The organism is Bulleidia extructa W1219 (assembly GCF_000177375.1).
GTDB classification, from domain to species: Bacteria; Bacillota_I; Bacilli_A; order Erysipelotrichales; family Erysipelotrichaceae; genus Bulleidia; species Bulleidia extructa.
On the sequence record NZ_ADFR01000002.1, the window covers coordinates 344,637 to 388,572 of the forward strand.

Sequence of the window (43,936 nt, forward strand, 5' to 3'; positions counted from 1 at the left end):
TCTTCCATGAATAATGGTTATAACCTAATGAAAACGGATGTTCGTGAAAAAAATGGTCTATACTTATTGGATATGGAAATTCCGGGTGTAAAAAAGGAAGATATTAAGATTAGTTTATTCAATGGGAATTTAACGGTTGAAGCAAGTCGTTCTTCTCATAATGAAGAAACGGATGAAGCAGGAAAGGTTATTCGTCAAGAACGCTTTTCCGGAACGACAAGTCGTACTTTCTACGTCGGAACAGCGATTGAACAATCGGATGTTAAGGTAAGTTATGATGGTGGTGTTCTTCATATTGAATTGCCAACAGAGAAACAAAAAGAAGCTGATACAAAGAAATTCATCGAGATTCTTTAAAACAAAAAGGAGCTTAAACTCCTTTTTGTTTGACATAAGAAGGGCTAAATGGTTTAATTTAAGTGGCTGTATAAAGAATAGTAAGTAGAAATTCTTGTTTAGAAAGTTGCCGGTTGATGAAAGGTAACCTAGAATTCTGTTGAATCCACTTTAAAGAAAATCAGCTCAGTCTACACCGTTATTGTAAAGAAGAGATAAATTGTTTCACGTGAAACAATTTAATTAGGGTGGCACCGCGAGAAATCGTCCCTATAAAGAGGTTGCCTTTTTTTATGGAGGATAAATATGATTGATATTGAGTTGATTCGTAACCATCAAGAAGTAGTGAAAGAAAATATCAAAAAGAAATTTCAGGATCAGAAATTGCCATTAGTTGATGAAGTGTATGAATTAGATAAAAAATTCAGAGCTGCTAAAACAGAAGGGGATCAATTACGTGGTGATCGAAATCGTATTTCCAAAGAAATCGGCGTTTTTATGCGTCAAAAAGAATTTGATAAAGCGGAAGCTGCGAAACAGTCAGTAAAAGATATTGACCAAAGAATTACAGATTTAGAAGCGGAAGAAAAAGAAATGGAAGTGGAAATTCGCAAGCGGATGATGGTGATTCCAAACATCATTGATCCGACGGTTCCAATTGGAAAAGATGATTCTGAGAATGTAGAAATAGAAAAATATGGTGAACCGCTGATTCCGGATTATGAAATTCCGTATCATGCAGATATTTTTCAAAGTTTTGATGGATTTGATTCAGAAAGTGCAGGTCGCACATCAGGTAATGGTTTTTACTATTTGCAAGGAGATGTGGCTCGTCTTCATTCTTCTATTATTTCATACGCTCGAGATTTTATGATTGATCATGGCTTCACTTATGTGATACCTCCATTCATGATTCATTCCAACGTCGTGACGGGTGTGATGAGCTTTGATGAAATGGAAAATATGATGTATAAAATCGACGGAGAAGATTTATATCTAATTGGCACTTCGGAGCATTCGATGATTGGTAAGTTTATGGGGCAAATGGTAAAAGAAGAAGATTTGCCAAGAGCTTTAACTTCATATAGTCCATGTTTTAGAAAAGAAGTGGGAGCTCACGGTATTGAGGAACGTGGGGTTTATCGTGTGCATCAGTTTGAAAAACAAGAAATGGTGGTTGTTTGTCATCCGAAAGATAGTGCTTACTGGTATGATCAACTTTGGAAAAATTCAGTTGATTTCTTTCGCAGTCTGGAAATTCCGGTTCGTACTTTAGAATGTTGTTCAGGTGATTTAGCTGATTTAAAAGTAAAATCCTGTGATGTAGAAGCTTGGTCACCTAGGCAGAAAAAATATTTTGAAGTTGGCAGTTGTTCAAATCTAGGAGAGGCACAGGCTAGAAGATTAAGTATTCGTATTAAAGGTAAAAATGGTAATTATTTGGCCCATACTTTGAATAATACCGTTGTGGCTTCACCTCGTGCTTTGATTGCTTTCTTTGAAAATCATTATCAAAAAAATGGAGATATTACTATTCCAAAAGCTTTACAACCTTATATGGGCGGGCAAGAAGTGATTCATCCGAAGAAGTAATTGTTTCACGTGAAACAATTACTTGAAATTGTTTGTCAGAAATAGTACACTACTAGTGGTACAGCAGTTAGCACATGAACTTGGTCAGGGTTGGAAGACAGCAGCCATAAGTGATTCTAATTGCGTGTACCGCTTTTTAATTATGAAAAATAGAGAAGAATATTACATGAGCTTAGCCATTGAAGAAGCTAAAAAAGCGGAATTATCAGATGAAGTTCCCATTGGATGTGTGATTGTTTGTGACGATATGGTGATTGCACGAAATCATAATCATAAAGAGAGTAAAAACAATGCGATTTATCACGCAGAGGTGGAAGCTATTTTAGAAGCTTCAAAAGTGAAAAATAACTGGAATTTAAATGATTGTGATCTCTATGTGACTTTAGAACCATGTATGATGTGTACAGGTGCAATTTTGAATTCCAGATTGAGAACAATTTATTATGGGGCAGATAGTTTTAAAGCGGGTTTTTTGAAAACTAAAATTAATCTTGAAGCAATCAGAGGGCTTAATCATTATCCTGTGATAAAAAAAGGCGTTTTAGAAAGAGAATGTGCTCAATTATTAAGTCGTTATTTTCAAAAAAAGAGATCTGACCAGACTGAATAAATCTGGTTTTTTTGTTATAATTTCACTGGAGAATTTTATGGAAAAACAAGCACTATATCAAAAATATCGATCTAAAAAATTTACAGAAGTCATTGGACAAGACTATATTGTTCAAGCCATTCAAAATACAGTGAACCAAAATAAAGTAGGGCATGCCTATTTATTTTGCGGACCAAGAGGCACGGGAAAGACGACAATGGCACGCTTGCTGGCAAAAGCTATTAATTGTGAAGATTCGAAGGAAAAACCTTGCAATCATTGTGTAAGCTGTGAATTAGCGAATAAAGGCATTCATCCGGATATTATCGAAATCAATGCAGCAAATGAAACGAGTGTAGATCATATCCGTGATTTGATTGATAAGGCCTATTTAGCTCCTATGCAGGGAATATACAAGGTATATATCATGGATGAGGTTCATCAATTATCTTCAGCAGCTTCTAGTGCCTTATTGAAAATTTTAGAGGAACCACCGGAAAATGTGATTTTTATTTTGGCTACCACCGATCCACAGAAAATGCTGCCGACCATTATTAGCCGTTGTCAACGATTTGATTTCCATCGGGTTCCATCAAAACAGATCCAAGACCATTTATTACATGTTTCTAATCTGGAAGGCATCCAATTGGAAGAAGAAGCGGCTAAAAATTTGGCTCGTTTAGCTGATGGCGGTATGCGAGATGCGTTATCGTTGTTGGATCAATGTTCAGCATATACATCCGGCGACATTAAGGAAAGTGACATTCGCCGAATCTATGGATTAACTTCTGTAGAAGAAAAGATGACTTTATTAAATCTGATTCAAACAAAGAATTATTTTTCCATCATAAATCACAGTAAACAATATCAAGAACAAGGAATCAATTTAGAAAAATTTTTAGAAGAATGGATTGAAGTAGTGAAAGAGATTGTCCTTTATGTCAATACGAAGAGTCGAGAAATTTTAGAAATTTTGACCGATGAAGAAGCTTCTCAAATCAGTTTGCTATTTTCAAAACAAAATTGGATGAAAATATTAGACTTGTTGATTGAGTTTAGAGAAAAGTTCAAACAGAATAAGAATCAAACCGCTTATTTTGAGGTTTTGTGCATTCAATTAAGCCAAATTTCTCCTGCAAAAGAGGAAGAAAAAACGGAATTGGTTGAAAGTCAGGAACCGGATCCGGTTTTATTGGTAGAAGAAAAAGATCAACCGGTTTTAACTGCAACGACAAAAGAAATACGATTAACTACAGAAGAAGTGGTTGGTTTATTGATTCAATGTAATAAACAAGATAAAGCTAAAGATAGTGAAACACTAAAGACGGCTAAAATCAGGGGAACCGTAGAAGATGATCGAATTACATCAGCTTTAGAACAAGTTCAAGTGATGGCTGTTGGTGAAGATTGTGTCCTTTTAGTTAGTGAAGGAGAACAGCTTCGTACAAGGATGATGGAAAGTGATTTTCATAAATCGATCTATCAATTTATGAAATCGAAATTATTGTTGGATAAGATGCCTTATATTTTCACAAAACAAGAGTTTAATGAAGCCATTGAATTATTTAAAAAATTAAGAAAAAACAATCAATTACCAAAACCGTTTGAAGTATGCCGTTACCAAGAAAATAATAATGATAAAAATCAGATTGAGGATCGATTGAATCAACTGTTTGGTAAAGAAAATGTCACAATTATATAAAAGAGGAGTTCATGATGAAGTATCCAGATAGTTTGAATCATTTGATTGAAATGATTCGTCAGTTACCAGGTGTGGGAGAAAAAACGGCGGAGAGATATGCCTTTGCTTTATATGAAATGGAAAAAGAAGAAGCAATAGAATTTGCCCATGCTATTGTGAATATGAAAAATAAAGTTAAAAACTGCTTAATTTGTGGCAATATGTCGGAAGAAGAACAGTGTGCTATTTGTTCTTCTTCCAAAAGAGATCATACTAAAATTTTGGTGGTTCAATCCCCGAAAGATATTATTGCTATTGAAAATATGGGAGAATACGACGGAGTTTACCATGTGTTAAATGGATTAATTTCTGCAACAAAGGGAATTTTACCAGAAAATTTAAAAATCAAAGAACTCATTCAACGAGCAAAGGAAGCAAGAGAGGTTATTTTAGCAACCAGTGCCACTTTAGATGGAGAAACAACTTCTCTTTATTTAACCAAAGTATTGGACCAAGAATATCCAAATTTATTAGTCACTAGAATAGCTCATGGATTGCCATCTGGAGCTATGTTGGATTATGCGGATGAAATGACATTGAGTCATGCTCTGTCAGAGCGAAGAAAGGTGAAAGAATGAAAACGGACTTAGAAATTGCACAAGAAACCAAAGCCTTAAACATTCAAACAATCGCTGAAAAACTTCATATTCCGGAAAAAGAATTGTATTTATATGGAAAAGATAAAGCTAAAGTGAACTTAAATTATTTAAGTGGTTTATCAGAAAAGAGAAGTCATTTGATTTTGGTGACAGGAATTAGTCCAACGAAAGCCGGAGAAGGAAAGTCAACGGTTACGATTGGTTTGGCGGATGGATTAAATGCTCAAGGAAAGAAGGCAATGGCTTGTTTGAGAGAGCCTTCTATGGGACCTGTTTTTGGATTGAAGGGAGGCGCGACGGGAGGCGGCTATTCTCAAGTCATTCCTATGGAATCTATTAATTTGCATTTTACAGGGGATATGCACGCTATCACGGCGGCGAATAATTTAATAGCGGCCATGTTGGATAATTCTATTTATCAAGGAAACCCGCTCAATATTGATCCCGAAAAAGTGGTTTGGAAACGATGCTTGGATATGAATGATCGTACATTAAGAGAGATAACGATTGCTCAAAATAAGAAAGTTAATGGAGTGGAAAGAACGGATCACTTTGTGATTACAGTCGCCAGTGAAATCATGGCTATCTTATGTTTGGCTACATCGCTATCTGATCTACAAGATAGAATTGGACGTTGTGTTTTAGCTTATACGATGGATGGTCAACCGATAACGGTTAAACAAATTCAAGCGGATGGAGCAGCTACTTTACTGTTGAAAGAAGCTTTAATGCCAAATCTTGTACAAACTTTAGAAGGAACGCCGGTTTTTGTTCATGGAGGGCCATTTGCGAACATTGCTCATGGTTGTAATTCTATTGTCGCAACAAAAGCGGCCTTGAAACTAAGTGATTATGTCATTACGGAAGCTGGGTTTGGGGCAGATTTAGGAGCGGAAAAATTCTTAGATATTAAGTGTCGTATGGGAAATTTAAAACCGTCTGCAACGGTCATTGTTGCCACGATTCGAGCTTTAAAGTTTCATGGTGGCGCCAAGGTTGATCAATTAGAAAAAGAGGACTTAGAAGCTTTGAAAAAAGGAGTCGCCAACCTGGAAAGACATGTGAAAAATTTAAAAAACTTTGGATTACCGGTAGTCATTGCAAATAATCGCTTTGCATCGGATACAGAAGCAGAATTGGAATTTCTTAAAATTTGGACAAAGGAAAAAAATTATCCGTTCGCTTTATCGGAAGGATGGGCCAAGGGTTCGAAGGGGATGCAAGCTCTTGTAGAGCAGGTCTTATTGGCTTTGAAACAAGAAAACCGCTTTAAACCAATTTATGAAGTGAGCCAAAGCATTGAAGAAAAGATAGAAACGATTGCCAAAAAAATCTATCAAGCAAAATCAGTCATTTATTCAAAACAAGCACAAGCTGCCATACAGAAAATGAAAGAAAATGGATGGGATCAATTAGCTATTTGCATGGCTAAGACACCCCTGTCCTTTAGTGATGATGCTTCGTTAATAGGAGCTCCAACCGGGTTTGATTTGCACGTTCAAGACATCTTGGTTTCTTCGGGGGCTGGCTTCTTAGTCGTTTTGACAGGTTCCGTTATGACTATGCCCGGATTACCAAAAGAACCGGCTGCCAATCGTATGGGCGTTGATGAAAGTGGAAAGAGTTTTGGAATATTTTAGGAGGTGACGTATGAGTTCAATTGCGTATGTTTGTGATGAAGCCATGGTTGAATATCATCGGTTAAGTCAACATAAAGAAATCTTATTTTGGCGAATCGCAACCAAAAGAAAATTTAGCGATTTTCATGTAGGAGATCTCTTGTTTTTCTACGCAAGGACACGCTACTCCAACGAAAAGAAATTCGTAGGCTATGGTCATTTCACAGAGATAAAGCGCTTATCTTTGCGTCAAATGTGGAAAGAATATGAAGAAAAAACAGGATATGATTCATTCAGAGCTTTAGAACAGGCTATTCAAAAAGCAGCACGCCATAAAATACCGGCGAAGATGAACTGTTTGGTGTTAAAAAATGTGGTCTTTTTTGCCAGGCCAATTCATTCGGAAGAAGTGGGTTTAAATTTGTCTAAGTCTTTAGAAAGTTTTTCATACATGGATCATCATCAACCATCAGCCACTTCGGATATTTTAAAGATTGCTGAAAAAGAAGGTATCAATATCTGGAGTAATGCGGCGGATAAACAAACAGAGGAAGTTTTTGCGATGGACGCCATCGAACAGCGTTTTTTATCCTTGAGTTATTTTTATCCAAATGAATTCTCAGATCGTTTACAACATGAACAGAAAATACTTTTGGAAAAGAAAGAAAATTGGAAAGTTCGAAAAGATTTTCGGTATAGAATTGAAAATAACCAAAAAATGAAAATTGAAATACCGATTCCAAAATTTGGTCAGTTACGGCAACGAAATATTCAGCTTTTCATCGGAAGATGGACTTGTATTTTGGCAGAATTACGTAAAGAGTATCCCAAAATGGAGATTCAGTTGAACACATTTGGTCAGGATGAGGAAATTAAAGAAATAGTAAAGAAGGTTTATTGAATGGTCGATTATGACATTATTGTGATTGGAGCAGGTCATGCCGGAATTGAAGCCGGCTTGGCTGCCGCTCGCTTGGGAAAAAAGACAGCGCTGATTACGATTAATCAGGAAACAATTGGGAAAATGCCTTGCAATCCTTCTGTGGGTGGTCCGGCAAAGGGAATCGTAACCAGGGAGATTGATGCACTAGGTGGTCAAATGGGATATGTGGCTGACAAAACAGCCTTACAATTTAAAATGTTAAATTCCGCAAAAGGGCCAGGAGTAAGAGCTTTACGGGTTCAATCGGATAAGTTGGCGTATTCTTCTATGATGAAAGAAATTTGCTTAAAACAAGAAAATCTAACGGTGATTGAAAGTCTTGTTGAACGTTTAATTGTAGAAAAACAAGAAGCAAGAGGAGTGGAATTACAAGATGGATCCGTTTTGTTGAGTCGGGCAGTGATTATGACGACCGGTACCTATATGTCGGGTAAAAATATGATTTCTGATGACGTTAAAATAGGAGGGCCGGATTTGGAACCAACGACCAACCAACTGTCTGAATCGTTGCGACAAGTAGGTGTTCGTACATTCCGTTTAAAGACAGGAACTCCGCCAAGAATACGAACCAGCACGATTGATTTTTCCAAAACAAAGTTAGAACCAGGAACACCGGGGTTTTATCATTTTTCTTCCTTGACTAAGCCAGATGATGTCCTTCCTTTTGAAAAACAAGTATCGTGTTATATGACTCATACCGTACCGGAAACACATGAAATTATTTTAAATAATTTGACTAAATCGAGTATGTATTCAGGGGTGGTCGAAGGAGTGGGTCCGCGATATTGTCCATCTATTGAAGATAAGTTGGTTCGCTTTAAAGATAAAGAAAGGCATTTGTTGTTTTTAGAACCAGAATCTCTTTCTTTACCAACGACATATATTCAAGGGTTTTCCAGTTCTTTACCAAAGGAAGTCCAATTTCAGATGGTGCATACTTTACCGGGATTGGAAAATTGTGAAATTATGAAATATGCCTATGCCATTGAATACGATGCTTTAGACCCTGTTCAGATGAAGTCTTCTTTTGAATCAAAAGTCATCAAAAATTTATTCACAGCTGGACAAATTAATGGAACCAGCGGTTATGAAGAGGCGGCTGGTCAAGGCTTATTGGCAGGAATTAATGCAGTTCGCAAATTAGACGAAAAAGAACCAATTATTTTTAGTCGAGATCAGGCTTATATTGGTGTTTTAGTAGATGATTTGACCACTAAGGGAACGAAAGAACCGTATCGTTTGTTAACCTCAAGAGCGGAATATCGTCTTTTACTAAGACATGATAATGCTGAAGAAAGACTAACAGGAATCGGACATCAGATTGGTCTTATTTCTGATGAACGGTATGAGGCTTTTTTGAGAAATCAATCCTTATTAGCTTTAAAAAAGGAAGAATTACAGACAAGTTTATTCTCTATGAATGATGATCGAGTAAAGCAATATTTATTGAATCACGGTTATGATGATTTAAGTTTTTCTATGAATGGAGAAGATTTGGTGAAAAGGCCACGACTTCAAGCTAGAGATCTTTTTAAACTTCAAGGGAAGGAAATTGATGATAATATAGCAGAAAAAATAGATATTGATATTAAATATGAAGGCTATATTGCGAAGGCAAAAAGGGAAGCGGAAAGGCTAAAAACGATGGATCATCGGATGTTATCAGAAACGTTGGACTATGATGAAATACCAAATCTTTCGATAGAAGGTCGCCAAAAATTAAAAGAGTTTAAACCGGAGACGTTAGGAAAGGCTTCGCGTATTTCAGGGGTAAATCCGGCTGATATTGCGGTATTATCAATGTATTTAAAAAATATGAGAAGGAGAAAATAATGGAAATTCAGGATGTAATCAATCGGGTAGAAATATATGGCTTTGAAAGTGCTGTTCGTGGTTCTAAATACCCAATGGCTGTTAATCTGTCACAAGTGACAGAAGAAGTGGTACCACGTACTTTTACGTTAGCGAAAGCTGTAGCCGGATCGGGTCACGATAATTTCTTAAATGGAATTATTGTTCAATTTGACTTAACATTCAGCAATAAAGCTTGGGTAGAAGCAGAACGGTATCATTTCTTAGATTTCATCAGTTCACAATCGACGATGCATCGCATTACGAAATTTGATTTAGAAAAAAGTTATATTGAATATGTGGATCCTCGTATGATTGAAATCATGAAGGAAAAAGTAAAAGAATATAACAAATTACAAGAATGGCAAAAAAATAAAGTAGACTGTAGTGAAGAAGAAAAAAATAGTTTGAAACAAAAATATTTAGAAATTTTATATTCCAATCCTTGCGGATTTCGTTTGACTGCTCGCATGACCACCAACTATCGTCAGCTGAAAACAATCTATAAACAAAGAAAAACACATCGTTTACCAGAATGGAGAGTTTTCTGTAAATGGGTAGAAACCTTACCCTATGCAGAATTTATTACCGGGGAAAAATAATTAAATTGTGGAAAAATGAGTTATCCACAATTTTCGTTAACGCATTACTTTCAATGAGTGTTAAAATGGAGTGGAAATGAACTATCAAGAACTAAGTCAACATTGTCAAAAGATGGGGTTGTATTGCCCAATCGAATCATTTCAAAGATACGCTTCTTTATTACAAGAATGGAATGAGCGGATGAATTTAACGGCAATCACAGAAGAAAAGGAAATCATAGAAAAACATTTTTTAGACTGTATTCTTCCTTTACATCATTCTGTGATTCAAGGGCACTGGGCGGATGTTGGCTCGGGGGCGGGATTTCCGGGGTTGGTTTGGAAAATCATGAAACCGGAATTAGAAATGACATTGATTGAACCGACGGGAAAAAGATGCCAGTTTTTGCGGCATGTGATCAATGAATTGCAATTGGAAAAAATCAAAGTAGTGAACGAACGAGCCGAAGATTATGCCAAACTGCATCGGGAAGAATTTGATGGGGTGACCGCAAGAGCAGTATCGAATTTACCTTTGTTGTCGGAATTGTGTATTCCCTTGATCAAGGTCAACGGATATTTTTTCCCTTTGAAAGGTAAACAAGGGCATCAAGAACTAGAAAGCGCAAAAAATGCGTTGCAAAGATTACATGTGCGACTGATTGAGGAACAGGAAGAGACGATTGGCCAAGATGAGAGAAGGGTTAATCTATTGTTTCAAAAAATAAAGCCAACGGATCAAAAGTATCCAAGGAATTATAGCCAAATGAAGAAGAAACCATTATAGGAGGAAGTATGGCAACTATTTTTGACTTATTTGAAAAGAAAGATGAATCACGAATTATCCAACTTCCAGTGGATAAGGTGGTTCCTTCCCGATATCAACCACGCCTTCATTTTGATCAAGAAGCCTTAGAAGAATTAGCTCAATCTATTAAAGAAACCGGACTGATTCAACCAATTACAGTTCGTTATACAGGTAATCATTATGAAATTATAGCGGGAGAAAGGCGGTTTCGGGCTTGCGAAAAATTGGGCTATCGAACTATTCCGGGTTTTGTGATGACACCAACTGAAGAGCAGGCGGCTCAAATGGCATTGGTTGAAAATGTGCAACGAGAAAATCTGAGTGCAGTGGAAGAGGCTAAGAGTTATGTGGAATTGATGCGTCAATCTTCTTTGACCCAGGAACAAGTGGCTCATAAAATCGGGAAAAGCCAGTCGTCTGTAGCAAATAAGATTCGTTTATTGAACTTACCGGAAGAAATCCAGCAGGGTGTGATTGATAATAAAATTACAGAACGTCATGCTCGGGCTTTATTGACAATTCCCCAGGAACAACAAAAAGAAGCCTATCACTATATTGTAGAAAATGGCTTGAATGTTCGACAAAGTGAAATCTATTTATCCGATATTAGTAAAACAAAGAAAATAAAAAAGATTCATTTTAAACGAGGCTATGCGAAAAATATCAAATTAGCTATTAATACCATCAATTACCAAGTAGAACAGTTGAAAAATATGGGTTTGGATTTAACGTCTAGTGTGATTGAAGAGGGAGAAGATGTGAAAATCATCATCTCTATGAAGAAATAGTGGAAAGGATTTTATGGGAAAGATTATTGCAATAACCAATCAAAAAGGGGGGGTGGGGAAGACCACGACAGCTATGAGTTTGGCTGCCGGGTTGGCCTATGCTAAGAAAAAAGTCTTATTAGTGGACTTTGATCCCCAAGGAAATGCGACCCATGGAATTGGTGCTAGTAAAACCGGTTTTCAAAAAACAGTTTATGATGTCTTGATGCGAGAAGACAGTGTAGACGAGGTTAAAATTACGTTGGATATGCCGCCAATGGATGTTTTACCGTCAACTGTAGATTTAAGTGGAGCAGATATTGATATGGCTAATTACGATGTTGGTCGTGAACAGCTTCTTAAAAACAAATTGGAGGTGGTTAGAAATCAATATGATTACGTGATTATTGACTGTCCACCAGCGTTAGGGTTGTTGAATACGAATGCTTTAACGGCAGCGGATTCGGTAATCATTCCGGTACAATGTGAATATTTTGCGCTAGAAGGATTGACACAGTTATTAGCCACGATTCGTTTGGTTCAGCGACTTTGGAATTCGAAGTTGACCATTGATGGTATTTTACTAACGATGTATGATGCCACAACCAAGCTTTCGGTTGAAGTGCAACAAGAAGTTCGGAAGTGTTTTAAAGAAAAGGTTTATCAAAGCTATATTCCTAGAAATGTCCGTTTGGCTGAAGCTCCAGCTCGAGGGCAAGATATTTTTAGTTATAGTTTCAGTTGTGCAGGAGCTAAGGCTTATTTGTCTTTAGCACAAGAAGTCGTTGCTCAAAATGAAAGGGGACGAAAAAATGCCAGATAAAAAAAGAAATGGGTTAGGACGTGGCTTGGATTCTTTATTCGGAACAGATGTTTCAGAATTGATGAACCAAATTGAAAATGGATCACAAAATTTTGTTTCTACCAGACAGGATGAAATTCCGGTGGATAAAATTCAACCGAATCCGTATCAACCAAGAAAAGAGTTTGATCCAAAAGCCTTAGAAGATTTAGCTCAATCCATTCAAGAACACGGTATTTTTACTCCTTTATTGGTGATCAAACGAAGAACAGATTATCAATTGGTAGCTGGAGAGAGGCGATTAAGAGCGGCTAAGATGGCTCATTTGGAAAAAGTCCCAGTCATTATTGTGGACTTTAGCGATGAACAAATGATGGAAATTTCTTTGTTGGAAAACATTCAAAGAGAGGATCTAAGTCCTTTGGAAGAAGCTCTTGGCTTTCAAACTTTAATGAATCAATTGCACTATACTCAAGAAAAATTAGCTGAGCGAGTGGGAAAATCAAGAGCCTATTGTGCTAACTTGCTTCGTTTATTAAAGTTGCCGGCAGAAGTACAATCTTTATTAAAAAATCAATCGTTAACCGTGGGACATGTACGTCCGTTATTAGCCCTTCAAGATGAAAATGAAATGATCCAATTGGCTCATGCCATGGTCAGGGAAGGGTTATCGGTTCGTGAAGCAGAAAAACGATGTACCAAAAGAGAGAAAGATAAGAAACCTATTCATGTGAAAGTGAAGAAAGATCCACAGCTTATGGATATTCAAAACCAAATGAGTCGTAAGTTGGGAACTAAAGTTGAATTAAGTCCTAAAAAAATCAGTATTTCATACGAAGATAATGAAGATTTGAATCGAATTTTATCTTTATTACACTGTTTGGATCAAGAGTAGTGAATATAAGGAAAGAAGACAGGGACTAAAGATAATCATCTTTCCTTTTTTTTAATGAAGAAAAGTGTAAAATGGTAACTATGGAAATTGAAAAAAGATGGATGTGGCTTAGTCTATTAGGTTGTTTAAGTATCTTTTTAGGAACAAAGTATGGACTGGGTTGGGTTCTTGGTTGTTTGGTTTCTCGAATTTGTTTGGAAACGACCAAACGTTTTGCTAAGAGAAGTTTAGAAAATCAAACATCAAGTGGCACAAATGCGCATTTTGGAGTAAATTATCTATTGATGGCAACTGCTATGATTTTTTCGGCTGTTTTCCCTGAGATAAGTAATATTTTCACTTGTTTTTTCGGCTTATTGAGTGTGAAGATTAGTATTTATCTGGTGGAATTGATTTAGAAAGGAGGGGGTATGCAGATACAAACAACGGTTTTTCATATCGCTATTGTGACGGCTGTGGTTGGCTTTTTGATTGTCTTTGCTTCTAAAAAGATTGATCAAGCTGATCCGATGCAAAAGCCATCTATTTTTGTGACAATAGTGATTAGTTTTGTGACAATGGTGTTAAATACTGTCAAAAATTCTTTGGGTGAGAAAAAAGCGAAGATACTGACTCCATATATATTGGTACTTTGGATGTATATTTTCTTGAGTAATATTTCCGGCTTGTTTGGTATTGAAAGCCCGACGTCCAATTTTTCAGTAACAGTTTTATTGTCATTTATTACTTGGGTATTGATTCAAATAACCATCTTTAAATATAGTGGTGTTAAAGCTTATTTTAAGAGTTTTTTTGAACCGATTCCGGTGATGTTACCGATGAATATTATCGGTAAGTTCTCAACGATGTTATCCATGGCTTTGCGTGTGTTTGGTAATATTACATGCGGTTCGATCATGATGCAATTGGTGTATATGGGTACTCAGGGTCTTTCAAAAGCGATCGCGGGTTTATTTGGAGCGAATACCGGTTTTAACTTTATGGCTCCAATGATTGCACCATTCTTACATCTATATTTTGATTTATTTGCTGGGTTTATCCAGACGCTTGTGTTTGTTACACTGACTATCGTATTGATTGGTAATGAAATTCCAGATACAGAAAAAAATTAAGGAGGATATTATGGAAAAAGGTTTAATCGCTATTGGGGCAGGAATTGCTGTATTCACAGGATTTATGACAGGTTTAGGGGAAGCTACGGTTGCAGCTCACGCTTGTGATGCGATTGGTAAAAATCCGGAAGCTGAATCAAAGATTCGTTCAACGATGATTTTGGGTATTGCTTTATCAGAAACATGTGCTATTTATGGACTACTAGTGGCTGTTTTGTTGATTTTGGTTTACTAAGGGGAAATTTGAATGTCGGTAGATATTGTTGGTCAATTATTTCCCAATGGATTGACAATGATCGCACAATTACTGAGTACCTTCGTTTTATTTTTGTTGATGCGTAAATTTCTTTGGAAATCTATCCAAACTTATTTGCAAAAGCGTTCTGATAAATTGCAGTCCGACTTATTGGCGGGTGAATCTGCAAAAGCAGAAGCAGAAACTGACCGTGCATTAGCGAAGAAACAACTAGAACAGGCTTCTTTGAAATCGAAAGAACTGGTGGAAAAAGCCACGGTTCAAGCTAAACAAGAAAGACAACTGATTTTAGATCAGGCAGAACAAGAAGCAAAGATTCGGGAAGCAAGAGCAAGTGAACAAATCGCGAAAGAACGTCGGGATTTGGAAAACTCGATCAAAGCAGAAATTGTGAATGTGGCTTTGAGTGCAACAGCGAAAGTGGTTGGTGAAAAACACGCAAAGGATATAGACGAAGAAGCTATTGCTCGATTTGTGGAAGGAAATAACCATGAATCATGAGCTGGCAATGCGCTATGGGCAAAGTTTATTTGACATAGCGAAAGAAAAGAATTGTGTTGATATTTTTTTGAAAGAAGTGCAAGAACTTAAGTCTGTGATTGAAAAAGAAGCGGGATTTGTCAAAGTGCTGATGGCGGTTCGTATCAACAGGCAGGAAAAGCATGATTTTTTAAATCGCCTTTTTAAGGATAAGATTCAAAAAGAACTGTTAAATTTTGTTCATTTGATTGTGGATCGTAAGCGAGTACCGTATTTGATAGATAGTTTAGAGGCGTATGAAGAATTGGCTTATGAGGCGTTAAAAATCAAATTGGCAGTGGTATACTCTGCTCGTTTGTTGACAGATGATCAAATCGCAAAAGTGAAAGGAAAACTTGAACAAAATTCAGGATTCCAAGTATTACTTCGTAATGAAGTGGATGAAAGCTTAATTGCCGGGATTAAAGTGAAAATGGGTAATCAAGTGATCGATATATCCACACAATACGAGATTGAACAATTAAAACAAAGATTATTGAAAGGAGTACGAGGATGAGTAATATCCGACCAGAAGAAATCAGTTCACTCATTAAACAAGAGATTGAACAATATGGCAATAAAGTAGAGTCCAATGATGTCGGCTATGTCATCAGCGTTGGAGATGGAATTGCTATGGTTCAAGGTATGAGCCAAGCAATGTCTTCGGAATTATTGGATTTCGGTCATGGAGTCATGGGGATGGTTCAAAACTTGGAAGAAGACCATGTAGGGGCTGTTTTATTAGGTAATGATCGAGCCATTAAAGAAGGTGATGAAGTTCGCCGGACAGGGAAAATTGTAGAAGTACCGGTCGGTGATGTTTTGTTAGGACGTGTTGTGAATGCTTTAGGGCAAGCTATTGATGGTGGTGATCCGATCAAAGTGGAAAAAACAAGACCGGTGGAACGTGTGGCACCTGGGGTAATGACCCGTAAGTCTGTCTCTCAACCTTTAATGACAGGATTAAAAGTCATTGACTCCATGATCCCGATTGGAAAAGGGCAACGTGAGTTGATTATTGGGGATCGTGAAACCGGTAAGACGGCGATTGCTTTGGATACGATTTTGAACCAAAAAGGAAAAAATGTGTATTGTATCTATGTCGCTATTGGACAAAAAGAAAGTACGGTAGCTCGATTGGTTCAAAAACTTCGTGAAAATGATGCTTTAAAGTATACAACAGTGGTCAATGAGGGAGCTAGCGCTTCTGCACCATTGCAATACTTAGCTCCTTATGCCGGTTGTGCGATGGGTGAGGAATGGATGGAACAAGGCAAAGACGTCTTGATCATTTATGATGATTTGTCCAAACATGCGGTTGCTTATCGTACAATGTCCTTATTGTTACGTCGTCCTCCTGGACGTGAAGCGTATCCGGGAGATGTCTTCTATTTACATTCCCGTCTTCTAGAAAGAGCAGCGAAGTTATCAGACGAATTGGGAGGTGGTTCATTGACCGCTTTGCCAATCATTGAAACACAAGCGGGAGATATTTCCGCCTACATTCCAACTAATGTCATCTCAATTACGGATGGTCAGATTTTCTTACAAGCGGATTTATTTGCAGCAGGCGTTCGTCCGGCTGTGGATTCAGGTTTATCGGTTTCTCGTGTTGGATCAGCCGCTCAAACTAAGGCTATGAAGATGGTTTCTTCTTCTCTAAAATTAGAATTAGCACAATATAATGAAATGTTGTCTTTTTCTCAATTTGGGTCTGATTTGGATGATAGTACTAAGAAAATCATCAATCATGGAGCTCATTTGACAGAACTTTTGAAACAAGGACAATACAAGCCTTATTCTATGATTGACCAGGTGATTAGTTTATTTGCGGCTAAAAATAATATATTTGATCAAGTGGATTTAGAAGAAATAGCTGAGCTGGAAAATCGAATTTTACGTTATTTCCATGATGAACAAGTGGATTTATTAAATGAAATTGAACAGTCAGGAAACTTAAACGATGATCAGAAGAACCGTCTAAAAGAAGGATTGAAACACGTCTTAGAAGATTTCTTATTAGTTAAAGGAGCGAAGTAGTTATGCCGGCATCTAGGCAAGCTCTTAGAGGACGCATTCGTTCCATCCGAAGTACGCGTAAAATTACTTCGGCAATGGAAATGATTTCCAATGCAAAGCTGTTTCGTCAACGTTCCAAGATGGAAAGTAATCGGGAATATGCGACTCGTTTACAATCGGTTGTGAATGAAATCATGGTGAAGAGTCCACAGATTGAAAGTCCTTTTATGGTAACATCCAAGCAAGACAAAGCCATTGTGTTTGTGTTTTGTTCAGACATGGGTCTGGCTGGAGGCTATAATGCGAATGTTCTAAAAGAGCTAAAAATAAATGTTTCATTGGATAGTGAAATTGTGTTAGTTGGTTCTTCTTTACGTCGTTTGATTAAGGAGGCAGGGTATTCAATCCGTTCCAGAATTGAATCAGATCATGTTGATTTTAATGAATTAAAGAAATTGCTGGATTCAGCCGTCTATGATTTTCAAAAGGGAAAAGTAGGTAAAATTCAGATCTTATATACCAGATTTGTTAATACGATGCGTTTTGAACCAATGATGGAAACTATTTTACCATTCTCTTTTGCAGGGGATAAACAAACAACGCAAACGGTTGAAACTTTATTTGAACCAAATCCGGAAGTGTTGTTGAATTCATTGATTCCCATGATGTTAGCATCTTTGTTATATTCTCACTGGTTAGAAAGCACGACTTCGGAACAGGGAAGTCGAAGAGTAGCAATGAAGACGGCAACCGATAATGCGGATGAGTTATCCGAACAATTACAGCTTGAATACAATAAGATACGCCAAGCAACGATTACGCAAGAAATTACGGAAATTGTTGGTGGCGCAAGTGTAGAAAGTTAAGGTGTTAAGAATGCAAGAAAAAGGAAAGATTGTACAGGTCATCGGACCTGTCATTGATATACAATTTGCCTCGGAACATTTACCGGCTATTCGTAATGCGATTCATATTCCTTATCAAGATGGTTTTATGACGGCAGAAGTGGCGCAACATGTTGGGGATGATGTTGTCCGTTGTATAGCGATGTCTTCTACGGATGGATTGGTACGTGGGTTAGAGTGCTTAGATACAGGATCTCCGATCCAGGTTCCGGTAGGTGATGAAGTGTTGGGTAGAATGTTCAATGTTTTGGGTGAAACCATTGATGGATTAGGTTCCATTCAAACAGATAAAAGGCTACCTATTCACCGAGAGGCACCAAGTTTTTCTGAACAGCGAACCACTTCCGATATTTTAGAGACCGGTATTAAGGTCATTGATTTACTTTGTCCTTATGCAAAAGGAGGTAAGATTGGTTTATTTGGTGGAGCTGGTGTTGGAAAAACCGTCTTAATGCAAGAATTGATTCATAATATTGCAATTGAACATGGTGGACGTTCTGTCGTTGCTGGAGTTGGAGAAAGAACTCGTGAAGGGAATGACATGTATCACGAAATGAAAGAATCGGGGGTTTTAAAGAATACCGTTTTAACTTATGGACAAATGAACGAGTCTCCTGGGGCACGTATGAGGGTGGCGTTAACTGCACTAACGATGGCGGAATATTTCCGTGATGAAGAACGGCAGGAAGTACTTTTATTCATTGATAATATTTTCCGTTTTACTCAAGCCGGTTCAGAAGTATCTGCCTTATTGGGACGTATGCCATCCGCGGTGGGATATCAACCAACTTTAGCGACAGAAATGGGGCAATTACAAGAAAGAATCACTTCGACTGATAAAGGGTCAATCACTTCAGTGCAAGCTATTTATGTGCCTGCCGATGACTTAACAGACCCGGCTCCGGCGACGACATTTTCACATTTAGATGCTCGTTTGGTTTTAGATCGTTCCATTGCGGCTTTGGGTATTTACCCGGCGGTGGATCCATTAGGTTCTTCTTCTCGTATGCTGGATCCATTAGTGATTGGAGAGGAACATTATCAAGTGGCTCGTCAAGTGCAAGAAATTTTACAACGATATAAAGAATTACAAGATATTATCGCTATTTTAGGGATGGAAGAATTATCAGAAGAGGATAAGAAAGTGGTTGCTCGTGCCCGTCGTGTACGTAACTTCTTATCCCAGCCATTCTCAGTGGCAGAACAATTCTCCGGTTTGCCAGGTAAGTATGTTAGTGTGAAAGATACAGTTCGTAGTTTCCGTGCTATCCTAGACGGTCAGTATGATCATTTGCCAGAAGCGGCTTTCTTGAGTGTGGGAACCATTGAAGACGTGGTAGAAAAGGCTAAGCATTTATAATGGCTAAAATTCATTGTCGGATCATCACACCACAAAAACTCTATCGGGAATTTGATTCAGATATTCTAACGATTGAAACGACAGAGGGACAACGAGGTATTTTACCAAATCATATGCCATTAGTGGCTAGTTTAGTGATTGGGAAATTAAGCTCTGTGTTGGATGGTGAAAGAGAGGAATATGCGATCACAGGAGGTCTATTTTATTTCCGGGAAAATAAAGCGGAAATTTTAGTCGATGCGATTGAATCAAAAGAAGAAATTGATTTGGCGCGGGCTGAACAGGCTAAAAATAGAGCAGAAGAGAGAATTCAACATAAAAGAGAGGATATTGATTTAAGACGAGCAGAAGTAGCTCTAAAAAAAGCTTTAAATCGTATTCGAGTTAGTAAACTATAGTAAAATAAAGCAGGCAGTTGCCTGCTTTTTCTAGGAGGTTAAGTATGATTAAAAAATATTATCAATCTTTGCATAGTTTAAAATATTCGTTGGTTTTGCCAGGATTTACCTTTTTGATTTTTGTGGTTGCGTTTATTCGGGACAAAAGAAAAGAACCATTTCTAACCGGTGTGTTGATGGTGCTGGTGGTTCTATTGATGATTCTTATGTTCTTTTATTACCTGGGAAAAATTCGTATTTCTAAACAATTAAAAGCGATTGAGAATATTGATGAATATAAAAAAGGCGGTATGGTGGATCAATCTTGGATTTTAGAATATCGGATCTTAGCCTATCATCAGGGAGTGATTCAAGAGGTCTTAGTGAAAGATATTCGTTCCATGGTTGTTCAAGAAGGTCAACATGGAAAATATACATTTATTTTCAATGATTCTATTCGCATGTCTTGTCAAGATTTATCAGAAGGAAGAAGACTATTGGCCATTCTATTAAAAACGAATCCATCCATTCAATATACGGGATTAACTCCGGAAGGAGATGGCAGGATTCAAAGTTTAGGGGGGAAAGAATATGAGTCATGATACTATTGCAGCTATCTCAACTGCCGATGCGATGGGGGCAGTTTCCATTATTCGTATTTCCGGACCGGATACTTTTGAGATTGTCAAAAAACTTTGCCATAAGGATGTGCGAAATATGGAAGGATATCGTATGGTTCGATCGGAAATCTATGATCAACAAGAAGTAGTGGATGATAGTTTAATTTCTGTATTTCATGCTCCTTATTCGTATACAGGAGAAGATGTGGTGGAATTAAATTGTCATGGCGGGGTTTATTTGACGCATAAGATTCTTCAGTTGGTTTTAGGTTTAGGAGCTCGTTTAGCGAAAAGGGGAGAATTTACACAAAGAGCTTTCTTAAATGAAAAAATGGATTTATCCCAAGCGGAAGCGATTCAGGATTTAATTGTGGCAGAAGATGAAATTAATACCAAAGCGGCGATTCATACACTGAAAGGGTCAATACTAAGAGTCTTGCGACCATTAGAAGAAGAATTGATTCAAATGATTGCTCATATTGAAGTAAACATTGATTATCCTGAATACGATGATGTGGAAATGTTAGTAGAATCGGATATCCTACCAAAAGCTAAAGCATGGCGTCAACAATTAGAAAAACTGGTCTTAGAATCTGAAAAGGCGCAAGTGGTTAAAGGTGGCGTGCAAACGGTCATTGTCGGTCGTCCGAATGTGGGAAAGAGTTCTTTGTTAAATGCCTTGTTGGAAGAGGATAAAGCTATTGTGACTGATATTGCCGGGACCACAAGAGATATTGTGGAAGGGAATATTCGCATCGGTTCTTTCTCTTTGCATTTGATCGATACTGCCGGAATCCGGGATAGTAACGATCGAATTGAACAAATGGGGATTGAAAAATCAAAGAAGATGATAGAAAAGGCTCAATTGATTTTATTGGTCATGGATGGCTCACAAGAGTTGACTATCGAAGATCAAGAACTTTTGGAACAAACAAAGGATAAAACCAGAATCATCATTTATAATAAGAAAGATTTGGGATCTAAGTATTCAGGCGTCCAAATTAGTGCTTCTACCGGTCAAATTGAGGCCTTGAAAGAAAAACTGGAAGCCTTATTCCAACAAGAAGTGTTGGCGGCTAGTGGAGATACTTTAGCGAATGATCGTCAAATTGGTTTGGCAAAAGCGGCTTTAGGAGCAATGGATCAAGCGATTGCATCTTTGGAAGCGGGGATGGAATTGGATTTAGTGACATTGGATTTACAAGAAAGCTGGAATTGTTTAAAAGAGATGAGTGGAGGTAGAAGTCGAGAGGGTTTATTAGATGAGATCTTTTCTCGCTTCTGTTTAGGTAAATAAGATGAGATTTTTAGACAGTCATTTTCATTTAATGGTGGAAGAATTTGAAGAGGATAGAGAATCTGTTTTACAAAGAGCTTTGGATCAAGGCGTGAAAGATTTAATGGTCATTACCTTGGATCATGCAGAAACAAAAAAAGCAATTGCTTTTAATCAAGCACATGGGAATCCCTTCTTGATTGCGGCCGGTATTTTTCCGGAAGATTTGGATAAGGACAATGAGGCCTATTGGAAAGAGTTTTGTGAGTTATGTGCAAAACCTGAAATTGCTGCCATAGGAGAGATTGGCTTGGAATACCATTGGGTGAGGGATGTAGAGCTCCGTCGTAAACAAAAACTTTTGTTTGTGAAACAAATTGAATTGGCGAAATCCTTGAATAAGCCGTATTTAGTGCATAGTCGGGATGCGATGCAGGATACGTTTGATATCATGAAAGCTCATGGTGGCCGTGGTTTGGTCCATTGCTTCCCGGGGTCTTTAGAAATGGCCAAAGAATTTCACAAACTGGGCTTTTATACCGCCATCGGGGGAGCTATAACGTTTAAAAACGCAAGACATGCTGTAGAAGTGGTCAAGGGAATGGATATCCGCTATTTGTTAAGTGAAACGGATTCTCCTTATATGGCCCCGGTTCCTCATCGTGGTCATCGTAATGAACCAAGCTACATTCCAATGATTGTTGAAAAAATGGCGGAAGTCCGAAATGTTTCTCTAGAAGAAATGGCTGAGCAAATTCATCATAATTGGATGAATTTTTTGTCATTAGATACTATAAAATTATAGGCAGGAGTACTTAATAATCATATGTGAGGATATCGTTTTGTTGACGAAGATAGTGTTAATTAGGCATAAGATTTTATAAAAGCAGGTTGGTAATCATTTTTGATTGGTGTAGAATAAGTATTCGTAAAGAAAAGGGGCTATTATGAATATCTATGTACGTCGTGTGATTGAAAACGCAACCGAAAAAAATCAACATCAACCGGAATTTCTGCAATCTGTTACAGAAGTTTTGAATAGCATTGAACCTGTGATCGAGGCCCATCCTGAATATGAAAAAGCGGCTTTGTTGGAGCGTTTGATTGAACCCGAGAGGCAAATTATGTTCCGAGTGGTTTGGACAGATGATGCGGGAGAAATTCAGGTGAACCGCGGGTATCGAATTCAGTTTAATGGAGCGCTTGGTCCTTATAAAGGAGGGTTACGATTTCATCCGTCGGTCAACCTTTCCGTTCTTAAGTTTCTGGGATTTGAACAGGTATTTAAAAACAGTTTGACGACTTTACCGATTGGTGGAGGTAAAGGAGGAAGTGACTTTGATCCTCATGGGAAAAGCAATACGGAAATTATGCGTTTCTGTCAAGCTTTTATGACCGAATTATATCGCCATATTGGTCCAAATACCGATGTGCCGGCTGGTGATATTGGGGTTGGCGGACGAGAGATAGGTTACTTATTTGGCCAATACAGACGAATTCGAGATTCTTTTGATAATGGTGTTTTGACGGGGAAAGGATTAACGTTTGGAGGTTCTTTGATTCGCCCGGAAGCAACGGGATTTGGAGTTCTGTATTACATCCAAAGAGTTTTTGAACATGAAAGAATTGAACTGGCGGGTAAGACAATTACAGTATCCGGTTATGGTAATGTGGCTTGGGGTGTTTGTAAAAAAGCAGCTGAGTTGGGTGCAAAAGTGGTCACGATTTCAGGCCATAATGGCTACGTGTATGATCCAAACGGAATCACAACGGAGGAAAAAATCAATTTCTTATTAGAAATGAGAGCTTCTCAAAAAGCGAATGTGAAGATGTATGCCGAAAAATTTGGTTGTACTTTTGTTGCAGGGAAGAAACCTTGGGAAGTAAAGGCGGATATTTGTATTCCTTGTGCGACACAAAATGAAGTGGATCTTCATGAAGCAGAAAAAATGGTTCAAAATGGGACGCGGTTTTATTTTGAAGGAGCGAATATGCCGGCTACGAATGAAGCCATCGCTTATTTGCAAAATCAGGGTGTCTTAGTTGGTCCGGCCAAAGCCGCTAATGCCGGTGGGGTTGCGGTATCTGCTTTGGAAATGAGTCAAAATAGTGAACGAATTCATTGGAGTAAAGAAGAAGTGGATGCAAAGCTGAAAGAGATTATGTTTAATATTGTGGATGTTTCTTATCAGGCAAGTAAGAGATATGGTCATCCTAAAGACTTGGTTATCGGGGCTAATATTGCCGGTTTTGAAAAAGTAGCTGAAGCCATGATGGCGCAGGGATTGATTTAGAAACAGATAAAAGCCACTTCAAATGGTCAATGAAGTGGCTTTTATGTGCTGATTGGAACTAAAGGGCTGGAAAGTATATAAAGATAAGGACCTTTAAGAAAAGCATTGAGTTAATTTGGTCATTCGTCATATTTTTTGAAATTAGAAAGCTGATATACTATAGCTAATGGAAAAAGAGAAAATACAGGAAGTGATTGTGGTGGAAGGAAAACACGACACCATGACTTTGAAAGAAATTTTTGATTGTGAAACAATTGAAACCGGTGGTACTTCTTTGCCCGAGTCGGTTTTTCAAAGAATTGAAGAAGCGATCAAAAAAACCGGGGTTATTGTGTTTACAGATCCAGATACGCCCGGCAATCAGATTCGTTTTAAGATTAAAGAACGTTTCCCGATGATTAAGGAAGCGTTTATTCCTAAAAACAAGGCAAAAACAGCGAAAAAAGTTGGTGTAGAGCATGCGAAAGCAAAAGACTTACAAGAATCCCTTCATCATGTGGCGACATCCTTTTCTAACATAAAATCGGATATGACCATGGAAGATCTCTTGGATTTGGGTTTAAGTGCTGACGTATGGGCCAGTGAACGGCGAGAATATGTCGGTCATCAATTACATCTTGGAACAGCGAATGCAAAGACTTTCTTAAAACGTCTTCAGCATTATGGAATACAAAGAAAAGAAGTACAGGAGCTTATGAAATCATGGCAAAAGCAATTTCAACCCCATCTCGAACGAAAGAAATTCTTGAACAATATCAATTAAAAGCCAAAAAAAATTTTGGCCAGAATTTTTTAGTGGACCCTGTTATTACGAAACGAGTGGCGGAAGAAGCCAATGCGGACGGTATGGTTTTAGAAGTAGGACCTGGTATTGGAAGTTTAACGGAACAGTTGGCTTATGTAGCTAAGAAAGTAATCGCTTATGAAATTGATTTGGGTTTAAAGAAAGTTTTAACGGATCATTTTGCGAGTTTTGAGAATGTGGACATTCAATTCCAAGATTTCTTAAAGGTGGATCTACATGAAAAAGTAGAGGATTGGAAAAAACAATATGGGAAAGTGGTGGTGTGTGCCAATTTACCGTATTACATCACATCGGCAGTGTTGTTCAAAGTCTTTGCGGAAGAAAAAATTGAAACGATTACCGTTATGGTTCAAAAGGAAGTAGGAGATCGTTTCCATGCCATGGTCAACGATCATGAATATTCGGCGTTAAGTGTGGAAGGACAGAGTTATTATGAGGTTAAAAAATTATTCACAGTTCCAGGGCGTTCTTTTAATCCAAGCCCTAAAGTCGATTCCGTTATCATCCAATTTCAAAGAAAAGAAGTGACACCGTCTTTTGATCGAGAGGCATACTTCGGTTTTATCAGAAATTGCTTTGGACAAAGAAGAAAGACGATCCGTAATAACTTACAAAAAAATTTCTCGAACGAAGAGATTGATAAAGCTTTACAAAAGTGTGAAATTGATCCAGGACAAAGGCCGCAAAGTCTAAGTGTTTTACAGTATCAATCTTTATTTGAGGTGCTATATGAAAGATAGAGCGTATGCCAAGATCAATTTGGCTTTGGAAGTGGGGCCAGCCAGAATGGATGGCTATCATGATTTAAAGATGGTCATGGTTCCCATTGATTTTTATGATCGGGTAGAAGTGGTGGAGTCGGATGAAGATGCTTTGATTTGTGATAGAGGCTATATTCCGTTGAATCAGAAGAATACCATGTATCAAGCATTAACCATATTGAGGAAACGGTATCATTTTCAAAATAAGTTTTTAATTCAACTCCAGAAACAAATTCCGGTACGTGCCGGTTTGGCTGGCGGTTCGGCGGATGCGGCGGCGGTGATTCGAATTTTAAATCGAATGATGAAATTGCATATGAGTCAAGAAGAAATGATTGACGTAGGTTTGTTGGTGGGAGCGGATGTACCGTTTTGTTTATTTAATAAACCTTGCATTGTTGAGGGCAAAGGGGAGGTCTTAGTACCGATCGATATCCATACGAATTTTGAGATTTTATTGGTAAAACCGAAAGCAGGTATTTCGACAAAAGAAGCGTTTAGTTCTATACAAGAAGAAGATAAAGTTCCTTTGGATATTTCTAAACTGGTTCAAGCTTTGCGAAATGATGATTATGACACATTGGTTCATCATCTAGGGAATCATTTAGAACCGGTAGCGATACGTCTGGTGCCCAAGATTCAAGAAGTGAAAGAAGCTATTTTAAAATTGGGTTTTGATGCTGCTTTAATGAGTGGGTCAGGATCAACGGTCTTTGGGATTACAAAATCACAGGAACTTGTTCAAACGGCTTTTGAAGAATTCAAGAAGAAAGGATATTTTGTGCGTAGAACGCATATATGGAAAAGATAAGATGAAGTCAGCGATTATTATGGCGGGTGGTAAAGGTACCCGAATGAACTCAAAGTTAGCCAAAGTATTACATCCTGTTTTGGGCGTACCCATGGTGCAATGGGTGATTGATGGGTTGAAAAAAGCAGGTAGCGAAAGAATTGTGACGGTGGTTGGTTTTCAACATGAAGAAGTAGAACGTCAATTAGCCGGCCAATGTGAATTTGCCTTACAAGCAAAACAATTGGGAACAGGGCATGCGGTCAAACAAGCGACACAATTGAAAGAGCTGGATGGAATTACGATTGTGGCGAGTGGGGATTGTCCGAATGTGCGTCCAGAAACTTATGCTTCTTTATACGATATGGAAGAAAATTGTGACATGATGGTTTTGACAGCTGTTTTAAAGGATGCTGGTGCATATGGAAGAGTCATTCGTTTAAAGGATGGCTCAGTGGAAAAAATTGTAGAAGCTAAAGATGCTAATGATCAAGAGTTGGCTATTCGGGAAATTAATTCCGGCATTTATGCATTTCGAACGAAGAAATTATTTGAAGCCTTGGATTTGTTGAAAAATGATAATGCCCAAAAGGAATATTATTTAACCGATGTAGTGGCTATTTTTAAAGAAAAGGGATATACGGTTCAAGCTAAGGTGGTTGAAGATTATCATGAAGTGGAAGGATTGAATAGTTTGGTGGAAGTCGCTTCTTCTGGTAAATATTTACAAAAAAGGATTAATGCGGAATGGATGAAAGCCGGTGTTCAGATGGTGGATCCGGATCATACTTACGTGGGTCCTTATGTGAAATTAGAATCGGACGTATTTCTTTATCCGAATGTTTTCATCTATGGGCATAGTGTGGTACATACGGGTTCTACGCTTTATCCCGGTATTTTCTTAGAAGATGAAGAAATTGAGGAAAATAGTATTTTATCCATTTAGAAAACGCTTAAATTAGGCTATAATCTAATCAGTTAAGGAGAGAAATAGCCCCCATGTTAAAAGAAACAGTTGTGTTTGCACTCACTTCCAGTACCAATCTTGCGTCCGCCATTTGTGAAGCGTTACAAATTCCTCTAGGAAAGATCAAAGTGGAACATTTCGCTGATGGTGAAATTTTAGTAGAACCGCAAGAATCGGTTCGTGGCCGTTCAGTTTTTATTGTCCAATCCACTTGTACACCTGTTACGGAACATTTAATGGAAGTCTTGGTTTGTATTGATGCTTGTAAGCGTGCCTCGGCTGGTGAGATCAATGTTATCATGCCTTATTTTGGCTATGCCAGACAAGATCGCAAAGCAAAACCACGTCAACCAATCACTTCAAAATTAGTAGCTAATTTATTGCAGGTCGCTGGTGCTAATCGTGTGGTAACGTTTGATTTGCATGCTGCTCAGATTCAGGGATACTTTGATATTCCAATTGATGACTTGACGGCTGTTCCGATGTTGGGAGAATATTTTAAGTCCTTGCACATTCCGAATGAAGATTTAGTGGTGGTTTCTCCGGATCACGGGGGAGTGACTCGGGCTAGACGATTAGCGGATATTTTGGATGCACCTATTGCGATCATTGATAAGAGAAGACCTAAGCCTAACATGGTAGAAGCCCAGAATGTGATTGGTGATGTAGAGGGTAAGACCTGTATTGTCATTGATGATATTTGTGATACGGCGGGTTCTTTGGTGGCTGGATGTCAAATTTTAAAGGATCGTGGAGCAAAAGAAATTTATACCGGTATCACACATGGTATTTTCTCACGAGATGCGATTGAAAAGATTGAGCATTCGCCTATTAAGGAAATGGTTATTTCTGATACGATTCCGATGGATGAGGATAAGAAGGCCAGAAGTACCAAGGTAAGAATTATTTCAATTTCGAATATGCTGGCCAAAACGATTTTGGCAATTCGTGGTCATGAACCTGTTTCCAGAGTTTACGAAGATTATCATTTTGATATGTTTAAGTAAAAAGGATCCTGAAAGAATCCGTTGAGGTTTCTCTCGGGATTTTTTGTGTTTTACTAGAGAAAAGTTTTGTAGAAAAGAAGGGGCATATAAATTGACAGTTGTGATTTAATTATTTAGTCTTTGAAACAGGAGGGTTATTGATATGACCAAAATTATTCAAATTGGTGCAAACCATGCAGGTACGGCTTGTGCCAACACAATTTTAAGCTATCCGGGAAATGAGCTTACGATTTATGACAGAAACAGTAACATATCTTTTTTAGGATGTGGGATGGCGTTATGGATTGGGCAACAAATTCATGATGGAAACGGCTTATTTTATCAGAAACCGGAAGATTTTGAGAAAAAGGGAGCGAAAGTACATCTCGAAAGTGAAGTACAGGACATTGATTATGATCAGAAGATGGTTACGGTTCGTTTGAAAGATGGCACTATTGTCAAAGATCACTATGATAAGCTTATTTTGGCAACGGGAAGCTTACCGAACCAACCACGTATTCCGGGAATGGATTTGGAAAATGTGCAAATGGTTAAGTTATACCAAAACGCTCAAGAAGTCATTGATAAGCTGAAGACGAATGAATACAAACGTGTGATTGTCCTTGGTGGTGGATATATCGGGATCGAATTGGCAGAAGCTTTTGAAAGGCTACAAAAAGAAGTTACGCTGATAGATATGGAAGAGCATATCTTAAATGGTTATTTTGATACTGAGTTTTCCGATAATATGCTATCGGTGATGAAGGAACATGGAATTAAGTTTGTCTTAGGGGAAACGGTAGAAGAAATTTTAGGAGATACAAAAGTAAGTGGTCTTAGAACAAACAAGGGAACGTATGAAGCGGATATGGTGATTTGCGCTATCGGCTTTCATCCAAATAGTATGCTTGGCAAGGCACATTTGGAAAAATATAAGAACGGTGCTTACCTTGTCAACAAAAATCAATTGACATCGGATCAGGATGTTTATGCGATTGGTGATTGTGCAACTGTTTATGATAATGCAAGAGAGCGTGTCAATTATATTGCGCTAGCAACGAATGCGGTACGTAGTGGTTTGATTGCCGGCCATAATGTATGTGGTACAAAGATTGAAACAGAAGGTGTACAAGGCTCCAGTGCATTGATGATTTATGACTATAAGTTAGTTTGTACCGGGATGAGTCTAAGTGCGGCGAAGAAGGAAGGAATTGAGGTCGATTATGTTGATTTTGAAGATACACAAAAACCGGCCTTTATGGAAGTTGAAAATCCGAAAGTGAAGATTAGAATTGTATATCGTAAGAGTGATAAAGTGATTGTGGGTTGTCAGCTTGCTTCCAATTATGATATGTCGGCAGTGATTCATACATTCTCACTGGCCATTCAAAAGAAAGTGACGATTAAAGAATTGGCGCTTTGTGATATCTTCTTTATGCCTCATTTCAATCAGCCATATAATTACATTACGATGGCTGCATACACTGCTTTATTAAAGGGTTAAAGTATTGCTCCCATGTTTCTATGTAGAGATGACTCGTGACATAGGACATGGGTTTTTAATTGAAGATGGACGATAACGAATCAATACCGGGTAGTTGTTCAGAAAGATGGTTCAGTTTTGAGGAATTAAAAAAGAGTGTTACCACTCTTTTTTAAGTCATAATGTTTAAATTATAGCTTTTCTACATTTGAAGCGTGAGGGCCTTTTTCACCTTCTTCAACTTCAAATTGAACGGCTTGACCTTCTTTTAAAGTTTTATGCCCATTTTCATCGCCTTCTTTGATAGCAGAGAAGTGAACGAAAATATCTTTACCTTCATCATCGGATGTGATAAATCCATAGCCCTTTTGATCGTCGAACCATTTAACTTTTCCAGTTAACATTGAATGAATCTCCTTACTATGTATTACGAAAATTTTTAAGGTTTCAAATACAAGACAATTGTACTTTAATTCTAAAGGGATATGCAAGTGAAATATGATGATTTCAGTAAATTATAGCAAAGTCTTTGCTATAATAAATGAGAAGCACTCATTTGTGCAAGGAGGAGTCCATTGATGAGCGAAAAGAAACCATATTATATAACAACAGCGATTGCATATACATCCGGCAAACCACATATTGGTAATGTCTATGAAATTGTTTTAGCTGATGCGATTGCTCGCTATAAGAAAATGGAAGGATATGATGTTCGTTTTCAAACTGGAACGGATGAACATGGTCAAAAGGTCGAACAAAAGGCACAAGAACAAGGAAAAACACCAAAAGCATTTGTGGATGAAATGGCTACGATTGTTAAGAAACAATTTGATGTCATGAATGTTCAATACGATCGTTTTATTCGTACCACGGATGCTGATCATGAGAAACAAGTCCAAAAGATTTTTAGGAAATTTTATGATCAAGGGGATATTTATAAAGGTGAATATGAGGGTATGTATTGTGAAGAAGATGAAGCTTTCTTTACAACCAGTCAATTAACGGAAGAAGGATGCTGCCCAGTGTGTGGTGGCAAAGTGAAACCAATGAAGGAAGAAACTTATTTCTTCCGAATGAGTAAATATGCCGATCGTTTAATGAAGTATATTGAGGATCATCCTGATTTTATTCAACCGGAAAGCCGTAAAAATGAAATCGTGAATAACTTTTTAAAACCCGGTTTACAAGATCTAAGTGTTTCTCGCACTTCTTTTAAGTGGGGAATTCCGGTAGATTTTGATCCAAAACACGTGATTTATGTTTGGATTGATGCGTTAAGCAATTATATTACCGGTCTTGGCTATGAGGTGGATGGCAATCATGATCCATTATTTAAAAAATATTGGCCGGCCGATTTGCATTTGATTGGAAAAGATATCATCCGTTTCCATACGATTTACTGGCCAATTATGTTGATGGCATTAGATTTACCGCTTCCGAAACAAGTCTTTGGTCATCCGTGGTTGATGGTTGGTGAGTCAAAGATGTCAAAGTCTTTGGGTAATGTGATCTATGCGGACGATATGGTGCATGTTTTTGGAGTGGATGCGATGCGTTATATTTTCTTACATGAGATGCCATTTGCTCAAGATGGACATATTACCTATGACTTGATGATGGAAAGAATCAATTCTGATTTAGCGAATAATATGGGTAATTTGGTTAATCGAACGATTTCTATGCAAAACAAATATTTCAATGGTATAGTTGCTAATCCTCATGTAGATGAAACGTTGGATACGGAATTTAAGCGGACGATTTTAGGTAAAGTAACGGATGTGAAAGCTCAGATGGAAGAATTGAGGGTTCAAGATGCCATAGGGACTATTTTGGAATTGTTTTCTCGTTGTAATAAATATATTGATGAAACAATGCCGTGGTCTTTAGCTAAAGACAGTGATCAAATTGGTCGATTGGCGACTGTTTTGTATAACTTATTGGAAGCGATTCGCATTGGTGGTATTTTATTAAGACCTTTCTTACCGGAAACGTCAGCCAAGATTTTAGCCAACTTAAATACTCAACAAACTTCTTTTGAATCTTGCGATACGTTCGGTTTGTTGGAAACAGATATTCAGGTGGTGGGACAACCGGAAATTTTATTCCAACGCTTAAACGAAAAAGACGTTGCTCAACAAATTGAAGCAGCTAATACCAAGTACATTCAGGAACAAAAAAAGAGATCTATTCCTAAGAAACCACTGGTGGATTTAGAAGATTTTAGCAAATTGGATTTGAAAGTGGCGAAGGTTTTAACTTGCCAAAGACATCCCAATGCAGATAAGTTGTTTGTCTTAACGGTTGATTTGGGCGGTGGAGATATTCGTCAAATTGTGAGTGGCTTGGCGCAGAGTTATATGCCTGGTCAAGTTATCGGTAAGAGAGTTGTGGTCATTGCCAACTTAAAACCGGTGATGATCCGTGGGTTAGAATCTAAGGGAATGTTATTGGCAGGTAAGGAAGAAGGGCGTATTGGCTTGGTGGAAGTCAATGGCTTGGAACCGGGGACGATCATTTCTTAAACCAAGTTGAAAAACTTGGTTTTTTACTATTCTGATAGGAAACTTGTTATACTATCTTTATGAAGAAAATGAATCAATTTGTTTGTATTGCTCGCCCTGATGCGACTTCCATGCAATTAAAAGAAGCTATCCAAAACCGAATGATTGAAAAAGGTTGGAAAGAAAACCTGATACAACCAGACTTGGTTTTTGTGATTGGGGGTGACGGAGCTTTTATTCATGCGGCTCATGAGTATGTAGATGTACAGCCTTTATATTATCCGATTCAAACCGGAACACTGGGCTTTTTTGCACAATATAAGTGGGAAGATTTTGAAGCTTATTTAAAGGCATTAGAGGGAGATTATTACGAACAAGTTCTTCCTTTGTTAGAAACAAAAATTGACGATGAAGTGATTTATGCTGTGAATGAAATTCGCATTGAAAATGTGATGCACACGCAAATCACCGATGTTTTTGTGAACGATCATTTCTTTGAAAACTTAAGAAGCTCAGGGGTTTGTGTCAGTACACAAGCCGGTTCAACGGCTTATAATCGTTCCTTAGGAGGAGCGGTGATAGCGGATGGTTTAGAAGCGATGCAAATGGTGGAAATTGCGGGCATTCATAATCAGAAATATCAATCTTTGAATGTGCCGATTGTTTTTCCGTGGAATACAGTGCTCCATTTTCAATCGAAAGATTTTGAAGATGCGGTTTTGGGAGCCGATTCAAAGGTGGTCTCTTTAAAAGGAATCCATGATGTAGAAATACGCTATTCTAAAGAAAAAAAGGTACGTGTTTTACGAACCAATTGGTTAAATCCCCTAGATAATTTAAAATCATTGTTTTAGAAAAGGAGGAAAGATGAAAACCTGGCACGCTATTTATGCGATTTTAAAAACACCGTTGGAAGTTTTGTCTTTATCTCTTCTTTTGGCCGGTCTATCAAATGTTTTGATAAATCCTTATTATGGATTGAATATATTGGTACAAAATAATTACCTGTTTGCATTGGGAACGTTATTGATGCAAGTCGCTCGTTTTGTGATCATCAATTTTCCTTTTATGGTGCTTCTTTCGTTTGCGTTTGAAAAAAGAATGGGAGTTAGTGCGGTGGTTTCTTATGTTGGCTATATCGTAGGAACGCTCATTGCACCTACAGTTGAGTTACCAACTTTTGCCTATGCTAAAATTTTTGATATTCATCGTTCTTTATTGTCCAGTTCGACGTTGCGTTATCCTTTACAGACAGGGTTAGTAGGTGTTTTATTGGTGACGGCCATTTGTGGTTTTGTACAGAAAAGAAATAGAGAAAAAAAAGAAACTATGATTGGCTTGGAAACAAAATTGTTATTAAAAACAGGATTTCTTTGCACCTTCATTGGTATTGGGATGGGCTTTGTTTGGCCGTTTTTTATCAAGGGAATTGAATATATCAATGCCTATATAGCCATGGATACCAATGATTCATTTCGAATTGGCTTGTTTGGCTTGATGGATAAATTATTACAAACATTTCACCTCGGGGCTTTTGTTCGCCAACCTTTCTGGTATGGATTGAACGGGGGGACTTGGGTCAATTTAGCAGGCGGTATTATCAAAGGTGATGCGTATATTTGGACAGCTCAAATGAGTGCCAATCAAACGACTGCTTTAGCGGGTCATTTGTTTACTCCTTTCTATGCGATGAATTTAGTGATTGTACCCGGTTTGATTTGGACTTTTTTCTTTTTGGAAACCAACCGAGCTAAACGTAAGAAAAAAATGGGGCGTTATCTTTTATTGACTGTGACTTCTTGGTTAGCTGGGGTTTCTCTTCCGATCCAGTTGGCTTTATTATTTTTAAGTCCATTATTGTTTATGTTCTATGCAGGAATCAATGGCTTACTATATGCTTTTTTACAAATCACTCAGATTCGTTTAGGCTATCTCACAAGTGAAAGTCATACTTTTATGGCCATGCCGGGGACACTGACAGAATACCTTCATTACCTAAACGAAACTTTTTTACATCAGAACTTGATGTGGATTGTGGTGATTGGAATCGTCTTTTTGATTTTATCGATAGTCATGACACGCTTTTATTTTAAATATTTGGCTTTGGATATTTTTCATTCCGGAAAACGAAACAAGATGGTGCAAAAGGTACTTCTAGCTTTGGGTGATGTTTCTAATATTCAACAAATAGATTCTAGTATGGATCGATTGACCGTTCGTTTGTATGATTCTAGTTTGTTAGATGAATTTTTGTTAAAAGAAGCGGGTTGTAGTCAAGTTGATCATAGTTGTGATGGAGAAGAGTTGTTGTTTGGGGCTTGTTCTACGATGTTACGAATGGATATATTAAAAGAAATACGGGAAAAACCGAATCAGTAAAGAAATCAATTTTTTTGAGAGATGACAGTCAATGAAATTTAGGAGGCAGTATGGCAGAGAAATACACACCCATGATGGAACAATATTTAAATGTCAAAAAGAATTATCCGGATACTTTATTGTTTTATCGCGTGGGTGATTTTTATGAAATGTTTTTTGAAGATGCTGTGAAAGCCTCGAAAGAACTGGACTTGGTATTAACAGGAAAAGCAGCAGGCGTTGAAGAAAGGATTCCTATGTGCGGGGTTCCTTTTCATGCTGTGAATGCGTACATTCCAAGATTAGTGAACAAGGGATTTAAAGTGGCGATTTGCGAACAATTGACCGATCCTAAGTTAAGTCAAGGATTGGTGGAAAGAGATGTGATTCGCATCATTACCCCGGGAACTATGGTGGATGAAATTCAAGACGATAGACAAAGTGTCTATTTAGCCGCTATTGAAGATATGGTTTATGGCTATAGTTTAGCGATTGTGGAAATGAGTACGGGTGAAAATTATGTTGAGGAAATTGATCATCAAAGTGTACATTTAATTCAAAGCTTATTAAAAGCAAATGTGCGAGAATGTGTGGTTTCTTCTTCATTTTCTGAAAAATTAAAAAATCAGATTCAAGAACAAGGGATTCTTATTTCCATTAGTGATGAAACCAAGATTGATTCAATATATGACTCTTTAATCATAGATATTCAAAAAGAAGCTTTATTAAAAGCTTATGGGAGAATGTTGAATTATCTTCAAAATACCCAAAAACAAGCATTGACACATTTACGTCAACCAAGTTTAGAGAAAGAGGAAGAGGCTTTATACATGGATTTTTCAACCAGATTAAACTTGGAATTGGTACAACCGCTTCGACAAAGTGCCAGGGCTGTGACACTTTGGTCTTTCTTAGATCATTGTGCCAGTGCGATGGGTTCACGTGAATTGAAAAAATGGATTGAACGTCCTTTAATTCAGAAAGAAAAAATTGAAGAGCGTTTGAATAAAGTCAATTGGATGATGGAAAATATGATGGATCGTTCTTTCATTCGGGATCATTTAAGCCGTATTTATGATTTGGAAAGAATTATCACGCGTTGTGCGATTGGCTCAGCGAATGCGGTGGACGTACAGCGTTTGGGAAAGACTTTAGCAGAAGTTCCCGATGTGTTGAATCGTTTGCCAGAGTCTTTTTTTCCTGAGTTTCAACATTTAGATGTTCTACCGGACTTGTTTGAAAAAATTGATTCGGCTTTAGTAGAGAATCCGCCTTTATTAATATCAAATGGTGGGCTGTTTAAGGATGGTTACAGTGCAGCATTGGATGAAGTGCGTTCTATTCAAAAAAATGGACAGGATTTTATCATGCATTTAGAAGCCAAGGAAAGAGAACGAACAGGGATTAAAACCTTGAAGATTGCCTATAACAAGGTCTTTGGCTATTATATTGAAATCTCAAAAGTGGCGGCACAGTCGGTACTTCCGGAATGGGGCTATACCCGTAAACAGACATTGACCAACAATGAACGTTTTATTTCAGAAGAATTAAAGGCGGAAGAAGATCGTATTTTACATGCTTCCCAAAGAGCGGTGGAATTGGAAAAGAAATTATTTCAAGAGTTGATGAATTCTATCAAAGATCAATTATGGCCGTTACAAATACTGGCTCGGGCTTTATCACAAGTGGATGTCTATGCGAATTTGGCTGAAATGAGTCAAAAGCACCAATATGTACGTCCTGTTTTTGATGATGTGATTTTAGATATTCAATCCGGGAAGCATCCTATTTTAGAGGCACAAATGAAGCATCCAAGATATGTGGCGAATGACATTCACCTAGATGCTGAGAAATACTTGGATTTAATCACCGGACCAAATATGGGTGGTAAAAGCACTTATATGCGTCAAGTGGCTTTGATTGTTTTATTGGCTCAAATTGGTTGTTATGTGCCAGCGAAACAGTGTGTCATGCCTATCTTTGATAAAATCTTTACTCGTATTGGAGCCAGTGATGATATCTTGAGTGGTCATTCGACGTTCATGGTGGAAATGAAAGAGGCGAATCAGGCTTTACAAGAAGCGACGAATCGTTCATTGATTTTATTTGATGAAATCGGGCGTGGCACTTCAACCTATGATGGCATGGCTTTGGCTCAGGCTATGATGGAATATATTGCTCATGTGGTAAAAGCTAAAACGATGTTTAGTACTCACTATCATGAATTGACGGAAATGGAAAATTACTTAGATTGTGTGATCAATGAACACGTTTCTGTCAAACAAAAGGATCAGGATGTCACCTTTTTATACAAAGTAGAAAAAGGGGCGGCAGGCCATTCGTATGGAATCAATGTGGCTCGCTTGGCTGGCTTACCGGAATCGGTTTTAGAAAGAGCGAAGGATATTCAAAGAGATTTAGAAAATGCAGATCATTTACAACAAGCCGGTTTTCAATTTGTAGAAATGAAGAGGGAAGATCCGATGGTTTCAAGACTGAAGGATCGTTTAACTGGATTGGATATGGATGAATTGAGTCCGAAACAAGCTTGGCAATTCTTGTCTGATTTACAAGAAGAGGTGAAGAAACATGAATCATAAAAAAATTATTATTAAAGGCGCAAAGGAAAATAACTTAAAAAATATTAGTTTGGAAATTCCGCGCAATAAAATGGTGGTGATGACGGGATTATCCGGTTCGGGAAAAACCAGCTTAGCTTTTGATACTATTTATGCAGAAGGTCAACGTCGTTATGTGGAATCTTTGTCGGCATATGCCAGACAATTCTTAGGCGGTGTGGAGAAACCGAATGTGGAGTTGATTGAGGGCTTAAGCCCAGCTATTTCCATTGATCAAAAGACAACTTCTAATAACCCGCGTTCAACCGTCGGCACGGTAACGGAAATTTACGATTATTTGCGTCTTTTATACGCTCGTGTTGGAATACCCTATTGCCCAAATCATCATATTCCCATCACAGGTCAAACGATTACAGAAATGGTTCAGCAAGTGATGAGGTTAGAAGATGGAAGTCGTTTGAGTTTATTGGCTCCTGTTGTTCGCAATAAAAAAGGAAGTTTTAAAGAAGAATTTCAAAATTGGCTGAAAGAAGGGTATATTCGCATTCGGGTGGACGGATCTATTTTTTTGCTGGAAGAAATAAAAGAGTTGGAAAAAAACAAGCGTCATGATATTGATGTAATCGTGGATCGTATCGTGAAGAAGGAAGATTCCCGATCCAGAATCCATGACTCTTTAGAAACGGCATTGAATTTAGCGAAGGGCCATGCGTTGGTGTTGAATGGGCGTGAGGAATTGTCTTTTTCTTCTCATTTTGCCTGTCCGCTATGTGATTTTACCGTACCGAATCTAGAACCACGTTTATTTTCGTTTAATGCCCCTTTAGGGGCTTGTGATTGTTGCCATGGTTTGGGGATTACCGAAGAAGTTGATTTAGATAACCTAATTCCGGATCGTCATAAAACCATTCGAGAAGGTGGTATTCGGTATTATAAGAATATTGTGGGAACAGATAATATTGAGTGGCAGACATTTGCGACTTTATTAAAAGCTTATGAAATAGATATAGATACACCGATTGAGAAATTCACCACGAAGCAATTAAATCGCATTCTCTACGGTTCAGATCGGCCGATTGCTTATCAGATTACGTCTTCTTCAGGTAGAAGTTATACGAGAAATGAATTTATTGAAGGAGTTAAAACCATGATTGAACGTCGCTATGTCGAAACGACTTCTTCTATGAGTAAAGAATGGTATCACAGTTTTATGGTGGAGAGTCCGTGTCCTAAGTGTGGTGGAAAACGATTGAATCCGGAAGCTTTATCTGTTTTGGTTGGAGATAAAAACATCTATGACTTTACAAGACAATCGGTGGTTAAAGCCTTGGATTGGGTGCAGTCTTTGAAATTAGATAAAGAAGCCAAGATGATTGCGGAATTGGTGTTGAAGGAGATATCAGCTCGCTTATCATTTTTAAAAAATGTTGGTTTGGACTATTTAACCCTAGATCGTTTGGCAGGTACTTTATCTGGTGGAGAAGCACAGCGCATTCGTTTGGCAACGCAAATCGGTTCGCAATTAAGTGGTGTGTTATATGTTTTGGATGAACCTTCTATTGGGCTACATCAAAGGGATAATCAACGTTTGATTGAAACATTAAAGAAAATGAGAGATTTAGGCAATTCTTTAATTATTGTGGAACACGATGAAGAAACGATGAGCGAAGCGGATTGGATAGTTGATATTGGTCCGGGGGCCGGCATTCATGGTGGTCAAGTGATGGCTAACGGGACACCGGAAGAAGTTATGAATACCCCACATTCCATCACAGGACAATACTTAAGTGGGAAAAAGATTGTACCGATGCCTAAGATAAGACGTAAGGGAAACAAGCATTTCATTGAAATTAAGGGAGCTTGTGAACACAATCTAAAGAATATCCATGTTAAATTTCCGTTAGGTGAATTGGTTTTAGTGACGGGTGTTTCAGGTAGTGGTAAGAGTACACTGGTGAATGAAGTATTGGTAAAAGCAGTTTTAAAAAACTTAGGTCGAAGTAAAGTACACCCGGGAGCTTTTAAGTCTATTAAAGGCTTGGAAAATGTGGATAAACTGGTACAAATCGATCAAAATCCCATTGGACGAACACCAAGATCAAATCCGGCAACATATACAGGTGTTTTTGATGAGATTCGAGATGTTTTTTCGAAAACACCGGAAGCGAGAATGCGGGGGTATGAGCGAGGACGTTTTTCCTTTAATGTTAAGGGAGGGCGTTGTGAACATTGTCAAGGGGATGGGATTAAAGTCATTTCGATGAACTTTTTACCGGATGTTATGGTACCATGTGAAGTCTGTCAAGGTAGACGGTATAATGAAGAAACCCTTCAATGTACCTATAAAGGGAAAAATATTTATGATGTTTTAGAAATGTCTGTGGAAGAGGCTCTTTTATTCTTTGAAAATCATCCAAGAATTAAGAATAAGCTACAAACACTTCAAGATGTTGGGTTGGGTTATTTGAAATTGGGTCAATCTTCCACAACATTATCCGGTGGAGAAGCGCAACGAGTGAAATTGGCTTCGGAACTTCAAAAAAGGCCGACCGGCAAGACGGTGTATATTTTAGATGAACCAACAACGGGGTTGCATACGGATGATGTTAGTCGCTTGATTTTCGTTCTACAAAGAATTGTAGAAAACGGGGATACGGTCATTGTGATTGAACATAATTTAGATGTGATTAAAAACGCAGATTGGATCATTGATCTTGGCCCGGAAGGGGGCGATCAAGGTGGGACAATTGTAGCTCAAGGTAGTCCGGAAAAAATTTGTGAAGTGAAAGAAAGTTGGACAGGAAAATACTTAAAGAAAGTGATTGACTGGACTAAGGAGCATTCATAAAAAGAGTCTTTAATTGGTGTATGTCCCATCATCTGGATAGGGTGAAATGGATGATCGGATAGTAGCGAAAACAGAATGGATATTTCCTATTCATTACAGGAAATGATTCATTCTGTTTTTCTTATATTCGATGGTGGTTTCGTTTAAAATTGAAGAAATAATGATGAGTAGATGACCTCAAACAGGTACTAAATAAGAGATGAAGTGAACGCCACAGGCCTAAAAGTTTAGAAAAAACGTTCAGGAAATTAAAAAGTGATTACGAAAGTTCCTGAATATTGAATGTTTTTAGTTTTCCTTTTTCTTTAAATGTGACAAGGTAGGTGGTATTTTTTTTAAAATGAAATGATATTTCTTCTCTAAAATCTTCATAATAAGGGTTGATTCTTTCGATAGTATTTTGTGAAAATTTTGAGAATTCTACTTTATGTTCTCCTGAAGTAATGAGTATTTGTTCTAATAAGTGAAACGAATCATCTGATTTTCCAAAAGGTTTTTCGTCTATTGAAAGAAAGAGAACTCCTTCTCTTTTTGGCCAGTGTGTCTTTTTTTCTAATTTGATGATGGCATAATCAGGGTGTTTTCTTGTCCAAATCACTTTGGAAATATAGACAAGAAGATAAAGAGGCGCTACTAACAAAAATAGGATGAGCAAACACATTCCCAAGAACGCATACATATTGACGGATGAAGCTGATGAGAATGAGCGTAGAAACATGGATACGGTACTGGCTATTAAGATAAGGATTCCTGTCGCCAGTATAGGTGTCAGTAAGATGATCCATAGTTTTTTTTGAAGACTGATTTTAACATAAGAGGATTTAATCATTGTACTTAAAACAATAATAGGCAAGAGTGTGAAAAAAAGAACCAGATAAATAAATATTTCTTTAGGTATTCCAAACAGCATTATTTTCCTCCAACATAAAACTTTAATGAAAAGTAGCGCATGAGATGAATACGAACAAGGATTGTTCCAACTCATGATTTTTAAATGACTGATCGGATTTGTTCGTCATATAAATCGGTTAGCACTGAAACTATCATTTTGATGGTCATGGGTTTATATATATTTAGATTAATATCAAATCCGGATTTTATCAAACAGGTAGAAGCGTATGATTTGCTGGAAGGGTGAATATTTAGCTCTTATGGAATGGATATAGTCATGAATCTTTAAAGGTATTGATATTCATAGAAGATCTAATTTATATATGGAAACAGCGGAGGTATATAGATGAAGTATGGGTATATTCGAGTTTCGACCAAGGAACAAAATATAGATAGACAGCTGAGTGTCATTCTAAAAGAAAATATTTCTATGAATAGAATATACATTGATAAAGCCAGTGGGAAAGATTTTAATCGAAAGAAATATAAAAAACTTGTAAAAAAGCTCAAAGAAAGTGACGAAGTATACATCAAATCAATTGATCGGTTGGGAAGAAACTATGATGAAATTATCCGAGAATGGAATTTAATCACCAAAGAGAAAAGAGCAGAGATTATAGTACTTGATTTTCCTCTTCTGGATACAAGGGACAAATCGTATGATCTGACAGGAAAATTTATATCGAATATAGTTCTACAAATTTTGTCTTATGTAGCTCAAATAGAAAGAGAGAATACTCTTCAAAGACAATCAGAAGGTATTCGAGAAGCGAAAAAGCGAGGGGTTGTTTTTGGCAGACCAAAAAAGGAGATGCCGGAGAATTTTATTTCGGTTGCAGAAGATTGGAAAAGTGGAAAGGTCAGTCTTCGTACTGGCGCAAAAGTTCTTGAAATCAGTCATACAACATTCATAAGATGGTTAAAACAGCTGGGATATAAGTAAGGTAACTTCTATGAAAATGGAAAAATAGGTAGACTTAATGTGACACCCTTCTTCTGTATCTATTTTTCTTTTTAGACATAGTCACACTTATACGAGTTTAGAGTATCATTTTTGGAATTTAAAGTCTGCTTTTTGTGACAGTATTACACTTATTATGAAATTACAATGAAGGGGAGAGAAATATGAAAATTCAAAAAATATTTTCAAAAATTTTCACATTTTTGATGTCACTGACTATGATAGTTGGGTTATTTTCAGTGCCTATTTATGCCAGAGAAACAGAGACGGATATTACAGATAAGGTAACGATTGATTCTATCACGTCACCAAATGCTGAGATCCATGATTCTACGAACGTGAATGATTTCCATTCATCGGTGCCGTTTAATTCGAATGTGGATTATAAGATTGATTTAACGGTCAATAAAGGGACACCGATTCAAACGGGTGATGTCATTGAAATTCCCATCAAAGCAGATCGAGGAGAATTCTTTGAAAGTGTTGGGCTTTCAGTTTTGGATTCAGAAGATGGATCACTTTTAGGGGAAGCCACGATTACCAAGGATAAGATTCGAATCAAATTTACTAAAAAGAATAATACTAAGACATCGGCTAAGTTGACGATATCGACAACACTAAGGAGTGTTAGTGCATATTATGGTGGTTTTCCAACACAAGCAGAGGTAGATGCGGCATATGCGGCACATCCTACAGGAATTGATAAAGTAAAGATTTTGGATAAAAACGCAAATATCAATGTTAAGTCGAATTATTGGTTGAGTAATACAGATAAGTTTTATGGGATTTATCCAAAACCTTTCATTGGCGATCCAACAAAATTTTTTACTAACGGTCACACAAAAATTGGAAAGACTTCCACTACAAATGCCAGCACGTATTGGACGATGACTTGGAATGATTCAATTTATCGGTATCGTGTAAAATCTCCGGTTGATGGTAAAGAAAATGAAACGTCGTCAGATTCATCGACACTTGTTGCTTTCCTATTTGGCTATGATAAGGCTTATGGTTCTTATTCAGCCACCGAAACTTCTTATCTGGAAGATACACTTCCGGGCGATGTGTATAAAGATATAACGATGAAAAGAACCGCTCTAAGAGGGATACATTTATATAAGGATGGAAAAACTCCTGTATTAAAACAGATTTATAGTAACGGTAAAGCTGGTAATTGTAGTAATCCACAAGAAAGTTGGCTTGTTGATTTCACGGATGTTTTCACAAAAAGAGAAGCGGTATCGGGACAAACTTATGAACAATTCAAAGCTTCCTTAAAGCCGGGAGAGTATGGAATTTATGAGAGTCCTAATGGAGATATAAGACTGGTAGCGAGCCTTGGGAAGCTTGGTTCGAAAGATCCAAACCAAATGTATACATGGGGTGCTTTATGTGATAAGTTGGGGAAGGAACAAGTAATCAGACGCTTATTTCCTGTTTATGAAATTACTGCGAGTAATACCTTAAAAAAGCTGATTACTTCTTCGGAAATAATAGATCAAATTTATAATCAAATCAAAAATTGGCCTATCACAAGAGTTCAATTTGATTTTGCGGCTGATTTAGTCAAACCTGTGATGAGGACAGGGGCTTCGGTAGAGAATACAGCGACCATATCAGGTCAAACAGTGACAGCGAAGAACTATTTTGTAGTAGGAGAAATCAGCTTGCATACGTATAAAGATGGGATGGCCATTTTAAAGACGGATGTTAAAACAGGACAAGGGATTGAAAAAGCGGAATTCAAGCTACAGGAAAAAGACGGAACAGGGAACTGGATCGATTCGGATGTTCAAAATGTTACAGTGGTCGGTCATGCAGGTAGTAAGGAAAATAATCGGTTTTATACGAATGAGAAAGGCATTTTAAATATCCGTGGTCTTGCCAACGGAAAGACCTATCGACTTTTAGAGACAAAGGCACCGGAAGGATATGATCAGACCAATCCTGCCACTTCTAAAGAATTTGCGATCAGTTTTACCGAGCAAGATAAGAATGCTCCAAGTAATAATAAGGATTTAACATTGACGAATCGAAAAGCGGAATATAAAGTGACGTATAAGATTGTCAAAAATCCAAATGGAGAAGAGATACCAAGTGGAAGTCCAAGTGCTCCTGTTGATTCTAAGAAATACACATTTAAG

41 protein-coding genes and 1 other RNA gene (1 of these 42 running past the window's edge) are annotated in these 43,936 nt (G+C 37.6%); 40 read left to right on the top strand and 2 right to left on the bottom strand.

Translation table 11 applies throughout. From position 1 onward, the window contains the following. The 33 genes from HMPREF9013_RS02240 to nox all read left to right on the top strand — a co-directional run. Nucleotides 1-357, top strand: the 3' portion of a protein-coding gene (locus HMPREF9013_RS02240) for an Hsp20/alpha crystallin family protein (RefSeq protein WP_006626750.1). 60 nt of this gene lie to the left of the window's left edge; the window shows 357 of its 417 coding nt (coding positions 61-417); the start codon falls outside the window, past its left edge; it ends in the stop codon at nucleotides 355-357. A gap of 285 nt (nucleotides 358-642) precedes the next feature. Continuing rightward, nucleotides 643-1,929: a serine--tRNA ligase gene (serS, locus tag HMPREF9013_RS02245; RefSeq protein WP_006626751.1), complete on the top strand. Its 1,287-nt coding sequence runs from the start codon at nucleotides 643-645 to the stop codon at nucleotides 1,927-1,929. 52 nt (nucleotides 1,930-1,981) lie between these two features. After that, nucleotides 1,982-2,068, top strand: an RNA gene (gene ffs, locus HMPREF9013_RS07335) — signal recognition particle sRNA small type. 3 nt (nucleotides 2,069-2,071) lie between these two features. After that, on the top strand, nucleotides 2,072-2,539 hold the full coding sequence (locus HMPREF9013_RS02250) for a nucleoside deaminase (RefSeq protein ID WP_040333330.1): 468 nt from the start codon (nucleotides 2,072-2,074) through the stop codon (nucleotides 2,537-2,539). A 37-nt stretch (nucleotides 2,540-2,576) separates the two neighbouring features. Beyond that, nucleotides 2,577-4,220, top strand: a complete 1,644-nt coding sequence (dnaX, locus tag HMPREF9013_RS02255; protein WP_006626753.1) for a DNA polymerase III subunit gamma/tau — start codon at nucleotides 2,577-2,579, stop codon at nucleotides 4,218-4,220. A 14-nt stretch (nucleotides 4,221-4,234) separates the two neighbouring features. Further along, entirely contained in the window at nucleotides 4,235-4,837 is a 603-nt protein-coding gene (gene recR / locus HMPREF9013_RS02260; RefSeq protein ID WP_006626754.1) for a recombination mediator RecR, read from the top strand. Further along, a complete protein-coding gene (locus HMPREF9013_RS02265; RefSeq protein ID WP_006626755.1) occupies nucleotides 4,834-6,498 on the top strand; it encodes a formate--tetrahydrofolate ligase in 1,665 nt (554 codons plus the stop codon). The genes recR and HMPREF9013_RS02265 overlap by 4 nt, the downstream gene beginning before the upstream one ends. Nucleotides 6,499-6,508: 10 nt before the next feature. Continuing rightward, nucleotides 6,509-7,378: a hypothetical protein gene (locus tag HMPREF9013_RS07175; RefSeq protein WP_006626756.1), complete on the top strand. Its 870-nt coding sequence runs from the start codon at nucleotides 6,509-6,511 to the stop codon at nucleotides 7,376-7,378. Then, nucleotides 7,379-9,253, top strand: coding sequence for a tRNA uridine-5-carboxymethylaminomethyl(34) synthesis enzyme MnmG (gene mnmG / locus HMPREF9013_RS02275; RefSeq protein WP_006626757.1), 1,875 nt, complete (start codon nucleotides 7,379-7,381; stop codon nucleotides 9,251-9,253). Then, nucleotides 9,253-9,873 (top strand): hypothetical protein, encoded by a 621-nt coding sequence (locus tag HMPREF9013_RS02280; protein ID WP_006626758.1) that lies wholly within the window; start codon nucleotides 9,253-9,255, stop codon nucleotides 9,871-9,873. Before mnmG ends, HMPREF9013_RS02280 begins: the two co-directional genes overlap by 1 nt. Nucleotides 9,874-9,949: 76 nt before the next feature. Further along, nucleotides 9,950-10,639 (top strand): 16S rRNA (guanine(527)-N(7))-methyltransferase RsmG, encoded by a 690-nt coding sequence (rsmG, locus tag HMPREF9013_RS02285; protein ID WP_006626759.1) that lies wholly within the window; start codon nucleotides 9,950-9,952, stop codon nucleotides 10,637-10,639. 8 nt (nucleotides 10,640-10,647) lie between these two features. Next, the gene (locus HMPREF9013_RS02290; protein WP_006626760.1) at nucleotides 10,648-11,448 is read left to right on the top strand and encodes a ParB/RepB/Spo0J family partition protein; all 801 of its coding nucleotides are present in this window, start codon (nucleotides 10,648-10,650) and stop codon (nucleotides 11,446-11,448) included. Nucleotides 11,449-11,461: 13 nt separating this feature from the next. Then, nucleotides 11,462-12,250, top strand: a complete 789-nt coding sequence (locus HMPREF9013_RS02295; RefSeq protein WP_006626761.1) for a ParA family protein — start codon at nucleotides 11,462-11,464, stop codon at nucleotides 12,248-12,250. Beyond that, a complete protein-coding gene (locus HMPREF9013_RS02300) occupies nucleotides 12,240-13,124 on the top strand; it encodes a ParB/RepB/Spo0J family partition protein (RefSeq protein ID WP_006626762.1) in 885 nt (294 codons plus the stop codon). Before HMPREF9013_RS02295 ends, HMPREF9013_RS02300 begins: the two co-directional genes overlap by 11 nt. Nucleotides 13,125-13,204: 80 nt before the next feature. After that, entirely contained in the window at nucleotides 13,205-13,522 is a 318-nt protein-coding gene (locus HMPREF9013_RS02305) for a hypothetical protein (protein ID WP_156780619.1), read from the top strand. Between the two features lie 12 nt (nucleotides 13,523-13,534). Then, on the top strand, nucleotides 13,535-14,236 hold the full coding sequence (locus HMPREF9013_RS02310) for a F0F1 ATP synthase subunit A (protein ID WP_006626764.1): 702 nt from the start codon (nucleotides 13,535-13,537) through the stop codon (nucleotides 14,234-14,236). A gap of 10 nt (nucleotides 14,237-14,246) precedes the next feature. After that, the gene (locus tag HMPREF9013_RS02315; protein WP_006626765.1) at nucleotides 14,247-14,471 is read left to right on the top strand and encodes an ATP synthase subunit C; all 225 of its coding nucleotides are present in this window, start codon (nucleotides 14,247-14,249) and stop codon (nucleotides 14,469-14,471) included. Between the two features lie 12 nt (nucleotides 14,472-14,483). Next, entirely contained in the window at nucleotides 14,484-14,993 is a 510-nt protein-coding gene (locus HMPREF9013_RS02320; RefSeq protein WP_006626766.1) for an ATP synthase F0 subunit B, read from the top strand. Further along, nucleotides 14,983-15,528, top strand: a complete 546-nt coding sequence (atpH, locus tag HMPREF9013_RS02325; RefSeq protein WP_040333249.1) for an ATP synthase F1 subunit delta — start codon at nucleotides 14,983-14,985, stop codon at nucleotides 15,526-15,528. The genes HMPREF9013_RS02320 and atpH overlap by 11 nt, the downstream gene beginning before the upstream one ends. After that, nucleotides 15,525-17,051 (top strand): F0F1 ATP synthase subunit alpha, encoded by a 1,527-nt coding sequence (atpA, locus tag HMPREF9013_RS02330; protein WP_006626768.1) that lies wholly within the window; start codon nucleotides 15,525-15,527, stop codon nucleotides 17,049-17,051. The genes atpH and atpA overlap by 4 nt, the downstream gene beginning before the upstream one ends. 2 nt (nucleotides 17,052-17,053) lie before the next feature. Continuing rightward, on the top strand, nucleotides 17,054-17,896 hold the full coding sequence (atpG, locus tag HMPREF9013_RS02335) for an ATP synthase F1 subunit gamma (protein WP_006626769.1): 843 nt from the start codon (nucleotides 17,054-17,056) through the stop codon (nucleotides 17,894-17,896). 10 nt (nucleotides 17,897-17,906) lie between these two features. Next, nucleotides 17,907-19,295 carry a F0F1 ATP synthase subunit beta gene (gene atpD / locus HMPREF9013_RS02340; RefSeq protein WP_006626770.1) on the top strand — a complete coding sequence of 463 codons (1,389 nt, stop codon included), beginning with the start codon at nucleotides 17,907-17,909 and terminating at the stop codon, nucleotides 19,293-19,295. Beyond that, nucleotides 19,295-19,693 (top strand): ATP synthase F1 subunit epsilon, encoded by a 399-nt coding sequence (atpC, locus tag HMPREF9013_RS02345; RefSeq protein WP_006626771.1) that lies wholly within the window; start codon nucleotides 19,295-19,297, stop codon nucleotides 19,691-19,693. Before atpD ends, atpC begins: the two co-directional genes overlap by 1 nt. 44 nt (nucleotides 19,694-19,737) lie before the next feature. Continuing rightward, nucleotides 19,738-20,274: a hypothetical protein gene (locus HMPREF9013_RS02350; RefSeq protein WP_006626772.1), complete on the top strand. Its 537-nt coding sequence runs from the start codon at nucleotides 19,738-19,740 to the stop codon at nucleotides 20,272-20,274. Further along, entirely contained in the window at nucleotides 20,264-21,589 is a 1,326-nt protein-coding gene (mnmE, locus tag HMPREF9013_RS02355) for a tRNA uridine-5-carboxymethylaminomethyl(34) synthesis GTPase MnmE (protein WP_006626773.1), read from the top strand. The genes HMPREF9013_RS02350 and mnmE overlap by 11 nt, the downstream gene beginning before the upstream one ends. A gap of 1 nt (nucleotide 21,590) precedes the next feature. Beyond that, nucleotides 21,591-22,373, top strand: coding sequence for a TatD family hydrolase (locus HMPREF9013_RS02360; RefSeq protein WP_006626774.1), 783 nt, complete (start codon nucleotides 21,591-21,593; stop codon nucleotides 22,371-22,373). A 142-nt stretch (nucleotides 22,374-22,515) separates the two neighbouring features. Beyond that, a complete protein-coding gene (gdhA, locus tag HMPREF9013_RS02365) occupies nucleotides 22,516-23,862 on the top strand; it encodes an NADP-specific glutamate dehydrogenase (RefSeq protein WP_006626775.1) in 1,347 nt (448 codons plus the stop codon). Between the two features lie 166 nt (nucleotides 23,863-24,028). After that, nucleotides 24,029-24,625, top strand: coding sequence for a ribonuclease M5 (rnmV, locus tag HMPREF9013_RS02370; RefSeq protein ID WP_006626776.1), 597 nt, complete (start codon nucleotides 24,029-24,031; stop codon nucleotides 24,623-24,625). Then, nucleotides 24,565-25,407, top strand: a complete 843-nt coding sequence (gene rsmA, locus HMPREF9013_RS02375; protein WP_040333252.1) for a 16S rRNA (adenine(1518)-N(6)/adenine(1519)-N(6))-dimethyltransferase RsmA — start codon at nucleotides 24,565-24,567, stop codon at nucleotides 25,405-25,407. The genes rnmV and rsmA overlap by 61 nt, the downstream gene beginning before the upstream one ends. Next, on the top strand, nucleotides 25,397-26,239 hold the full coding sequence (locus HMPREF9013_RS02380) for a 4-(cytidine 5'-diphospho)-2-C-methyl-D-erythritol kinase (RefSeq protein WP_006626778.1): 843 nt from the start codon (nucleotides 25,397-25,399) through the stop codon (nucleotides 26,237-26,239). The genes rsmA and HMPREF9013_RS02380 overlap by 11 nt, the downstream gene beginning before the upstream one ends. A gap of 1 nt (nucleotide 26,240) precedes the next feature. After that, nucleotides 26,241-27,164, top strand: a complete 924-nt coding sequence (locus HMPREF9013_RS02385) for an NTP transferase domain-containing protein (RefSeq protein WP_006626779.1) — start codon at nucleotides 26,241-26,243, stop codon at nucleotides 27,162-27,164. A gap of 53 nt (nucleotides 27,165-27,217) precedes the next feature. After that, complete coding sequence (locus tag HMPREF9013_RS02390) at nucleotides 27,218-28,192, top strand: ribose-phosphate diphosphokinase (protein WP_006626780.1); 975 nt, start codon at nucleotides 27,218-27,220, stop codon at nucleotides 28,190-28,192. A 142-nt stretch (nucleotides 28,193-28,334) separates the two neighbouring features. After that, entirely contained in the window at nucleotides 28,335-29,675 is a 1,341-nt protein-coding gene (nox, locus tag HMPREF9013_RS02395) for a H2O-forming NADH oxidase (RefSeq protein WP_006626781.1), read from the top strand. 170 nt (nucleotides 29,676-29,845) lie between these two features. On the opposite strand, the gene HMPREF9013_RS02400 is transcribed toward nox, so the two are convergent. Beyond that, the gene (locus HMPREF9013_RS02400) at nucleotides 29,846-30,058 is read right to left on the bottom strand and encodes a cold-shock protein (protein WP_006626782.1); all 213 of its coding nucleotides are present in this window, start codon (nucleotides 30,056-30,058) and stop codon (nucleotides 29,846-29,848) included. A gap of 174 nt (nucleotides 30,059-30,232) precedes the next feature. On the opposite strand from HMPREF9013_RS02400, the gene metG reads away from it, so the two are divergent. From metG to uvrA, 5 genes are read left to right on the top strand one after another with little or no spacing between them, the layout of a single operon-like run. After that, the gene (metG, locus tag HMPREF9013_RS02405) at nucleotides 30,233-32,176 is read left to right on the top strand and encodes a methionine--tRNA ligase (RefSeq protein WP_006626783.1); all 1,944 of its coding nucleotides are present in this window, start codon (nucleotides 30,233-30,235) and stop codon (nucleotides 32,174-32,176) included. 59 nt (nucleotides 32,177-32,235) lie between these two features. After that, complete coding sequence (locus tag HMPREF9013_RS02410; RefSeq protein ID WP_006626784.1) at nucleotides 32,236-33,009, top strand: diacylglycerol kinase catalytic domain-containing protein; 774 nt, start codon at nucleotides 32,236-32,238, stop codon at nucleotides 33,007-33,009. 13 nt (nucleotides 33,010-33,022) lie between these two features. Then, nucleotides 33,023-34,534 (top strand): hypothetical protein, encoded by a 1,512-nt coding sequence (locus HMPREF9013_RS02415; RefSeq protein ID WP_006626785.1) that lies wholly within the window; start codon nucleotides 33,023-33,025, stop codon nucleotides 34,532-34,534. Nucleotides 34,535-34,584: 50 nt separating this feature from the next. Continuing rightward, on the top strand, nucleotides 34,585-37,113 hold the full coding sequence (mutS, locus tag HMPREF9013_RS02420; protein WP_006626786.1) for a DNA mismatch repair protein MutS: 2,529 nt from the start codon (nucleotides 34,585-34,587) through the stop codon (nucleotides 37,111-37,113). Next, nucleotides 37,103-39,940 (top strand): excinuclease ABC subunit UvrA, encoded by a 2,838-nt coding sequence (gene uvrA / locus HMPREF9013_RS02425; protein WP_006626787.1) that lies wholly within the window; start codon nucleotides 37,103-37,105, stop codon nucleotides 39,938-39,940. The genes mutS and uvrA overlap by 11 nt, the downstream gene beginning before the upstream one ends. 259 nt (nucleotides 39,941-40,199) lie before the next feature. Here uvrA and HMPREF9013_RS07530 read toward each other — a convergent pair whose 3' ends face one another. Beyond that, nucleotides 40,200-40,538, bottom strand: a complete 339-nt coding sequence (locus HMPREF9013_RS07530) for a hypothetical protein (protein WP_198002109.1) — start codon at nucleotides 40,536-40,538, stop codon at nucleotides 40,200-40,202. Nucleotides 40,539-41,177: 639 nt separating this feature from the next. On the opposite strand from HMPREF9013_RS07530, the gene HMPREF9013_RS02435 reads away from it, so the two are divergent. After that, a complete protein-coding gene (locus HMPREF9013_RS02435) occupies nucleotides 41,178-41,774 on the top strand; it encodes a recombinase family protein (RefSeq protein ID WP_006626789.1) in 597 nt (198 codons plus the stop codon). A gap of 182 nt (nucleotides 41,775-41,956) precedes the next feature. Next, nucleotides 41,957-43,936 (top strand): prealbumin-like fold domain-containing protein (locus HMPREF9013_RS02440; RefSeq protein WP_006626790.1); only part of this gene is annotated, 1,980 nt, incomplete at its 3' end.

Coding starts and splice junctions, on each gene's coding strand:
- atpC (WP_006626771.1), top strand. CDS start 19,295: ATGGCTAAAATTCATTGTCGGATCATCACACCACAAAAACTCTATCGG.
- rsmA (WP_040333252.1), top strand. CDS start 24,565: ATGGCAAAAGCAATTTCAACCCCATCTCGAACGAAAGAAATTCTTGAA.
- atpD (WP_006626770.1), top strand. CDS start 17,907: ATGCAAGAAAAAGGAAAGATTGTACAGGTCATCGGACCTGTCATTGAT.
- mnmG (WP_006626757.1), top strand. CDS start 7,379: ATGGTCGATTATGACATTATTGTGATTGGAGCAGGTCATGCCGGAATT.
- HMPREF9013_RS02295 (WP_006626761.1), top strand. CDS start 11,462: ATGGGAAAGATTATTGCAATAACCAATCAAAAAGGGGGGGTGGGGAAG.
- rnmV (WP_006626776.1), top strand. CDS start 24,029: ATGGAAAAAGAGAAAATACAGGAAGTGATTGTGGTGGAAGGAAAACAC.
- HMPREF9013_RS02290 (WP_006626760.1), top strand. CDS start 10,648: ATGGCAACTATTTTTGACTTATTTGAAAAGAAAGATGAATCACGAATT.
- HMPREF9013_RS02390 (WP_006626780.1), top strand. CDS start 27,218: ATGTTAAAAGAAACAGTTGTGTTTGCACTCACTTCCAGTACCAATCTT.
- HMPREF9013_RS02250 (WP_040333330.1), top strand. CDS start 2,072: ATGAAAAATAGAGAAGAATATTACATGAGCTTAGCCATTGAAGAAGCT.
- HMPREF9013_RS07175 (WP_006626756.1), top strand. CDS start 6,509: ATGAGTTCAATTGCGTATGTTTGTGATGAAGCCATGGTTGAATATCAT.
- HMPREF9013_RS02435 (WP_006626789.1), top strand. CDS start 41,178: ATGAAGTATGGGTATATTCGAGTTTCGACCAAGGAACAAAATATAGAT.
- HMPREF9013_RS02315 (WP_006626765.1), top strand. CDS start 14,247: ATGGAAAAAGGTTTAATCGCTATTGGGGCAGGAATTGCTGTATTCACA.
- atpA (WP_006626768.1), top strand. CDS start 15,525: ATGAGTAATATCCGACCAGAAGAAATCAGTTCACTCATTAAACAAGAG.
- atpG (WP_006626769.1), top strand. CDS start 17,054: ATGCCGGCATCTAGGCAAGCTCTTAGAGGACGCATTCGTTCCATCCGA.
- recR (WP_006626754.1), top strand. CDS start 4,235: ATGAAGTATCCAGATAGTTTGAATCATTTGATTGAAATGATTCGTCAG.
- HMPREF9013_RS02400 (WP_006626782.1), bottom strand. CDS start 30,058: ATGTTAACTGGAAAAGTTAAATGGTTCGACGATCAAAAGGGCTATGGA.
- HMPREF9013_RS02350 (WP_006626772.1), top strand. CDS start 19,738: ATGATTAAAAAATATTATCAATCTTTGCATAGTTTAAAATATTCGTTG.
- HMPREF9013_RS02415 (WP_006626785.1), top strand. CDS start 33,023: ATGAAAACCTGGCACGCTATTTATGCGATTTTAAAAACACCGTTGGAA.
- mutS (WP_006626786.1), top strand. CDS start 34,585: ATGGCAGAGAAATACACACCCATGATGGAACAATATTTAAATGTCAAA.
- rsmG (WP_006626759.1), top strand. CDS start 9,950: ATGAACTATCAAGAACTAAGTCAACATTGTCAAAAGATGGGGTTGTAT.
- HMPREF9013_RS02385 (WP_006626779.1), top strand. CDS start 26,241: ATGAAGTCAGCGATTATTATGGCGGGTGGTAAAGGTACCCGAATGAAC.
- nox (WP_006626781.1), top strand. CDS start 28,335: ATGACCAAAATTATTCAAATTGGTGCAAACCATGCAGGTACGGCTTGT.
- HMPREF9013_RS02300 (WP_006626762.1), top strand. CDS start 12,240: ATGCCAGATAAAAAAAGAAATGGGTTAGGACGTGGCTTGGATTCTTTA.
- HMPREF9013_RS02310 (WP_006626764.1), top strand. CDS start 13,535: ATGCAGATACAAACAACGGTTTTTCATATCGCTATTGTGACGGCTGTG.
- metG (WP_006626783.1), top strand. CDS start 30,233: ATGAGCGAAAAGAAACCATATTATATAACAACAGCGATTGCATATACA.
- mnmE (WP_006626773.1), top strand. CDS start 20,264: ATGAGTCATGATACTATTGCAGCTATCTCAACTGCCGATGCGATGGGG.
- uvrA (WP_006626787.1), top strand. CDS start 37,103: ATGAATCATAAAAAAATTATTATTAAAGGCGCAAAGGAAAATAACTTA.
- HMPREF9013_RS02410 (WP_006626784.1), top strand. CDS start 32,236: ATGAAGAAAATGAATCAATTTGTTTGTATTGCTCGCCCTGATGCGACT.
- gdhA (WP_006626775.1), top strand. CDS start 22,516: ATGAATATCTATGTACGTCGTGTGATTGAAAACGCAACCGAAAAAAAT.
- HMPREF9013_RS02380 (WP_006626778.1), top strand. CDS start 25,397: ATGAAAGATAGAGCGTATGCCAAGATCAATTTGGCTTTGGAAGTGGGG.
- atpH (WP_040333249.1), top strand. CDS start 14,983: ATGAATCATGAGCTGGCAATGCGCTATGGGCAAAGTTTATTTGACATA.
- HMPREF9013_RS02265 (WP_006626755.1), top strand. CDS start 4,834: ATGAAAACGGACTTAGAAATTGCACAAGAAACCAAAGCCTTAAACATT.
- HMPREF9013_RS02360 (WP_006626774.1), top strand. CDS start 21,591: ATGAGATTTTTAGACAGTCATTTTCATTTAATGGTGGAAGAATTTGAA.
- HMPREF9013_RS02305 (WP_156780619.1), top strand. CDS start 13,205: ATGGAAATTGAAAAAAGATGGATGTGGCTTAGTCTATTAGGTTGTTTA.
- dnaX (WP_006626753.1), top strand. CDS start 2,577: ATGGAAAAACAAGCACTATATCAAAAATATCGATCTAAAAAATTTACA.
- serS (WP_006626751.1), top strand. CDS start 643: ATGATTGATATTGAGTTGATTCGTAACCATCAAGAAGTAGTGAAAGAA.
- HMPREF9013_RS02280 (WP_006626758.1), top strand. CDS start 9,253: ATGGAAATTCAGGATGTAATCAATCGGGTAGAAATATATGGCTTTGAA.
- HMPREF9013_RS02320 (WP_006626766.1), top strand. CDS start 14,484: ATGTCGGTAGATATTGTTGGTCAATTATTTCCCAATGGATTGACAATG.